Raw genomic sequence first — 46375 nt, 5'->3', positions numbered from 1 at the left:
TGTGTTCGCGGCCGTCGCCGTCGTAGGGGACGGCGGCACCCCAGTTGGCGCGTAGCCCGTCGCCGGACTTCTTGGTGACCCACAGGTTGACGACGGTGTTGTTCTTCTCGTCGGCGATGGCGACGTGGCCGTCGGAGCCCGGCGGGATCGTGAGGTCGGGCGGGACGGGCACCTGCAGGCCGGCGAGCGGGTCGGGTCCCCAGTTCTCGGAGACGGGCACGGCGGAGCGGGGTGCGTCGTCGGGGATGTCGTCGGGGTCGACGAGGGCGACGCCGAAGTCGCCGGTGTTGAGGATGTGGTCGCCGGAGGAGAGTTCCTTGGCCATCGCCGACGACTGGGGGTCGAGCGTCGCGCTGTCGGGGATGGGGTCCCAGAGCCAGTCGGCTTTCTGGAAGTAGGGCCGTTTCGTGACGATCGCGGTGCCGGGGCACGCGACGGCGCCGGGGACGGTGGCGCTGCCGGCGCCTGCCGAGGAGTTGCCGGCGCAGGCGGGGGCGGTAACCGCGGTGGGGGTGGGGCAGGTCGACGGGTCGTCGGGGGTGGTGACCGCGGGGGCGAGGCCGGCTGTCACCAGGGCGGCGGCGGTGGCGGCGGCGAGGACGGTCAGGCCCATCGGGTCACCTCCGCGGGACACGCGGTGGGGACGGGGGCGGTCGGCCGGGCGCGGTGTGGCCCGCGGTCTATGGTGAGCATGGCAAGGCCCCTTTGTGGCAGGAGGGGAGAAGCCCCGGTTCGTCCGGGGCGCTGTCGTCGTCAGGGGTGCGACCCTGGCGGCGGTGCGACGTGACGACGGGGCGGTTCTTGGCGGAACCGTCCCGTCTCGTGTTTTTCGAGCGCCTGTGCGGACCTCCCCGGGGGTGTGACGGGTGGTGCTCTTGTTGTCTGCCGGGGACCGTATCCCCATTCGGGCTCGCGTGGTCACTTCACGGAGTCGCACCACCCACATCGGGCGCGACAGGCCCTCGTCCGGGTGAGGAGATCGTGGGATCGCGTGTGAGGGCGGGCACGCGGAGTGTCTGCTTCGGACGGCAAAACGGCGCTACTCTCCGGCCATGAGTCCGGTGGACGAGATCCTGTCGCAGATCCCTTTGAGCGACCTCGCGGCCCAGTTGGGTACCGACGAGGCGACGGCCGAGCAGGCGACGCGGCAGGCGCTGCCCGCCCTGCTGGGCGGAATCCAGGCCAACACCGATGATCCGGGTGGCGCCGCGTCGTTCGCCAAGGCCGTCGACCAGCACAGCAGCTCGCTGCTCGACGGCGGGGTGAACCTGAACGACGTCGACACGAACGACGGCGAGAAGATCGTCGGCCACGTCTTCGGGTCCAACCAGGACCAGGTGATCAACCAGTTGTCGATCCCGGGGCTCGGCGGTGGGAATGCCGGTGGGTTGATGAGCAAGCTGCTGCCGCTGCTCGCGCCGATCGTGATGTCCTACCTGGCCAAGAAGCTGGGTGGGTCGGCGGCGGGCGGGGCCGGTGGGGCGTCGGGCGGTGGTGGCCTGGGTGACCTGCTGGGCGGCCTCCTGGGTGGTGCGGGTGGCGCCGGCCAGGGCGGCGGTGGTCTCGGCGGCGGCTTGGGTGACCTGCTGGGCGGGCTGCTGGGCGGCGGCCGCAAGGAGTGAGTCGTGAGTGGCGATAGTCGCGATAGCGACTATCGCCACTCACAGGGTTCACACGGCGACGAACATCGGGCGGCCGCGGTCGTCGTGTTCGGGGCCGAGGACCTCGGCGGTCCCGCGGGCCCAGCGCTGCGCCGACCAGGCGGCGGCGAGGGCGTCGGGGATGTCGTCGAGACGCGCGCCGGTGGGCAGGTCGGCGAGTGCGACAGCCGGGTCGACCCAGCGGGCGAGGGCCGCGATCCGTTGGCCCGCACCGCGTGCGGTCTTCTTCGACGTGAACGTGACGTCGGGGGCGAGCATGCGCAGCGACAGCTCCGGGTGCACCTCGACGACGTGCGCGGGCCGGTCGGGCACGGCGTCCCAGTCGAGGATGCGCGGCGCGATGTGGAAGGTCTGGAGGCTGATGGCCCTGCCCGTCGACGTCCGCGCGCGCTCGCACGCCGTCGGGTGGTCGGGCGCGGTGAGGACCTCCCGCGGCGGCGCCGGGAACACCGAGGAGCGGGCGGTCCCGAGCCGGCGCGCGGTCTCGACGTCGCACGCGCGCCGGGCAGCACCCGCGTGCACACCGAGCGGGATGTCGACGCCGACCGCCGCACACCCGGCGGTGACGGAGAGGACCGCCGCCGCGTCGGGCACCACGTCCCAGCGGACGGCCCCCGGGCGCACGCGGGCGACCACCCAGCCACCCGGTGCCCCGTCGACACCCGCGACCTCCACCATGGGGCAGGATTCTCCCCGTGCGCGTGTATCTCGGATCTGACCATGCCGGTTTCGAGCTCAAGGCCGTTCTGGTCGAGCATCTGTCGGGTGCCGGTTACGAGGTGGTCGACGTCGGGGCCCTGGCCTACGACGCACAGGACGACTACCCGGCGTTCTGCCTGGAGACGGGCCGTCGCGTCGTCGCCGACGAGGGTTCGCTGGGCGTCGTGCTCGGGGGCTCGGGCAACGGCGAGCAGATCTCGGCGAACAAGGTGCCGGGCTGCCGCGCCGCTCTGGCCTGGAACGTCGAGACGGCGACGCTGGCGCGGGAGCACAACAACGCGCACGTCGTCGGCATCGGCGCCCGGATGCACTCCGAGGACGAGGCGAAGGCGATCGTCGACGCGTTCGTGAACACGCCGTTCTCGAACGAGCCGCGCCACCAGCGCCGCATCGACATCCTCGCCGAGTTCGAGAAGACCCACGACTACCCGCCGCTGCCGAGCGCCTGACCGGTGCCCGAGGGTCACACGCTGCACCGGCTGGCGCGGCGGCACGGCCGGCTGTTCGGGCGCGCCCCGGTGCGGGTGAGCAGCCCGCAGGGGCGGTTCGAGGCGTCGGCGGCGCTGCTCGACGGTGCCGTCCTCACCAGGGCCGACGCCCACGGCAAGCACCTGTTCCACCGCTACGGCCGCGACCGGGTCGTGCACGTGCACCTGGGCTTGTACGGCACGTTCGACGAGACGGAGCTGCCCGAGCCGGGTGCCGCACCGCCGGAGCCTCGGGGGCAGGTGCGGATGCGGATCGTCGGCGCCACGCACTGGGCCGACCTGCGGGGGCCGACGGCGTGCGAGCTGATCACCGACGCCGAGGTGCGGGCGCTGCGGGCGCGGCTGGGCCCGGACCCGCTGCGTCGTGACGCCGACCCGGACCTGGCGTGGGCGCGGATCGGCAGGTCGGCGTCGCCGTTGGCGACGTTGCTGATGGACCAGAAGGTCGTCGCCGGTGTGGGGAACGTGTACCGGGCCGAGCTGCTGTTCCGGCACGGGATCGACCCGCAGCTGCCCGGGAGGGCGCTGCCCCGGGCGACGTGGGACGCGATGTGGGTCGATCTCGTCGCGCTGATGCGCGACGGGGTGCGCAAGGGCCGCATCGACACGGTCGCGCCGGAGCACGATCCGCGCCGGCGCGGCGAGCCGGGGCGCAAGGACCGGCACGGCGGCGAGGTCTACGTCTACCGGCGGCAGGGGATGCCGTGCCTGGTGTGCGGGACGCCGGTGCTGACGGCGGAGCACGCCGCACGCAACCTGTTCTGGTGCCCGACGTGCCAGCCCGCCGTCGGCCGCCCCTGACCGTGCCCCACGCCGAGCTCGACATGGGACTGGTGTCGACCATGATCGAACCAGTCCCTCGTCGAACTCGGCGGAACCGCTGAGCGCCGGACATGCGTCGACCGGCTCGGGTGAGACCACCGAGCCGGTCGACGGGGAGATCCGGACGAGTCCGGTTGTTCGTGGGACCGGGGAGCTGTCGGCCGACGGAACGGATCTACCCCAAGATCAGAAGTCGAAACCTCCGCCGCCGAAATCACCGCCCCCGAAATCACCGCCGCCCCCGAAGTCGCCCCCGAAGTCCTGGCCGCCGAAGTCGCCGGCGTCGCCCCCGCCGCCGTCGCCGTAGTCGCCGCCGTCGGCGGCCATGCCATCGGCGTACCCGTCGGCGTAGGCGACGCCGGACATCCCGGAGAACATGGCGCTGAACAACATCATCGAGCCGAAACCCCAGGCGCCGGCGACGAGCGCGGGCTTCCACCACGGCTCGGAGTACCAGCCGGCGGGGACCGGCCGCCCGGCGACGTTGCCGCCCGGGTAGTAGTGCGAGTTGCGGTCGGACGGGTTCGGCGAGGCGCTGTAGGAGTGGCCCTCGACCTCGACGTCGCGGTCCTCGGAGACTGCACCCGCGCGCTGCTGGCCGGGCAGCGGCGGCAGGTCGGGGCCGGGGTCGATGCCCATCGCGGTGCGGGCGGCGCGGACGTAGTAGAGGCCCTCGTAGGCGGTCTCGGTGACCTGCCGGCACTGGGCCGCGGTGCGGGCCTGCTCCATCTGCGAGCCGGCCGCGTTGTAGCGCTCCGACGCGTCGGCCATGGCCTGCTTGGAGGCCTCGTCGGTACCGACGAGGTTGAGGACCTGCCCGCCGAGGCGTTCGACCCAGCGGCGGGCCTCGGCCTTGGCGTCCTCGAGCTCGCGGGCCTGCGACGCGGAGTGCTGCCGCACGAGCCAGACCCCGCCGGCGACGATCGCCACCAGGATGATGATGGTCACGACCGTGCCCATGAGCCCCTCCTCGTCGTGGGTCCGCCGTCGGCGGCCCGTGTACATGACGAGAACGGACGAGAGGGGCCGATCGTTCCCGGCGGGCCGCATCGGGACGTGGGCCCTACGCTGCGCGGATGTCCGAGACGAGGCCCGTCGAGGCGTGGATGACCGACATGGACGGCGTTCTTGTGCACGAGGGGCGGCTGATCCCGGGGGCCGACGCGTTCGTGTCCCGGTTGCGCGAGTCCGCGGCGCCCTTCCTGGTGCTGACGAACAACTCGATCCACACGCCGCGCGACCTGCGGTTCCGGTTGCTGCGCACGGGGATCGACGTGCCCGAGGAGGCGATCTGGACCTCCGCGCTGGCGACGGCGTCGTTCCTGGAGGGGCAGCGGCCGGCGGGGACGGCCTTCGTCGTGGGTGAGGCGGGGCTGACGACGGCGCTGCACGAGATCGGCTACGTCCTCACCGACCGCGACCCGGACTACGTGGTGCTGGGGGAGACGCGCACCTACAGCTTCGAGGCGGTGACGACGGCGATCCGCCTCGTCACGAACGGCGCCCGGTTCGTCGCCACGAACCCGGATCCGACGGGCCCGTCGGCGGAGGGTCCGCTGCCGGCGACGGGTGCGGTGGCGGCGCTGGTCAGCCGGGCCACGGGGGTGCAGCCGTACTTCGTCGGGAAGCCCAACCCGCTGATGATGCGCGCCGCCCTCAACCGGCTCGGCGCCCACTCGGAGACCACGGTGATGATCGGCGACCGCATGGACACCGATGTCGTCGCGGGCCTGGAGGCCGGGATGCAGACGGTGCTGGTGCTGACCGGGATCACGCAGGCCGGCGACGTCGAGAGGTTCCCGTACCGGCCGGGGCGCGTCGTCGACTCGATCGCGGACCTCGTGCACGAAGTGTGACGGCGGCGCCCGTCATGGTCTCCCGGTGGTCCACGCCGGCGGGCACGCCGGCGTGGACCGTGGGTCGTGGCGGGAGGGCACCAACCGACCCACGGACGGGCCGGTCGACCGTGCCATCCGCGATACCACCAGCGCACCGCGGAATCAGCGTCCGATCTGGGCTTTCCCGTCCGTCGATGCACTCGGTGCCGGCTCGCGGTTCGTTAGCGGGAGCGGCGCGGCCGCGACGACGCGCCGTTGATGTTCAGCCGTCCGGATGCAGCAGACCGGCATCCGGCGGATGTCGTGCCCGCCAGACGTCGAGGGTCGGGGACGGTCCGTCGGTGTGGAAAAGCTGACGCAGCGTCACTGCAACGGCGGCGCGGGACGCGGGATCGCGCGGCAGCATCGTGAGGTCGGGGCCGACGCCGGCGCGGACGGCGGCGATCGTCATGGCCTTGTGGGCGCCGGCGACGGGGTCGCCGAAGGCGTCGAGGAGGCGTTGGAAGGCGGCGTGGCGGGTGGCGTCGAAGTCGACGGCGTGGCCGTTGGCGTTGGTGACCGGGTGGACGGGGTGCAGGGTCATGCAGGTGACCAGCCCCGGGCCGATCGGAGCGGTGCCGGGGTGGGTGTGCTCGGGGCGCAGCAGCTCGGGGCGGACGTGGGTGTGGGGGCCGTCGGGGGTGTCGGTGCCGGGCTGGGCGATGCGGGCGAACACCTCGACCCGGCCGCAGGCACTGACGAACACGCGGTGGGGGCTGCGCCGGACGAGCGTCGTGACGGTCTCGGAGCCGAGCGGCTCGCCGCAGGCGTCGTCGAGCAGGTCGCGCACGGCCGGGTCGGCGGTGCGCACGCAGGCGTCGACGGTGGGGATGGCGAGGCCCAGGTCGTAGAGGACCGCGGCGCGGTCGCGGGGGCGGATGGCGTCGTCGTCGGGCCCGAGCCGGGTGACGACGGCCCGGTTCCCGCGCTGGGCCACCTCGACGGGCAGGCAGAACGAGATGGCGTGGTCCCAGCGCTGGCCGGGCCCCGACGGCGTCTCGTAGGCGACGACCTCCACCCCGGGCACCCGGTCGAGCCGCACCCCGCCCCGCGCGGTGACGACGCAGCGCGGGCCTCGCGCGGCGGGTTCGGCGGGGCGTCGTTCGAACTCGGCGAGTGCGCCGCCGACGCCGACGGTCCACGTCGCGCCGGCGTCGGCGAGCTGGGACTCGATGAGGTCGGAGACGGGGTCGGCTGCGTCGGTGGCGTCCGTACCTGCCATCGGAAAAGCGTCGCAGCCAGGAGGTCTTCACGGCAAGCGGACACCGGCGACGACACGTTCCTACGCGTGGCGGGCGAGCGAACTACACGATTGTGGTTACCATCGGCGGTCATGGATGCCGGAAAGAGCGCGATCGGCTGGTGGACGTGCGCCGGCTGCGAGGTCGAGGCCGAGCTGCCCGGGATCGACGGCCTGGGGTTCCTGGTGCCGTGCCCGGAGTGCGGCGAGGAGATGACCGAGCAGTGGCTCTGGGACGGGGCGCCGGCCCACTCCGCGGCCTGACGTGCCCGTCACAGCGACGCGGGCAGCCCGTGGTCGGCGAACCGCGCCGGCCCGAAGGTCGTGATCTCGGCGATCTTCCCGTCGATGATCCGCAGCACGTCCAGCTTGAACGGCACGTACTCGTCGGTGCCGGTCACCCGCAGGTAGCTCGCCGCCGCCGGCATCCGGTTGGCCGCGGTGGGCAGCAGCCGCCAGTCGCCGTCGGTGCCGGAGGTGGCCCGCTCGAACAGCGGCCACAGCTCGTCGAGGCCGTTGTACTGCATCGGGTAGGGCGGCATGGTCACGCGGATGTCGTGGCGCACCAGCGCCACCAGCTCGTCCGGGTCACCGGTGGTGTGCGCGCGGACGAACCGCTCCAGCAGTGCCTGCTCGTCCTCGGTCGGCGCGGGTGCCTGCCACGATCCGTGGTCCTCCGGGAGGCGCTCGCGCAGCGTCGCCCGGGCCCGCTGCAACGCGCTGTTGGCCGCCGGGACCGTCGTCTCCAGCAGGTCCGCGGTCTCGGCGGCCGACCACTCCAGCACGTCGCGCAGCACCAGCACCGCCCGCTGCCGCGGCGGCAGTAGCTGGATCGCGGCGAGGAACGCCAGCCCGATCGTCTCCCGCGCGACCGCGACGACATCGGGCCGCTCCGCGCTGGGCGCGACCGCGTCGAGCAGCTCGTCGGGATAGGGCTGCAGCCACGTCACCTCGGCCGGGCTCTCCGACCTCGGCGTCGCCCTCTTCCTGCGCCGCAGCACGTCCAGGCACGCGTTCGTCGCGATCCGGTACAGCCACGCGCGCAGGTTCGTCGCCTCGTCGAACGACTCCCGCGCCCTCCAGGCCCGCAGGAACGTCTCCTGTACCAGGTCCTCGGCCTCGTCGAACGAGCCGAGCATCCGGTAGCAGTGCACGTGCAGCTCCCGGCGGTGCTCCTGCATCCGCGCGGTGAAGGCGTCGTCGCTCATGTCCGTGTCAACGACGCGCGCGCCCGGAACTCATCGCGCTGTCTCAGGACGCGAAGTCGGGGTGGTTCGTCCGTGGGTGGTCGGCGCGGCCCTCCGGCTTCTCCCAGTCCTCCTGCCGGCCCAGCGCCGTCAGGTCCAGGAAGTAGTACGAGCCGCCCGTCGACTCCGCACCCCGCGCGTACTGCGAGTACGTGTGGAAGACGCGGTCGCCGTCGCGCAGGAAACAGCTCAGACCCGGCATCTCGAACGGCTGCGCGTCGCCGGTCCACGTCGGGCCGTACTCGGCGGCGGGCCGGTAGTTGTACTCGGCAGGCTGCACCCGCTCGTCGAGCGTCACGTGGAAGTCGTGGTTGAACTCGCTTCCGTGCGACGAGTACCAGCGGAACGTCCAGCCCTTCTCCGCCTTGTAGCGCTCGATCTTGTCCAGCGGGGCCCGCGACACGTACGCGAGCGTCGTGTCGCGCGTCGCCAGGTGGTCGAGCAGGCCCTGCGAGGTCTCGTCGGCACCGGCGCTGCAGCTGGCGCACCCCTCGTCCCACGACGGGTCGAACATGAAGTGCCCCACCATGAGCTGGCGGCGCCCCTCGAACATGTCGAGCAGTCCGAGCTCGCCCTCGGGGCCGGCGAACCGGTAGTCCTTCTCGATCTCGACCATCGGGAGCTCGCGGCGTTGTGTGTTCAGCGCGTCGCGGGCGCGGGTCAGCTCCTTCTCCTTCACGAGGAGGTCCTTGCGTGCGGCCAGCCACTCGTCGCGGCTCGCGATGCGGGGCAGTGCCATCGGGTTCTCCTTTCGTCGCCAGGAGTAGCGACGACTCGGGTGCCGCGAACTCATCGGTGGGGTGTGGTCTGCTTCGCGGGTGGAGACGGTGGAGGAGCTGTTCGAGACGCTGGTCGACGAGTTCGTGTCGCGCCCCGGCGTGACCCCGCCGGGCGCGACCGGCCGCTTCGGCTCGCACGCCCTGAAGGTCGACGGCTCGATCTTCGCGATGGTCGTCCGTGGTGCGCTGGTCCTGAAGCTCCCGCGCGACCGCGTCGCCGCTCTGGTCGCGGCGGGGGAGGGCGGCCCGTTCGACGCGAACAAGGGCCGCCCGATGAAGGAGTGGGTCACCGTCCACGGCTCCGACCTCGACACCTGGCGCGCCCTGACCCAGGAGGCCTACCGGTTCGTGGGGGACGGCAAGGCCCTGTGAGCGGCAATAGTCGCTATCGCGACTATTGCCGCTCACGACCGGCTCAGCCGCTGGTCAGGCGGTGGGTGCCCGGGGTGTGGCCCATCGTGCGGGCGAAGGTGTCGACGAAGGCGCTGGTCGTCGCGAAGCCGCAGCGGTGCGCGGTCTCGGTGACGGTCGCGCCCTCGGCCAGGTGGATCATCGCGTGGAACACCCGCATCGCGGTGCGCCACTGCGGGTAGGTCATGCCGAACTCGGTGCGGAACAGCCGCGTCAGCGACCGCTCGCTCGTCCCGACCGATCGCGCCAGCTCGCCCAGCGACCGCGGGTGCGCCAGGTCGTGCTCGACGGCCGCGCAGGCGTCGGCGAGCCGGGCGTCGACGGGGGTGGGCAGCACCAGCGGCTGCACCACCGCGCGGCGCAGCCGATCGGCGAGCACCGCCCGCAGCCGGCCCGCCTCGGGCCCGGGCAGGTCGGGTTCGGTGCAGGCGATGAGCAGCTCACGCAACAGCCCGCCGACGGCCAGGACCGTCGGTGAGTCGTCGGGCAGCGGGGCGTCGTCGAGGGGGAAGCCGAGCGAGTGCATGGCCGTGTGCCCGTAGAAGCGGTGCTCGTGCCAGATGCCGGCGGGCACCCAGACGGCGCGGTCGCTGGAGGCCACCCACGCCCCGCGGGCGGTGCTGATCGCCAGGACGCCGGTGCTGACGTAGATGAGCTGGTGGTCGTCGTGGCGGTGCCGGTCGATGACGTCGCCCGCCGCGTGCGCCTCGACCAGGGTGGGCGCGTTCGGGGAGTGGCGGATCTGCGACATCGAACGGCAGATTATCGGAAGCCCGTCGTCCCCGTGCCGGCGATCGTTGTCGGGTGAGCACCTCCGAGACCATCGCGCCGGTCGCGGCAACCCCGTGGCGACGCATGCGCCTGTGGGCCGCCGCCCACGCCGTCGACGACTTCTACCAGGGGCTCGTCCCCGCGGCCGTGCCGTACTTCGTGCTGCAGCGCGACGTCGGCTACCTCGGCGCCTCCGGCCTGGCCCTGGCCGCGACGCTCGGCAGCTCGCTCCCGCAGATCGCCGTCGGCCTGCTCGCCGACCGGCGCCGGATGCCGTGGATGTCGCCGCTCGGGCTTGCGCTCGCCGGGATCGGCGCCGGCGTCGCCGGGCTCGTCCCGTCGTACCCCCTGATGTTCCTGTCGCTGCTGGTCTCCGGGCTGGGCGTGGCGATGTTCCACCCGCCCGCGGGCCGCGACGCCCGGCTCGCCGCCGGGGGCAGCGCCACCGCGATGAGCTATTTCGCGGCGGGCGGCAGCGTCGGCTTCTTCGTCGCTCCCGCGCTCGCGACCCCCGCGCTCGACGCGTTCGGTGTCGGCGCCACCGCGCTGTTCATCCCGCCCGCGGTGCTGATGGCGTTCGTGCTGCTGCGCCACCAGCGCACGACGAACCGGGCGGCGTCGGCGTCGGTCCGCGCGACGGGCGTCGACAGGCCGCGGTTGTTCGCGACGCTGACCGCCGTCGAGGTCGTCCGGTCGACGGTGGCGTTCGGGGTCAACACGTTCATCGCGCTCTACTGGATCCGCAACCTCGGCTCGACGCCCTGGCTGGGCGGCCTGGCGCTGACGTTGCAGCTGGGTGGAGGGGTGCTGGGGACGCTGGCCGGCGGCCGGATCGCCGACCGCATCGGCATGGTCCGCACCGTCCGGCTCGGCAACGCGCTGCTGATCCCCGCTCTCGTCGCGATGCTGTTGTGCGGCAACCAGTACGTGGCGCTGCCGTTCGCGTTGCTGGTCGGCCTCGTCACCAACGTCCCGTTCGCGGTCCTGGTGAAGCTGGGGCAGGACTACCTGCCGACGCGCCCCGGCACCGCCGCCGGCGTCACCCTCGGCCTGGCGGTCAGCGCGGGCGGGCTGTTCCTGCCGCTGCTGGGCCTGGTCGCGGAGGCGCACGGCCCTCGCGGCGCGCTGATCGTGCTTGCGGTCGTCCCGGTCGTGGCGGTGGTGCTGTCGGCGTTCCTGCGAGAGCCGGGTCCGGAGTAGGAGCCCGAGCGCAACCTCACTGCTGCGTTTCGCGGCCGGGACGACCGTGAGGTTGCGCGCGGATGTGGTGCCGCCGCTCAGTAGCGCATCCCCATCGCCTCCCGAACCTCGTCGAGGGTGGCGTCGGCGATCGCGTTCGCGCGTTCGTTGCCGCGCTCCAGGATCTCCTCGACGAGCCCGGGTTCGGCGGCCAGCTCGGCACGCCGGGCCCGGTGCGGCGCGAGGTAGGTGTTGACGGCCTCCGTCGTCACCTTCTTCAGCAGTCCCGCCCCGCCGTCGCCGACCTCCTCCGCGATCTCGGACGGGGTGCGCCCGGTGCAGAGCGCGGCCGTCGACAACAGTCCGAAGACGCCGGGGCGGTTGTCCGGGTCGACGGTGATCCGCCGGTCGCTGTCGGTGCGCGCCTTGCGGATCAGGGCGGCGGTCTCGTCGGGGGACATGCCGAGGACGATCGCGTTGCCCCGCGACTTCGACATCTTCTGGCCGTCGAGGCCGGGGATGTCGGGGGCGTCGGTGAGCATCGGCTCCGGCACCCGGAAGACGGGGGCGTAGCGCTCGGCGAAGCGGCGCGCGATCACCCGGGTCAGCTCGACGTGGGGGAGCTGGTCCTTGCCCACGGGAACCAGGTCGGCGTTGCAGAACAGGATGTCGGCGGCCTGGTGGACGGGGTAGGTGAGCATCAGCCCGGACAGCGCGCGGCCCGACAGCGCGTGTTCGGCGCGGACAGTCGGGTTGCGGTGCAGCTCCGCCTCTGACACCAGGCTCAGGAACGGCAGCATCAGCTGGTTGAGCGCCGGGACTCCCGAGTGCACGAAGAACGTCGTGTCCTGCGGGTCGAGCCCGGCGGCGAGCTGGTCGAGCACCGCGCCGCGCACGTACTCGGGCAGGCGCTGGGCGACCTCGCGGTCGGTGATCACCTGGTAGTCGGCCAGGATCACGACCGTCTCGACGCCCGCGCGCTGCAGCCGGACCCGCTCGACGATCGTGCCCAGCAGGTGCCCCAGGTGCAGGGGACCGGTGGGGCGTTCACCGGTCAGGACCCGGTGCCGCGCCGGGTCGGCGGCGACCGCGTCGCGCAGGGCGGGCATGCGCGCGACGGTGGCGGCGTAGGAATCCATGGTCGTCTCCTCGGGGATCGGGGCCGCACGCGCAGCCGACCGGCCTCCTGCGAGGAGAGGTGCGGGCTGCTCGTGCAGCCCGCGGACATGCGTCTATCCGGCTGCGACGAGCAGTCGCCACCAGGTGAGCCGAGTGGAACGCACGACCCGACGATAACCCGGATCACAACACCGCGAGCACCGCCGCGGTCTCGACGGGGTGGGTGATCATGCAGTCGTGCGGGCCCTCGACCTCGACGTAGCTCCACGCCGGGTCGGCCTTCGTCCGCGCCGCGATCTCGGTGAACAGGTCCACCCGCGGCTTGATCGTCGCGTAGACGTAGGTCGCGGGGATGCCCGCCCCGGTGGCCGGGCGGCGCATCGACGCCGTGTCGGTGAACGTCGCCAGCGGCTGCGGACTCGCCTGCCGCCGCACCCAGTCCCGGTCGCCCGGCTCGACCAGCCCCCACCGGTCGAGCGACTCCTCGTCGAGCGGGATCACGCCGGGGTCCTCGTCGGCGCGGTCGAGGAAGTAGCCGCCCGCGGGGCCGAGCAGGTCGATCACCGACCGACCGTCCTCCGGGACCAGCGCGTCCAGGTAGACGACGCGGCGGAACGCCTCCGGCCGCCGGTCGACGACGCTGCCCACCACCACACCCGCGTAGCTGTGCCCGACCAGCACCACCTCGGACAGCTCCTCGGCGTCGACGAGCGCGAGGACGTCGTCGACGTGGGTCTGCAGCCCGATCCCCGTCGACGTCGTGAGGTGCGCCCGCTCGCCCATCCCGGTCAGCGACGGCGTGAACACCGTGTGGCCCCTGTCGCGCAACAACTTCGCGGTCCGCAGCCAGCACCATCCGCCGTGGAACGAGCCCGCCACCAGGATGAAGGTCGTCACGGCGCCGATCATAGGTCGGCGCCGGTCATCGGCCCGTCGTCAGCGCAGCGTCGGGGGCTGGAGCTCACGCCGGCGGCGTGACGGGCCGGCGACGCGTCCGGTTCTCGTGCCGGCGCACCGCGAAGGCGTGGGCGTCGTCGAGGAGCCCTTGCACCGCGGGCCAGGTGCGGTCCGGGTTCAGCACGCACACCCAGTGGTAGGCGCCGTAGACGGGATGGGGCATGACGACGTCGAGCGCCGTCGCGTCGTACTCGCGGTCCGGGTCGACCACCTCGGCGAAACGGGCCTTCGGCAGCCCGATGTTGAGCCGGAAGACGCCCGGCCGGTCGAGGTCGGAGGCGTCGTCGTTGACGTTCGACGTCACGATCGTCGCCCAGCCCTGCCGGGGACGCGTCTCGTAGTCGTGGTCGGGGTCGAAGATGGCGAAGACGTCGCCGTCGGCCTCGATCATGCGGGTGGCGGAGTAGCCGGCGACGACACGGCGAACCTGGTCGAAATCCACACCTTCAGTCGAGCAGTTTTCCAAGATCGCTCGCCCAACGGAAGTGGCGCTCGTCACACGTTCACAGGATTGTTCTCCAGCGGTGCGATTCGCACCGAGACGGACACCCGACCGGCACCGCAACGGCGGGCGCGGACACGACACATGCGTCGACGGCGCCCGATGATCGCGCCGGATCTGGTCGGGGTGGCGGGATTTGAACCCACGGCCCCTCGCTCCCAAAGCGAGTGCGCTACCAAGCTGCGCCACACCCCGTCGGTGGCAGTCTATGCCCGCTCGTCCGCATCGCGGCATCCGGATGCGAGGCGATGCGCCGGCGTCCGGCTGCGATGCAGGATCGTCGGCATGGAGCTGGCCCAGTGGAACGCCATCGCCGTCCCACCCGGCACCCCGATCGAGCTCTTCGCGCGCTGGCGTGGCGTCGCCCCCGACATGGGCAACCTCGGCCGCGCGACCCTCGACGCCCTGCTGAGGCTCCTCGACGACCCGCAGACGCCGAGCTTCTTCGCGCTGTGGGAGGGCTTCGGCTGGATCCACGGCAGCCCGTTCGTCGTCATCGTGGGCAGCGACCGGAAGGTCCCGCCCGCGCTGCCCCGTGAGGTTGTCGACGGGCCGCGCCTGCGGCTGCCGTACCGCGATCACATCGTGTTCTCGGGGTCGTTGCGCGAGGCGGTCCGGTTCGGGCGCACCTGGTCGTGGGGTGAGTTCGAGACGCAGTCGCCCACGCTGTTCTGGGCGGCCGACCGCTCGTGGTGCGTGGCGTCGGAGATCGACTTCGACTCGACGCTCGTCGGCGGCACCGTGGGGCTGATCGACGCGATCCTGCGGAGCCCTGACCTCGACGCATGGCCCGTGGACCCCGACGACTCCCTCGCGTGCGACGGGGACGCGGTCAACCGCTGAAGCGGGTCCGCTACGCTGAGGGGGCCGGGCAACCGGTCACGCGGGCGTAGCTCAATGGTAGAGCCCTAGTCTTCCAAACTAGCTACGCGGGTTCGATTCCCGTCGCCCGCTCCAGCAGGTCAGAGGCGGTGCCACCGATTCGGGGGCGCCGCCTTTCTCGTGCGCCGTACCGCCGTCGCCGAGACCGACAGGAGTGCTGTCGACGCGCTCAGCAACAGCACTCCTGTTGGTCTCGGCAGCGGTGTGCTGGACACGTGGACGAAATGCGAGTGCACGCTCGCACCGGAGCCTCCTATGGTCGCCTCGTGGGAGCAGCGGATCTCCAGGCCCGGGTCGCGGCGCGCCACCGCCGACTCGCGACGCGGTCGTGGCCCGACCCGCATCCGGAGGGGGCCTTGCCGCGCGACGAGGAGTACTCCCGGCTCACGGACCCCGGCAGATACGGGGTCGTCCACAGCCGGGCCCGGGTGTGGGCCGAGGAACTGGCCGAACTTCCCGACGTCGCCTCGTTCGCGCTGCCGGATGGTGGCGGGTTCCGGCTGGCGTCGTCGCGGCCGGGCACCCTGCCGTTGCTGCTGCTGACGCGCGACGAGCCGTTTCCGCTGCTCGACCTCTGCGCCGCCCGCCCCGACGTCGTCCTCCAGTCGTTGCCCGACTGCGGCTGCGACGCCTGCGACCGAGGGTCGGACGATCTGCTCGACGCGATCGACGAGACGATCGGGACCGTCGTGGACGGCCCGCTGGTGGTCCTCTGCGGCGACGGATGGCAGGCACGGTGGTGGCCCCACGGCGGCAGCTCGAGCGGGACGGGTCGCCACGTCGCGCTGATGGAGCTGTGCCGACGCCTGGCCGACCGCGAGGACGTGCGTGTTCCGGAGGGGACCGAGGTGTTGATCGGCCGCAGCTGGCTGGGCTGACCACTCACAGGGGGACGGCGGGGCGGTGCAGCATCGCCGGGTCGGCGTCGAGCTGGGTGAGCGTCGACCAGAGGTCCCAGAGGACGCGGTAGCTGGTGATGCGGGTGCTGATGTCGCCGAGGTGCGTCGTGTGTTTGAACGCCGCGATGGAGACGGCGCGGACCTCGACGTCGCGGCCGGTCGCCGGGATTCCGGGCAGCAGCCACGGGAGGTCGCGGTCGTGGGTGAACGAGACCAGGTTCTCCTCGACGACACGGCGCTGGTCCGCGGTGCGGGTGACGCGGCGGAAGGTGAGCCCGGCGGGGAGGTGGGGGAGGACGTCGTCGGTGAGGAAGGCGCGCAGGCCGTCGGGCCCGGCGCCGGTGCCCATCGGGGAGTAGGCGAACGTGCAGTCGGACCCGGCGGCGGCCATCGCGGCGTCGACGTCACGGTCGACGAACACTGCCCGGTGGAAGGCGTCGCGGATGTTCTCGACCCGCCAGATCAACTGCTGAATTGCGACCGTCACCCTGTGCTCCTGCTCGTTCCCGACAGTGCGTGACCTCGCGGCCACCGCCCGATGGTCACAGCCGCGCCCGAGCCAGATCAACAGGTTGTCGGACAAATTCACCGACGGCTACAGTCGCCCGCTGTGGAGGGGCGTGCGGAAAGGCCGGAACCGTTGCCCGCGTTGACACGTGTGCCTCGGGGCAGCCTGACCGACCAGGTCATCGACCAGCTCCGGGAGCGGATCGTCGGCGGACAGTTCCCGGTGGACCAGCGGTTGCCGGTCGAGGCGTCGCTGGCCCGCGAGCTCGGGGTCGGGCGCTCGACGGTCCGCGAGGCGCTGCGGGTGCTGGTCCACGCGGGGCTGCTGGAATCGCGCCAGGGCGACGGGACCTACGTGCGGGCGCGGCACGAGACCGACGCGGCGCTGCGCCGACGGGTACTGAAGGCCGACGTCATCAACGCCTACGAGGTGCGCCGCGCCATGGAGGTCGAGGCGGCCCGGCTGGCCGCGACGCATCGCAGCGCCGCGGACCTCGCGCGGCTGCACGAGCTGGCGGCGGCGCGCGACGACGCGGCCGGGCCGGAGTCCTACCGCCGCGCCGACCGCGCGCTGCGCGAGCACGTCGTGGAGTGCACGGGGAACCCGCTGCTCGGTGACCTCTACCGCGGTGTGGTCGATCCGCTGCGGTCGGCGGCAGCAGGGCTGGTCGACGAGGTGGACCTCGTCCGCGACGACCCGGCGCGGCCGGAGACGGCGGATCTGGTGCGCGCCATCGCCGACCAGGACCCGCGAGCCGCGGCCGACGCGGCGGCCCGGCACATGGACGCGGTGCTGCGCGTCCTCACGGTGATGTTGCAGGCGGCCCCGATCCGCCGCCACAGCTGACACGCCGAGCTCGACGGCAGACTGATTCGATCATGCTCGGGACCAGTCCTGTGTCGAACTCGGCGGAGCGGCAGCGCTCGACCTCGGCGGAGGGTCAGCGCCCGACGAACACCGGCGTCTCGCGGGCGAGGTTGGCGGCGATCCCGATGGCACAGTCCTCGGTGGCCCACAACCGTGCCTGCTCGGTGAGCTCGCGCTCGGTGGCGCGGGCGACGTCGTCGGCCAGGGTGCCGCGCAGCGTCTCCTTCATGGACCGGACGGTGAGCGGTGCCGACGACGCGATCTCCCGCGCGAAGTCCACGGCGGCGGGGAGCGGGTCGCTGCCGTCGGCGAGGCGGTCGGCCAGGCCGAGGCGGACGGCGTCGGCGCCGTCGACCTTGCGAGCGGTGTAGAGCAGCTCGGCGGCGAGCTGCGCCCCGACGAGCCGGGGCAGGGTGACGCTGAGTCCGAAGCCCTGGTGGAAACCCAGCGCGGCGAAGTTGGCGTGGAAGCGGGCGCCGGGGACGGTGACGCGGAAGTCGGCGGACAGGGCGAGCCCGAGCCCGCCGCCGACGGCGGCACCCTGCACGGCGGCGACGACGGGCATCGGCACCCGGAACAGCCGGACGGCCTCGGTGTAGAGGCGCCGGGAGCTGTCGACGCGGTCGGCCGCGGGCCCACCGGTACCGAAGTTCGCGCCGGCGCAGAAGTGCCGTCCCTCGGAGGCGAGGACGGCGGCGCGGCAGCCGGTGGCGGCGAGCTCGTCGAGGGCGTTGGCGAGGTCGTGGATGAGGTCGTAGTCGAAGAAGTTGGCGGGCGGGCGGTGGATGGTGACGACGGCGATGTCGCCGGTGCGGTCGGTGCTGACGTCGGTCATGCGGCGGGCGCTCCGTCGATGTCGAGAAGGGCAGGTGCGGGGTCCGTGATCAGGTGGGCGAGCGAGTCGGCGTGCGCGGCGGTCCGACCCAGAACCGCGGCCAGGGCGGCGCCGGAGCCGAGCTCGGCCCGCCAGGCCATGAGCCGGCGCGTGAACTGTTGTAGCCGGTATTCCTGGGTCATGCCGATCGCACCGTGGGCCTGGTGGGCGGCGGCGATCGCGATGGTCGCGTTCTCGGAGGCGACGAGCTTCGCTGCGGCGGCCTCGAAGGCCGCGTCGTGAACGGACAGGGCGAGCGCCGCACGTTCGACGACGTGCATCGACGTCGTCGCGGCCTGGGCGAGCAGGACGACGTGCTGGGCGACGGCCTGGAACCGGCCGATGGGGCGGCCGAACTGTTCGCGCTGCCCGACGTAGCCGTGGGTGAGCTCGAACGCGGCCTCGGTGGCGCCGGCGAGCTGCGCGGCCCGTCCGAGGGCCGCTCGCGCCAGCACAGACTGCCTGGGGACGTCCACCAGCGCGACATCGCCGCCGGAGAACGTGAGGTCGTCGCACGGCATCCCGGCGAGATCGGTGCGTTCCCGCACCTGGGCGCCGTCCACCTCGAGGACGACGACTCCGGAGGGCAGCAGGGCGACGACCTGCGACGCCGACCGCCCCCAGCCCAGGCGGTGCAGCGTCCCGTGTGCCCGCCCGTCGACAATCTCGAGCGAGTCGCGCGCCGTTCCCGCGGTGAAGGACCGCACCGTGCCGTCGAGAGAACGGCCCGCCACGCTGAGGACCCACCCGGCCAGCCACGACTCCAGCATCGGCAGCGGCACCGCGTGCCTGCCGGAGCCGACCAGGACGGCGACGGCGTCCAGCAACGAACCGCCCGCGCCGCCGAGGGACTCCGGGAGCCCGACGCGGGGCAGGCCGATCTCGTCGGCACCCGCCCACGTCGCGGCGGGGAAGCCGGTCCGCTCGGCCGCCTCGACGGCGGCGGCGTCGGACTCCGACCCGAAGAAGTCGTCGACGAGTGCGACGAGGTCGGCGTCGAAACCAGTGGTGCTCACTTTCCGGCCAGCCCCTTCATGATCACGGTGCGCAGGATCTCGTTGGTGCCGCCGCGAATGGTCCACGACGGCGCGGTGAGGACGGCGCGGGCGAGCAGCGCCTCGTAGGGGTCGTCGGAGTCGAGCTCCGGGGTGCGGCCGAGGTGACGCACGACGATCGCGAGGCACTCCTGCTCGAAGCGGGTGGCCATCTCCTTGACCAGGGCGGCCTCGACGCTGGGCGAGAGACCCTGGTCGACCATGCGCGCCACCGACAGTGACAGTCCCCGGAACGCCCACAGCTTCGCGGTGATCGTCCCGAGGTCGTGCTCGGCGGCCGGTCCGGCGTGGTGGGCCCAGTGCACGAGGTAGGCCATGAGTGACATCCAGCGGTCGACGCCGCCGCGCTCCAGCGCGAGCTCGCCGGTGTTCTGCGACCAGCCGGCGCCGACCTCGCCGAGGCGGCGGTCGTCGGGGAGACGGACGTCGTCGAACTGCAGCTCGCAGAAATGGCGTGTGCCGTCGATGAACGGGATGGGGGAGACGGTCAGCCCGGGCGTGTCGCGGTCGACGATGAACTGGGTGAGGCCCCTGTGCCGGTCGTCGGAGGTCCGTACCAGGGTGAGGATGTGGGTGGAGTCGGCGGCGCCGGAGGTCCAGATCTTGCGCCCGTTGATGCGCCAGCCGTCGCCGTCGGGAACCGCTCGAGTGCGGACGGCAGCCAGGTCCGACCCGGCCTCGGGCTCGCTCATGCCGATGGCGAAGGACAGCTCGCCGCGCGCGATGCCGGGCAGGAACTCCTTCTTCTGTTGCTCGGTGCCGTTGGCGGCGATGTTGGGACCGGACTGGCGGTCGGCGATCCAGTGGTGGCCGAGGGGAGCGCCGCGGGCCAGCAGCTCCTCGACGACGACGAGCCGTTCGACTGCGGTCCGTCCGCCGCCGCCGTACTCGGTGGGCAGGGCCATTCCCAGCCAGCCGCGGGCGCCGAGGTCGCGGGAGAACTCCGGGTCGCGCTCGCCGGTCATGCCCAGGCCGAGCGGGTAGCTGCCCGGTGGTAGGCGTTCGTCGAGGTAGCGGCGGACGTCGGCCTGCAGGGCGAGCTCGTCGTCGGTCAGCGTCGTGGGGGCGAGTCTCATGCGGACTCCTCGTCGAGGATGTCGTCGGCGGGCAGCAGATCGGCGGGCAGCAGGTCCGCGAGCAGCTCGGCGGTGTGTTCGCCGATGAGCGGGGCAGCGCGGCGCACCCCTCCGGGCGTCGCGCTGAAGTTGGCCATCTGGGGGATCACGCGGTAGGTCCCGGTGACGGGGTGCTCGGCCACGGGCAGGTCGTCGACCATGTCCTGCAAGGTGACGACGCGCGTCGCCGGGATGCCGGCCTCCCGGCAGAACTCGAGCCACTCGTCGGTGGTGCGGGTGAGGCAGACGGCGCGGACGTCGCGGTAGAGCGAGTCGGCGTTGGCGATCGTGGCGCGCTGGTCGACGTAACGCGGATCGGAGTCGGCGCTGGGGACACCAGCTGATGCGAACAGGTGCGCGTAGTGGGCGGGCCGGTAGGGGAACAGGTGGACCATGCCGTCGGCGGTGCGGTGCGGTCGTCGTTCCGGGGTGAGGATGCGGGGGTAGCCGGCAGTGTTCTGCGGTGGTTCCGCGATGGCGCCGCTGCCGTGTTCGGCGAGCATGAAACCGGTCATGGCCTGGGTCATCGGGACCTCGATGTGCTGGCCGATGCCGGTGCGTTCACGGTGCAGAAGCGCCGCGGCGATGGCCTGGGCCATGACGAGCCCGCACACCTTGTCGGCGAAGATCGTCGGGAACAGCCCAGCGGTGCCCGTGACGCGTTCGAGAACGTCGGAGACGCCGGTGGCGGCCTGGATGATGTCGTCGTAGGCGGGTTCGTGGGCGCGGTCGCTCGCGAGCGGAAAGCCCTGGCCCTGGCAGTAGACGACGTCGGGCCGGATCGCACGGACGGCCTCGTAGTCGAGCCCGAGCCGGGTGAGGACCTGCGGGCGCATCGTCGCGACGACGACGTCGCAGGTGGCGATGAGGGCCCGGACCGCGGCGGCGCCTTGGGCCGACTTGAGATCGATGTCGATGGATCGCTTGTTGCGCAACAGGTTCAGTGCAATCCCGGAGAACTCGGGGTGCGGGCCGGGTCCCATCACGCGGTTGGTGTCCCCGCCGTTGGCCTCGACGAGGATCACGTCGGCGCCCTGGTCGGCGAGCACCTGTGTCGCGAGCGGGCCCATCACCACGCGAGTGAGGTCGAGGACCCGGATTCCGTCCAGCGGACCCGGCGACGGCGGTGGTGGGGAGGACCTCGAGGACAGCATGCGTTAATGCATACAATGTCGGATGCGATGGTGTCTACACGCCTGGACGAGGTTTCCTCGTCAGTGTGTTCGGGCGCCCCCGCCGTTCGCGCGGTGTCGGCTGACCCGGCCGGCGACAAGATCCAGTGTCGATCCCCGGTGCTCGTCGCACGCCGCGATGACGGCGGCGCCGTCCCGCGCGCGGATGGCCTCGATGATGCGGTCGTGCTCGGCGAGCACCCTGGCCTGCGAGCCGACGCCGTTCCACGACAGCGAGCGGTAGAACGTCGAGAGCCGCCACAGCCGGGCGATCTCCTCGCGGACCCGCAGCATCGGCGAGTACTCGAAGAGTCGGAAGTGGAAGCGCTCGTTGGCGTGGTCGAACTCCTCGCGCTGGTCGTCGATCGACGTGGCCGCGAGCGCGGCATTGAGCTGTTCGAACTCGGCGACGTCGACGTCCGCGAGGTCGACCGACCGGACCAGCTCGGTCTCGAGGAGCCTGCGCATCAGGTAGATCTCGTCGAGATCGTCGCTGCTGAAGCGTGCGACCTCGTAGCCCATGTTGGGCCGGTGGACGATCACGCCCTCGGACTCGAGGGTCGACAGCGCTTCGCGCACCGGGATGCGGCTCATGTCGAGACGGGCGGCGAGATCCTCCTGGCGGATCTTCTCGCCGGGCAAGAGCTCGCCCGTCAGGATCATGGTGCGGACCGCGCCGGCGCACCGGAGTGCGCTGCTGAGCCGGGTCGTGGTCATCGGTCTCCTCGAGCGTCCGGAGGGCCGGTCGAGGCTATCGCGACCGGTCTGACACGGAGAGTACGCGATTTTGCATACGCTCTTGCATGTCACTCCGTATTCGTGCTTGCATCCCCCCATGAGGCAGATCACTGCTCGGGGTCGCGCATGATCGTGCAGCTGCTCAACGGGCTCGCGTTCGGCGTCCTGTTGCTGGTGCTGTCGACGGGGCTCGCACTCATCTTCGGGCTCCGGGGCATCGTCAACTTCGCGCACGGCGCCGTCTACATGCTCGCCGCCTACGTCGGCTTCACCATCTCCGAACGCATGACGTACTGGGTCGCGATCGTCGTGACACCGATCGTGTTCGCGCTGATCGGCGTGCTCGCCGACCGGTTCGGCTTCCGTTACCTGACCAAACGCGGCGAGCTCGACATGGTCCTTCTGACCTTCGGGCTCACCTTCGTGCTCACCGACGTCGTGCAGAGCGTGTGGGGGCTGGGCGCCAAGACCGTCGACGCCCCCGCGGGGCTGCAGGGCTCGACCGCCATCGGCGGCGTCGACTACCCGACCTACCGGCTGTTCGTCATCGCCATCGGACTCGTCGTCGGCATCGCGCTGATGATGTGGCTGCGCCGCTCGACGATCGGGCTGCACGTCCGCGCGTCGAGCACCGCCCGCGACGTCGCCGCCGTCGTCGGCATCGACGTCGACCGGGTCAGTGCCGTCGTCGTGGGCCTCGGCGCCGGGATGGCAGGGCTCGCGGGCGTACTCGCCGGCCCGTACCTGAGCCTGTCGCCGACGATGGGAGCGGAGATTCTCGTCCTCACCTTCATCGTCGTGGTCGTCGGCGGGCTCGGCAGCATCGGTGGGGCGATGGCCGCGGCGATCATCCTCGGCCTGCTGTCGACGTTGAGCTCGGCCTACAGCCCCGACATCGGCGCGTACGTCCCCTACCTGCTCATGGTCGTCGTGCTGCTGGTGCGCCCCCGCGGCCTCGCCGGAACGAGGAGCGCATGACCATCACCTCCGACCCCCGGACGGCGCCGGAGAAGCCGGCCGGAGACACCGTCCGCAGCGCCCTGCGCACCGGGCGGACGGCCCTGGGCGTGCGCGTCGGCACCTGGGCGGTCGTCGCCGCGGCCGGGCTCGCGCTGCCGTACATGGTGGCGCTCTACCCGCTGCAGGTCGCGACGCAGGGCGTCACCCAGGGCATCCTCGCGCTCAGCATCGGCTGGCTGCTGCGCCAGACCGGGCTGCTGAGCTTCGGGCACGCCGCTTTCTACGGCGTGACCGGCTACGTCGTCGGCAACCTGGCGATCCACACCGGATTGCCGCCGCTGCCCGCGCTGCTGCTCGGCATCCTCGGCGGCACTGTGCTCTCGCTGCTGTTCGCGCTGGTCATCGCCCGGAGCACCGGGATCGCGTTCGCGATGCTGTCCCTCGCGCTCGGCATGATGCTGTGGGTCGCCGCTTACCGCTCACGGGCGCTGACCGACGGCCTCGACGGCATGGTCGTCGAGTTGCACGGCGACTTCCTGGGCCGCGACGTCGCCGACTACGCCGGGCCCGTCCACGCGTGGCCGATCGTCTGGCTCGTCCTGATGGCGACGATCGGCGGCCTGTGGCTGGTCAGCCGCACCGTTTTCGGACGGCGCCTCACCGCGATCCGCGAGAACGAGGAGCGCGTGCGCTTCTCGGGTGTGTCGACCGTCCTGCCGCGCATCGCCGCCATCACGATCTCCGGCTTCTGCGCCAGCCTCGCGGGCGCGGTCGCGGTGCTGCAGAAGGCGTTCGTCTCACCCGACGACCTCTTCTTCTCCGCGTCCGGGCTCGCGCTGATCGTCGCCGTCATCGGCGGCATCGGCAGCGTCTGGGGGCCGCCGCTGGGCGCGATCGCCTTCGCGATCCTGCAGGCGCTGCTCGCCAAGAGCGGCCACTACCAGGCCGTCCTCGGCCTGAGCCTGATGGCGTTCGTGCTGCTCGCGCCCGGTGGCGGTGCACAGGTCGTCGACCGCATCCGCACCGCCGTGACCCGTCGCCGCGGGAGGAGCACCGATGCTTGAGCTCAGCGCCGTCCGCTTCTCCTACGGAGCCCTGCGCGTCGTCAACGACGTCGATCTCTCCGTGGCGAAGGGCAGCATCCACGGCCTCATCGGCCCCAACGGTGCCGGCAAGACCACCTGCATCGACCTGGTCTCCGGGCGGCGCCGCCCCCAGGGCGGGGTCATCACCTACGACGGCACCGACGTCACGAAGAAGTCCGTCACGTGGCGACGCCGCGCCGGCATCTCCCGGTCGTTCCAGCGGATCAGCGTGTTCCCGCAGCTCACCGTGGCCGACCAGATCGACCTGGCCGCCCGCGCGGTGAACGAGCCCGACGTCGACGAGATCGTCGCGACGATGGGGCTCGGCGGCACGCTGCGCAGCCGCTGCTCCGACATCTCCTACGGCGAGCAGCGTCGCGTCGACATCGCGCTCGCACTGCTCGGCGGGCCGCCGCTGGTGCTGCTCGACGAGCCCGCCGCCGGCCTGTCCCACGACGAGAGCATCCAGCTCGCCGACCACCTCGCCGAGATCGTCGCCGCGCGCCACACCACCGTCCTGCTCGTCGAGCACCACCTCGAGGTCGTCTTCCGCATCTGCGAGCGGCTCACAGTGCTGGAGCAGGGCGCGGTGATCGCCGACGGTGTGCCCGACGAGGTCCGCCGCGACCCGCGTGTCGTCGAGGCCTACCTGGGGAAGGACGCGGCATGACGGCGGTGCTCCGGTTCGACGCGGTCCGCGCCTACTACGACGACGCGCTCATCGTCGACGGCCTGTCCTTCGAGGTCGAGGAGGGCGGCTGCCTCGCGCTCGTCGGCGCCAACGGCGTCGGCAAGACGACGAGTCTCAATGCGATGTTCGGGATCGCCCAGCTCAAGTCCGGGACGATCGAGATCGACGGGAAGGCGTTGCGCCACAAGCAGGCCCACGAGGCTGCCCGGCTCGGCGCCGCACTCGTCCCGCAGGGCCGCTGGATCATCAGCAGCCTCACGATCGAGGAGAACCTGATCCTCGGCCGAGCGTCGGGACGGACGGGGGAGTGGACCCTGGAGAAGGTCTACGAGCTGTTCCCCATGCTCCACGAGCGTCGTACCTCCCCCGGGGACGCGCTCTCGGGCGGTCAGCAGCAGATGCTCGCCATCGGCCGCGCGCTCATGGCCAACCCGCGGATCCTGCTGCTCGACGAGCCGAGCGAGGGGCTCGCGCCCGTGGTCATCGACCAACTCGGCGACATGCTCGCCGCTCTGCGCGCGCAGGGCACCTCGATGCTGCTCATCGAGCAGCGGCTCGACCTGGTCCACCGGCTCGCCGACCACTACGCGGTCATGGCCAAGGGAGCCGTCACCTCGCAGGGACGGCTCGCCGACACCACCCCCACCGATCTCAGGTCGCTCGTCGCGATCTGAGTACACACCACACCCAGGAGCTTCTCGATGAGGAGAACAGCGCTACGGCTGTGCGGCGTCCTCTGCGCCGGCGTCGTCGCCGTCACGGCATCCGCCTGCGCCGGATCGGCCGCGGGCGGCGGTGGGGACGCCGCCGAGGGCGACCCGATCAAGATCGCGCTCGTGTTCGACGCCTCGGGCCCCAACGCCGCGCTGGGCGCGTCCCAGAAGGCCGGCGTCGAGTTCGCGGTCGCGGAGGCCAACGAGAAGGGCGGTATCGCGGGCCGCAAGATCGAGGTCTACTCCGCCGACGCCCAGAGCACCCCCGACGGCGCCGTCGCCGCGGCGCAGCAGCTCGTCCAGCGCGACGGGGCCAAGTTCATCATCGGCATGGTCACCTCGCCGGCGACGCTCGCCATCTCGCAGCGCCTCGAGTCGTGGGACGCCCTCGCGATCGCCGACCAGGCCCAGCTCAACGACCTGACCGGCAAGAACTGCAACGCGCGGCTGTTCCGCACCACGCAGAGTGACACGATGTCGTTCAACAGCATCGGCCGCTGGCTCAAGGACAACCCGCTGGCCACCTGGGACACCATGAGCCAGGACTACTCGTGGGGCCGCAACTCGGCCGCCGCGATGCAGGAGGGCGTCCAGGCCCAGGGCGGCCGCGTCGACAAGGCGCTGTTCGCCCCGATCGGCACCAGCGACTTCGCCGCCAACCTCAGCCAGCTCGCCGGCGGCGACGGACTGTTCGTCTCCTCCAACGGATCCGACGCCGTCAACTTCTTCAAGCAGGGCCTCGACTTCGGCACGTTCGCCAACTACAAGACGGTCGTCGGCAACACCGCGTTCTCGTCGGCGACCCTCGATGCCGTGACCGACCCTCGGCTCGCCGGCATGTGGAACCAGAACACCTGGGCCCCGGGCGTCGACAACCCCGGGGCGAAGGCCTTCGTCGAGGCCTACACGACCAAGACCGGCAAGGCCCCGACCGACGTCGCGGGCTTGGCCTACCTCGGCATGCAGACGCTGTTCGCCGGCATCGAGAAGGCGCAGAGCATCGACCCCAAGACCGTCGCGAAGGGCCTGGAGGGCCTGGAGTTCGACTCGATCAAGGGCAAGGTCACGATGCGCGCGGCCGACCACCAGCTCGAGGCTCCCGTCTACATGGGACAGGTCGAGCAGGTCGACGGCCAGAACCGGCTCGTCGAGAAGTTCACCTACCCGGCGTCGGAGACCCTGCCGCCGCCGGACGGCAGCTGCCAGCTCGCGTCCTGAGCCACACCGGAAGTCCGCCATCGTCGTCGCAGGAAGGTTCCCCCTGATGTCCCCGTCAGACCCCGTCACCCGCCCGGAGCCTGAGGCCGACCAGCACTACGACGCCGTCGTCGTCGGTGCCGGTTTCGGTGGGCTGCGTATGCTCCACGAGCTGCGCGGCCTCGGGCTCCGCACGCTCGTCGTCGACGAGGCGGACGACGTGGGCGGCACGTGGCACTGGAACCGCTATCCGGGCTGCCGGACCGACTCCGAATCCTGGTACTACTGCTACTCCTTCTCCCCCGAGCTGGAGAAGGAGTGGCAGTGGTCGGAGCGTTTCCCGGCCCAGGGCGAGGTCGCGGAGTACCTGCGCTTCGTCGCCGACCGGCTCGACCTACGCCGCGACATCCGGTTCGGGACGCGCGTCGAGGCCGCGGAGTTCGACGACGACGCCAACCTGTGGCGACTGCGCACCGATGTCGGTGACGTCGTCTCCGCGACCTACTACGTTGCCGCGCAGGGCATCCTGTCGGCGCCATACCTGCCGAACTTCCCCGGCATCGACACCTTCGACGGCGAGGTGTTGTTCACCCCGCGCTGGCCGCACGACCGCGGCCTCGACTTCGCGGGCAAGCGTGTCGCGATCGTCGGCACCGGGGCCACCGGCGTGCAGCTCGTGCCGGTGGTCTCCCGAACCGCCGAGGCGGTGACGGTGTTCCAGCGCACCGCCACCTACGTCGTCCCGTCGCGCAACCACGTGCTGGAGGACGTCCAGCGCATCGAGCTCGACCGCGACCGCGACGCCATGTGGAAGCGCACGGAGCTGCACCCGATGGCGCTGCCGTACCCGCCCAGCGCAGGACGGCTCGGCGTCGACCTCGACGACGAGGAGCGCCGCCGCGCCCTCGAGGCCGGCTGGGAGCGCGGCACCTTCCGGTTCATGTTCGAGATGTTCGACGACATGATGACCGACCCGGAGATCAACAAGGTCGTAGCCGACTTCGTACGGGACAAGATCCGCAGCATCGTCACCGACCCGGAGACAGCCGAGCTGCTCTGCCCCGACGACCACGGCGTCGGCAGCAAGCGCCCGCCGCTGGGCCAGCACTACTACGAGGCCTTCAACCGCGACAACGTCGAGCTCGTCTCGGTGAAGAAGACCCCGATCTCGGAGATCACCCCGCGCGGCATCAGGGTCGGCGACGACGAGTACGAGTTCGACGTCATCATCTTCGCGACCGGCTTCGACGCCGTGACCGGCGGATTCACGCGTGTCGACGTGCGTGGCCGGTCGGGTGCGTCGCTGGCCGAGCGCTGGGCCGACGGCCCGGAGACGCTCCTCGCGATGGCTGTCGACGACTTCCCGAACTTCTTCATGATCCTCGGGCCGCAGGGTCCCTACGCGATCCTGACCGTCGTCATCGAGCACACGGCGCAGTGGATCGGCCAGGCCATTGCCGCCGCGCGCGACGCGGGGACCGACCGCATCGAGGCTCGTCCCGACGCCGTGTCCTCGTGGAACCAGGAGGTGCTCGACGCCGTCGCGCCCACGATGGCGGTGCGCGGCAGTGAGTCCTGGCTTTTCGGGGCCAACATCCCGGGCAAGGCGCGCGTCGTGCAGCAGTACTTCGGCGGCTTCCACAAGTGGCTGGCGAAGATCCGCGACGAGAGTGCGGCGGGCTTCCCACACTTCTCCCGTTCCACGTCTGCCGACGACACCGCCGCCGGGGACGAACGGCGCGCGAGCTGATGACCGTCGTCGACGGGTACGGCCTCGCCCACGTCCTCGCGCTGTGGGCCGACCGGACCCTGCCGCCGGACCCCGTGATCGGCGACAAGCGCGCCGCCTACGACCGGTTGCTCGACCGGCTCCCCGTCCCCGCCGACGCGACCTACGACTCCACGGAGGTCGCCGGTGTGCCCGTCATCCGGGTGACGGCGGGGCCGATCGCGCGGACCGTCGTGCACCTGCACGGCGGCGGGTTCGTCATGGGCCGGCCGCAGGGCTACCGGGGGTTCGCCGCCGCGCTGGCCGCAGCCGCGCGCGCGGAGGTGCTGCTCGTCGATTACGGGCTCGCCCCCGAACGGCCGTTCCCGGCGGGGCTGCACGACGCCGCCGCGGTCGTCCGGGAGTCCGGCGCGGACGTCGTGAGCGGGGACTCCGCCGGCGGCGGGCTCGCCCTGGCGACCCTGCAGTATCTGCGCGACGCGGGGGAGCCGCTGCCCGCGGCGATCGTCGCGATCTCGCCGTGGGTCGACCTCACCCTCACCGCGGCGTCGCTCGACGAGTTCACCGACGACCCTGTTGTCACCAAGGACTCGTTGCGCAACAACGTCTCCCACTACCTCGGGGACACGGACCCGCTCGCGACGCCGCACGCCTCGCCGTTGCAGGGCGACCTCGCCGGGCTGCCGCCTGCGATCGTGCTCGCCGGTGCGCGCGAACGGCTGCGCGACGACGCGGTCGCCCTCGCCGCGCGGCTCACCGGTGCGGGCGTTGCGGCCGACCTGCACGTCGTCGCCCACGTGCCGCACGTGTGGCCGGTCTTCTGCCAGGTCCACGACGAGGGCCGTGACGCCGTCGCGTCGATCGCCGCGTTCCTCGACCGGGTGGCCCCGACGTGACGACCCGCCGCGCCCTCCGCGCGCAACACAGCTTCTGGAAAGGATGAGCATGACGGGCAGGATGATCGGCAAGGTCGCACTCGTGACGGGCGCGGCACGCGGACAGGGACGCGCGCACTGCGTCCGCCTCGCGGAGGAGGGGGCCGACGTCATCGCCCTCGACGTCTGCGAGGCCGTCCGGGGCGTGCCCTACCCGGGCGCCACACCCGAGGACCTGGCGGAGACCGTGCGACTGGTCGAGGCCACCGGGCGGCGCATCCACGCCGTGCAGGTGGACGTCCGCGACCGCCCGGCACTCGGCGCCGCCGTCGACGCCGGGGTCGCCGAGTTCGGCCGCCTCGACGCCGTCGTCGTCAACCACGGCATCGTGATCATGAAGCCATGGGACCAGGTGACGCCGGAGGTCTTCGACGACACCATCTCCGTCAACCTCACCGGCGTCTGGAACAGCGTCATGGCGGCCGCGCCGCACGTCGTCTCCAGCGGCGGCGGGGGCTCGATCGTGCTGGTCAGCTCCGCCGCCGGACTGAAGGCGCTGCCGTTCCTCGTGCCCTACGTGGCCAGCAAGTTCGCGGTCACCGGCATGGCGAAGGCCTTCGCCGCCGAGCTGGGCAAGCACGACATCCGAGTCAACAGCATCCACCCGACCAGCGTCGACACCGCGATGAGCATGCACTCCTCGGCGACGACGGAGGCCCGCGAGGCCATGGACGCGGCGCTCGCCGGCAACCCACACCTGGGCGGCATGTACGGCAACGCACTGGGCGTGGAGGTCACGAAGGTCGAGGACATCGCCGACGCGGTGCTGTTCCTGGTCTCCGACGAGTCCAGGATGGTCACCGCCGTCGCGCTGCCCGTGGACGCGGGGACCACCGCATACTGAGGCTCGGCACCGGGCCCGGCGCGTGACGGAGTGATCACTGTTGCGCTCATCGGCCTCGTGATCGCCGCCGTCGGCTGAGGACCGTCGCCCATCACGACCGGTGGCCGACTGGCCGTTCCATCGGGGCGCCGCGGCGGGCATGCTCGGTGATCAGCTGAGCAGGAGGTCAGGCATGGGTGAGGCGACGACGCGGCGGTCGGTCTGGGAGATCGTGTTGGCGGTGCTGCTGATCCTCGGCGGCGCGTTCCTGCTGTCCAACGCGGTGATGGCGACGTTGCTGTCGATCCTGCTGATCGGCTGGACGATCCTGGTCGGCGGTGTGCTGCTGGTCGTCCGGGCGATCATGAGGCGCGAGTCGGCGAGTGTGTTCTGGTCGGCGTTGCTGGGCGGGGCGATCCTGGCGGTGCTCGGCCTCGTGGTGCTGCGCAACCCCGTCGTCGGGGCGGCGACGTTGACACTGCTCGCGGGCGCGATGTTCCTCGTCGTCGGCGGGGTGCGGATCGTGCTGGCGATCCAGGTTCCCGGCCACCGCATTCTGCTGGGGATCTCGGGGCTCGTGTCCCTGGTGATGGGGCTGATCGTGTTGCTGAACTTCACCGCGGCGACGCTCACGCTGCTCGGGATCCTGCTGGGCATCCAGATGCTGAGCGAGGGGATCGTGCTGCTGCTGGCGGGCCCGTTGGCGCCGCGGGGTACCGGCGGCCGGGCGGCCGCCGGTACGCCGGTCGGGCCGGGTGCTACGTCCGGTACCGGAACAGGATCCGGCCCCGGTTCAGGTCGTAGGGGCTGAGCTCGACGAGGACCCGGTCGAGCAGCACGATCTTGATGTAGTTCTTCCGGATCTTCCCGCTGATGTGGGCGAGCACGGTGTGCCCGTTGGACAGCTCGACCCGGAACAGGGCGTTGGGCAGGCAGTCGACGACGGTGCCCTCGACCTCGATCGCTCCGGCGGCCTTGGTCATACGCCCCGCTCCAGGAGTGCGCCGCGCTCCAGGAACAGGGTGCCGCCGACACGTTGCGCGCCGATGCCCTCGAACAGTGCCGCCGCGGCGGTGTTGTGCTCGTCCACCTCGGCGGTGGCAGTGGGGATTCCGTTGCGGTGCAACATGCTCAGGACCTCGGCGAGCAGTGCGCGGGCGATGCCGCGGCGGCGCAGCCCGGTGCGGACCGCGACCAGCCCGATCCGCGCGTGGTGGCGCCGCGACGTCACGCGGACCAGGCCCACGTACCGGTCGGCGACGACGGCGACGGCGTAGCGGGCGGGGTCGGCCAGCGCCCTCGGCGGCACCTCGACGGGCATGGTGTCCCAGCCGGCGTCGGCGTCGACCTCGGCGCGGACGGCGTCGTACAGCGCGCCCAGCGACGATGCGTCGGCCGATCCGAGACCGAGGATGGTCACGTCGACAGGTGCGCGGCCGGCGACGGACCGGTCGGTGCCGACGACGTACTCCCGTTCCCGGCGTCGCGGGGTGAAGCCGGCGCGTCGCCAGCGGTCGGTGAGGTCGTGGTCGCCCTCGTCGACCATCGTGTGCAGCGGTCCCGCCAGGTCGGCCGGGACGGTTGTCGCGAGGAGGTCGAACACGGCGCCGTGCCAGGTGTCGATGCTCAGGAAGGTGCGGCCGTCGGGCCGGCGGGACGCGTCGGCCCGGCCGACGACGTGGCCGTCCTCGACGGCCTGCCACTGCAGGTCGCCGACCCGGCCGACCGTGGCGTGCGTGCCGGCGGTCGGGGGTGCGCCCGCGCTGAAGTGCGGTGAGTCCATGGGGATCGCCTTCTCGGAGTGCCTGTGGGGGTGGCGCTCCTGGCGACCATCGTCAGTCGCCCGATCGGGACGGAGACGGGAGCACCCACGTGTGTGCAGGGAACATGGGTGTCACCTCCGGGGGCCGGGTCGCGATCGCGGGCACCGTACCAACTCGGGTACCGGTGTCCGCCACCGAATTTCGAGGCAGCTCACGGTACGAGCACGGCCCGGCCGACGACGCGACGCTCGTCGACGGCCCGGTGGGCGCGGGCGGCGTCGGTGAGCGGGAAGGTGTCGTGGACGGGCCGGACGCGGCCGTCGGCGACGAGGTCCATGGCGCGGGCGAAGGTCGCGGCGCGGGTGGAGCTGGAGCCGGTGATCACGGCTTCCTTCCCGAACACGAACGCTGGGTGGAGACTGATCCGCGTCCGTTGCAGCTGCCCGGTGAACACGTACCGTCCGCGCGGGGCGAGCGCCCGGAAGCAGCCGCCGAACAGGTCGGGGTGGCCGACGTTGTCGAGCACCACCTGCGGGCCGCGGCCGTCGGTGAGGTCGGTGAGCCGGGCGGCGAGGTCGCCGTCGGTGGTGACGACGACGTCGTCGGCACCGTGGGCGGCGAGCAGCGGCGCCTTCGCGGGTGAGGACGTCACGGCGACGACGCGGGCGCCGAGCGCGGCGGCGACCTGCATCGCGTGCAGCCCCAGCCCGCCCCCGGCCCCGGTGACGACGACGGTCTCGCCTGCCCTGACCCCCGCGACGTCGTCGAGGGCCTGCAGGCAGGTGCCGATCGCGCAGGCGGTGATCGCGGCGTCGGCGGAGGTGACGCCGTCGGGGACCGCGAGCAGCGTGTCCTGGTCGAGGGCGACGTACTCGGCGCCGCCGCCGTAGACGAAGGCCTTGTCGGGGCAGGAGAACTCGTCGCCCGCGGCGCAGGCGGGGCAGCGGGTGCACGTCGCGAACTGTTTGCACGCCACCCGGTCGCCGACGGCGAACCCGGCGACGTCGGCCCCGACCTCGACGACCTCGCCGGCGATCTCGTGCCCCAGGACGGCGGGCAGGGGGACGCGGGTGAGGCCGGCGCGGTCGGCGGAGTCGTGCCCGCACACCCCGCACGCGTGGACTCGCACGACGACCTGCAACGGCGTCGGCACCGGGTCGGGCAGGTCGCCGTGGCGCAGCACCTCCGGGCCGCCCGGCACGGCGAAGGACACGGCCTTCACCGCGGTCAGACGATCGCGTAGGCGTTGGCGGGGCTCCCGACGCCGCGCGGGACGGGCAGCGCGCCGGAGGTCAGCAGGAACTCGTAGCGCCCCGTCTCCGCGCAGTACGCCGACAGCTCCGGCAGGTGGAACAGCTCGCCGACGACCATGCCCAGCAACGGGATGAGCCGTCGGTGCTGGAAACCTTTGGCCCGGTCCACCGGGAGCACCTCGACGGCCAGGTTGTCGGCCGCGACGCCGGTGATGCCGTTGTCCCACAGCCATTCCGCGGTGTCGCGGGCGCCGTCGAGGCCGGGCATCGACATCCCGTCGTTCATCGAGCCGCGCTGCTGGAGGCGGCGTTCGCGCGTCTGCGCGCGGTACCACTCGAGCCAGCCGGTGCGCAGCACGAGGAAGTCGCCGGGGTGGAACTCGACGCCGTCGGCGCGGGCGACCTCGTCGAGCAGGGCGCCGGTGATGGCGAACGACTCGTCCCCGGCCAGCGGTGCGCCCTGCCGTTCCCGGTGGCGGGCGACGTCGACGAGGACGCCGCGGCCGATCGGGCCGCGCCGGGAGAACCGGTCGATGCCCAGGTCGTCGGAGGAGTCGAGCTGCTCCTCGCTGCGCCCGCCCCAGTAGCCGTGGTCGCGGAACTTGATGTGGCGCAAGCCGTCCCACTGCGTGGAGTACTGCAGGTAGAGGTTGTCGAGCTTGTCGTCGCGCCCGACGTTCAGGGTCTCGACGGTCTGCCGGTACGGCTCGCGGGTGGCGAACAGACCGGGGTCGGGCTCGTCGAGACGCAGCGACAGCGGGATGATCCGGCCCTCCCGCACCAGCCGGGTCGCGGCCAGCACCTGCTCGGGGCCGATGCGGTTGAGGGAGCCGAGCTCGTCGTCGCGCCCCCAGACGTCCCAGGCGTGCCGCTCGTCGGTGCCCTCGACGAACGGCAGGTCGGCGAAGCGGGGGATGTCGGTCACGAGCCCTCCCGGGGTTCGACGCGGGATCCGTTGCGCAGCACGAAGCACAGCACCCCGAACCCGTCCTCGGTCGCCAGGTAGGCGGCCTCGACGGGGGTGCCGTGCGGGGGCGGGGCGTCGGGGTCGCAGAGGACGCGCCCGGGCAGCCGGAGGCCGTCGGACATGTCGACCTGGGCGCTGACCAGTGGGACCTCGCCGGCCCACAGCGGGTCGCCGGTGGCGCGGCGGACGGTGACTGCGGCGGAGACGGTGCCGGTCGTCGCGACGTCGGTCCAGTCGTGGCCGAACCCGCCGCAGCGCCAGCAGACGGGCCCGAGCGGGAAGCGGACCGTGCCGCAGGTGGTGCAGCGCTGCAGCTGCAGCCGGCCCTCGCCGAGCCCGCGCCAGAAGGGCTCGGTCTCCGGGTGGACGACGGGAGCAGGCCCCCGGTGCTCGCCGACCCGACGCAACCGCGACATCAGGACCTCGTCCCGTCGGGAAGCGTCATCGGGTGAGGATCAGGGAGTCGCCCCACGGCGTCGTCCACTGCAGCACCTCCGCCCCCTCGATCTGCCGCGGCCCGCACTCGCCACGCAGCTGGCGCATCATCTCGACGAGATGGTTGTAGCCGCCGAAGTGCCCCTCCGACAGCAGCCCGCCGTTGGTGTTGACCGGCAGCGCCGCATCGACGCCCAGCCCGCGGGACGCGATCCACCCCGGCGCCTCGCCCTCACCGCAGAACCCGAAGCGCTCCAACGTCATCCACACGTTGCTGGAGAACGAGTCGTAGACGTAGAGGCCGTCGACGTCGTCGCGGCCCACCCCGGCCATGTCGTAGACACGATGGTGTTCGGGGCGCAGCGGGGTCTCGTCGGCGAACCCGACGCCGAGCCCGGGCCGGGAGAACAGCACGTAGCCGTCTCGGTTGGACCGGATGCTCTGCGCGCCCGCGACCCGGACGGGACGGGTGCGCAGGTCGGCGGCCCGGTCGGCCGCGGCGAGGACCAGGCAGGTCGCGCCGTCGTTGGCCAGCGAGTAGTCGCAGCGCCGGAACGGGCCGGAGATGACGGGTTCGCGCAGGTAGGACTCCTGCGTCAGCGGCTTGTCGCGCAGGATCGCCATCGGGTTGAGCTGCGCGTTCTCCCGGAAACCGATCCCGATCCGGGCGAGGTCTTGCGACGACGCGCCGTAGCGCTCCATGTAGCGCTGGGCGACGAGCGACGTCGCCGCGCCCGGGGTGTCGACGCCGTGCACCGACCACTCGCCGTGCCCACCACCGGTGTCGCGCAACCCCTCGACCGTCCCGTGCCCACCCAGCCCGCCGAGGTGGCGGGCGTAGCCGCGGCCGTTGGTGACCGTGTTGACGATGGCGACGACGTCGGCCAGCCCCGCCATGATCGCCAGCGACGCGTGCGCGACCAGCCCCGTCGACCACCGCCCGTGCGCCCACGCCTGGTCGACGTAGCGGCAGTCCAGCCCCATGACGGCGGTGAACTCCTCGTAGTCGACGCCGGTGGGGGAGCCGTGGGCGGTGGCGACGCCGTCGACGTCGGCGCGGCCGAGCCCGCAGTCGGCCAGCGCCGCCGTGAACGCCTCGGCCTGCAGCCGCATCGGGCTGCGCCCCAGGTCGAACCCGAACTCCTCGCTGGTGCCGACCCCGACGACGCACACGTCGGTCCCGCGCAGCCTCATCCGCACAGCCTCATCCGTGCCCCTCCCGGTCCCGGCGCGGCGCCGAGTCTCGTCCTAACACAGCCGCGGCGCCGGTCCGGAGCGGTTTCGCGATCACGGAGCCGACGGGCGGTGTGCGAAACTGCGGGTACGGTCGTTGTGCCGCAGGGGATCCGCCGCGGGAGGTGCACATGTCCGACGGACCGGTCGCCGACGGCGCCTGGGCGCGTCCCGTCCCGGTCCCCGACGACGTCACCGCCCCGTTCTGGGCCGCGGCGCGTGAGGGCAGGCTCGTCGTGCAGCGCTGCGGGGACTGCGGGACGTTCCAGCATCCGCCGCGGGCACGGTGCACGTCGTGCGGCGGGGATCCGATGTTCACCGCGGTCAGCGGTGACGCGACGCTGGTCAGCTGGACGACGGCGCACGACCCGGTCGTCCCCGGCCGCCCGCGCGGGCTGCCCCCGGTGGTGATCGCCGTCGTCGAACTGGTGGAGCAGCCCGGACTCTGGCTGGTGTCGGATGTGGACGAGCGGGCCGAGCTGAGGATCGGCGACGACATGCGCGTCGCGTTCGACGCCACCGCCGGCGACCAGGTCCTGCCGCGCTTCCACCCGGCTGGAGACTCGGCGGAGGGCCCGTCGTGACCTGGGCGAACCGGTGCGCTGTCGCCGTGGTCGGCGTCGGGTTCTCCGCGGTCGAACGGCGCACGACGACACCGCTGGGCCGGTTCGCCGACGACGCCGCGGCCGCCGCGATCGCCGACGCCGGGCTCACCCCCGACGCCGTCGACGGCCTCGCCACCTACCCGACGCCGCCCTTCGAGGGCGCGGCGGCGCGCAGCGGTGAGGACATGGTCGACGTCGAGCACTTCCTGCAGGCGCCCTGGGCCCGAGGCGTGCGCTGGTACTCCCAGGCCGGTGAGGGCATGGTGACGACGTCGGTGCGCGACGCCGTCCACGCCCTCGCCGCGGGCGCCTGCACCACGGCGCTCGTGTGGCGCGCCATGTACGTCCCGCCCGGCACCTACGGCACCCACGCCGGTACCGCGCCCGGCGACGCCGCCTTCGCCGCCCCCTACTGTTGCGCGGGGGCGATCCCGTGGCACGCCCTGGCCTACCGCCGCTACCTGGAGCGCTCCGGCGGGCGGCGCGAGGCGATGGCGGCGCTCGTCGTTGAACAGCGGCGCAACGCGAACCGCAACCCGCACGCCGTCTTCGCCGACCGCGCCCTGACCGAGCAGGACTACGCCGCGGCGCGGATGGTCGCCGACCCGCTGTGCCTGTTCGACTGCGACGTGCCCGTCACCGCCGCGATCGCGCTCGTCCTGACGACGGCCGACCGCGCCCGCGACCTGCCCCGCCCACCCGTGTACGTCGCGGCCGCCGCGCAGCAGACCACCCGGCGCGAGCACCGCCTGCACTACACGATGGACGACCACGTCGACGCCGGGGAACCGCTGGTCCGCGCGCTGTGCGAGCAGGCCGGTCTGGGCGTGCGCGACGTCGGGTCGGCCCAGCTCTACGACGGGTTCGCGCCCTCGGTCCTGTACTGGCTGGAGGCCGCCGGCTTCTGCGGTCGCGGCGAGGCGCTCGACTTCGTGCAGGACGGGCGGGTGGCCGTCGACGGTGAGCTGCCGGTCAACACCGGCGGCGGCAGCCTCTCGCAGGGCCGGATGCACGGCATGGGCCATCTCGCCGAGGCCGTCGTGCAGCTGCGCGGCGACGCCGGGGAACGACAGGTGGCCGACCGGGGCGCGGCGCTCGTGCTGGTCGGGTCGCCGATGCTGCGCGGCGGCGGGGTGCTCCTCACCGCCGACAGCCTCTGAGTCAGCCCTCCGAACGCTCGGTGGACTCGACGGTGTCCGGGGCGGCATCGGCAGCTCGCGCTGCGCGCCCGGGGAACAGCACCGACAGCCCGATGCACACCACACCGAGGGTGATGTAGGTGTCGGGCAGGTTGAACGTCGCGAACCAGCCGGTGTGGAAGTAGTCGGCGACGGCACCGTCGACGGTGCGGTTGACCAGGTTCGTCGCCGCGCCGGCGACGACCGCGGCCAGCCCGATCAGGCCGAGCATCGTGACGTCGGCGGCCGCGACCCAGGCGTAGATCGCGATGGCCAGCGTGATCGCGCCCGTCACCGTCACGACGACCCACAGCGGCAGCGACGACCCGAAGCTGAACGAGACACCCGTGTTGTAGAACAACCGCAGCTGCAGCAGGCCGAGGTCGACGGTGCCGCCGTCGGACAGCGCCGCCTCCACGGCGATCTTCACGATCCAGGCGATCGCCGCGAGTCCGACGGCGACCGTCACCAGGATCGTGCGTCTGCGCGCGGCCGACCGCGCCTTCTTGGCCACGCCCCCATCATGCCCGCTCGCGCGTCACGTCCGTCCGGCGAGCACCCCGCGTGAACCCACCGCCGGCAGTGTGATCCCGATGACAACGATCCTTGCGGACCCGTCGTCACCCGCCCGTCACGGACATGGCCCGGTTGCGCCGGTCGGGCGGATCCGGCAAGCATGGCCGGAAGGGCATGACCCGGACGGGCGAAGACGGGACGGAAGGGGACGAGGTGGCGCGGAGCCGGATGGCCATGCTGTTCACGATGCTGGCCGTGGCGGTCCTCGCGCTGACGGGCTGCACGGTGGCGACCGCGGGGACCGGTGTCGCCGAACGCGCCGACCGGCCGCTGACCCCGTCGCTGGAGGGCACGGTCTGGTCGGGCACCGACTCCGACGGCCGCTACTACGTCTTCCGCTTCAAGGCGGGCTCACGGCTCGCCTACACCAGCCCGACGGGCACGTTCGACAAGTCCAGCGACACCTGGACCCAGCGCGGCGCGACGATCACGCTCACCTTCAACAGCGGCTACGCCGTCTACAAGGGATCGATCGTGGGCAACGACATGGGCGGGCGCGCGTCGAACGTCGTCGGCAAGAAGTGGGAGTGGTCGGTCCGCAAGCAGTGATCGCCACTTTCTCCGGATCGGCCCTCGCCGACCCCGCCGCGACGGCGTGGACTGGGGTCATGGTCATCGATGCGGCGGCGGCCGCGGGGATCGCGGCGGTGGCGCTCGGGCTGGTCCTCACGCCCGGGCCGAACATGCTGTACCTGGTGTCGTGCAGCATTACCCAGGGCCGGCGCGCCGGGCTCGTGTCGCTGTTCGCGGCGGTCCCGGCGGCGTACACGGTGCTGAGATCGCGGGCGCGGCCCGGCTGCCCCCTGACAGCCTCCCGCCGAGTTCGACAGGAGACTGGTTCGATCACGCTCGGCACCAGTCTCCTGTCGAACTCGGCGAGGTCGGCGGGCGGCTCAGAACTCCGGCAGCCACTCCTCGGCCAGCGGGCGGGCGGCGACGGTGCAGTCGAGCTGGGCCAGGATGTTCGTCCAGCCCGAGAGCACCCGGACGATCAGCATGTGCTGCGGGGGCAGCGCGAGCGAACGGAGCGCCTTCCCGCGCAGGTCGAGGACCCGCGAGCCCTCCTGCGCCAGCCACGCCCGGTGGAAGCGGAACGTGTCGGTGCGCAGCGGGTCGGCGAGCGCCCCGATGTAACGCAGCACGTCCTCGGCCGGCACGTCCCCGCCGACGAACCCCTCCGCCAGCATCAGCCGCATCATCCTCGCGGGCTCGGCGTCGGCGACGTGGCGCAGGATGCGGGCCAGCACCGGCGGGAACCCGTCGGGCAGCTCGGCGACGGCACCGAAGTCGATCATCGCGAGCCGGCCGTCGGACAGCACCATGAAGTTGCCCGGGTGCGGGTCGGCGTGCAGCATCCCCACGCGCTCGGGCGAGGAGAACATCGTCTCGATGATCGTGTGCGCCCACTCGTCGCGCAGGGCCTGCTCGCGGGCGGTCGCGGCGGGCCGGGCCGTCATCGTGCCCAGCGACACCCCGTCGAGCCACTCCGCCACGATCACCTTCGGCGCCGACGCGACGACGGCCGGCACGTGCAGGTCCGGGTCGCCGGCGTAGGCGGCGGCGAAGCGGCGCTGGCGGTCGGCCTCGGCGCGGTAGTCGAGCTCCTCGAGCATCCGGTCGCGCAGCTCCCGCATCAGCGCCTTGGCATCCAGCGCGGGCACGATCAGCGTGAACAGCTTCGAGAACCGCTCGAGGGTGCGCAGGTCGGCGTCGAGGGCGTCGCCCGCACCGGGGTACTGGATCTTGACGGCGACCTCGCGCCCGTCGGCCCACACCGCGTGGTGCACCTGGCCGACGCTCGCGGCCGCGGCGGGTGTGTCGTCGAAGGAGCGGAACCGGCGCTGCCAGTCGCGACCGAACTGCTCGGCGAGGATCCGGTGCACCGTCGCGGCGGGCATCGTCGGACCCGCGGACTGCAGCTTGACCAGCGCCTGCTGGTAGGGCTCGGCGATCTCGGCGGGAATCATGGAGTCGTACACCGACAGGGCCTGGCCGATCTTCATCGCGCCGCCCTTGAGCCGGCCGAGCACGGCGAACAGCTGCTCGGCGTTGCGCTCCATCGCGCTCGCCGAGACCTGCTCCGCGTCGGCACCGGCCAGGCGTTTGCCCCAGCCGGCGACGGCCCGGCCACCGAAGGCCAGGGGCAGCGCGGCGATCCGGGCCGAGCGGGCCATGGTGCCCCGCGGGATCTCGCAGTACGCCGTGTTCGTCATGAGGAGAATCGTGCCGACGTGACGGGCCCGGGTCGCGGGGGATGACCCCGATATCGGAGGTGGTGCCACCCTCCCTGACATCGGGGAGTCCACCCTACGGAGCAAGCATCTCCGCGAGCTTCGTGACGGTGTTCCAGTTCCGTCCGGTGACGGTCACGCCCCACTTCCTGGCGACGAACGACGCCACGTCGGGGGCCTTGAGGACACCGTCGGGGCACCACTGGTAGATCACGCGGTCGCCCAGACGCGCCCGGTCCGGGTCGAGGGCGACGGCGTCGAACTCCTCGACCGTGGCCGCGGAGGGCACGGCGGACAGGAAGAGCGCCATCATCCGCGAGCCGTTGTCGGCGACGTCGGTGAACGGGTGCGCGGCGATGATCGCGTCGACCTCCGCCTTGGTGACCACGACGACCCTGATGGCGACGCCGTACTCGGACTCGAGCGCCTTCTCCACCTTCGCGGTGACCTTCGCCGGTGTCGTGCGGGACGCGCCGACGACGGCGTTGCCGCTCTGCAGGTGGGTCCGCACGTCGTCGAACCCCAGGCCCGTCAACAGCTCGCGCAGCTCGGCCATGGGCACCTTGCGGTTCCCGCCGACGTTGATCCCGCGCAGCAGCACCGCGTACTTCGGCATCGGCGCAGCCTAAGCCTCAGATGGTGCCGCGCTCGTGCAGACCACCGATCTCCGCCGACGACAGGCCCAGCCGCTCGGCCAGCACCTCGTCGGTCTCGCGGCCCAGCAGCGGTGAGGGCCCGGCGGGGCCGTGGGCGCCGTTCCAGCGCAACGGCGTGCGGGCGGCGACGACCGCGCCCGCACCGGGGACGACCTCGTCGGAGAGCACGGGGTAGGTGCCCTTGCGGTGCGCGGCCACGACGTCGGTCATGCCGCGGTAGGCGCTCCACAGGACGCGGGCCTCGTCGAGCTCGCGGCTGGCCTGCTCCAGGCTGCGCGCGGCGAACCAGGGCCGCAGGATCGCCGCGATCGTCTCCCGCAGCCGGTAGCGGTCGGTCTCCTGGGCGAGGTCGGCGCCCAGGGCCGCTTCGAGGGCGGAGAAGACGTCGCCGGTCCCGGTGACCGTGCACAGCGCCTTCCACTGGCCCTCGGTGAGCGCGACGACCATGACGCGCTCACCGTCCTTGCAGGGGAAGTCGACGCCGAAGCTGCCGTAGACGTGGTTGCCGTGGCGGGGCCGGTCCTGCCCGCTCGCGGCGACCTCCGACAGCCAGCCCATGTCGGCGACGCCGGCGAGCGCGACGTCGGCCAGCGCGATCTCGATGTAGGCGCCCCGGTCGTGGCGGTCGCGGTCGCGCAGCGCGGAGAGCACCCCCGTCGCGACGGTCATGCCGGTGACGAGGTCCCACGCGGGCAGCACGTGGTTGACCGGCGCTCCGCCCTCGGCCGACCCGGTGATCTGGGGCAGCCCGACCTCGGCGTTGACGGTGTAGTCGACGGCCGGGCGCCCGTCGGGGTGGCCCTGTACCCGCACGTGGATCAGGTCGGGGCGGCGCTGCGTCAGCACCTCGTTCGACATCCATCGCCTGCCGACGACGTTGTCGACGAGCACGCCCCGGTCCGGGCCGGGCGCGGTGATCAGCGCGACGACCAGCTCGCGACCCTCGTCGGACCGCATGTCGACGGCCACGCTGCGCTTCCCGCGGTTGAGCGCCGCCCAGTAGTAGCTGTCGCCGCTGGGTGCGACCGGCCAGCGTTTGTGGTCGTTGGCGCCGCCGAGCGGGTCGATGCGCACGACGTCGGCGCCGAGGCGCGACAGCGCGAGCCCCGCGGTGGGGCCCGCGACGAAGCTCGCGCACTCCACGACCTGCAGGCCCTCCAGCGGACGGACCGTCATCGCACCTCCCGGTTCGCGACGCGCCGCCGTGGCGCGCCCCGTCGAACGGTAGCCGGGCCGTGGCCGGTCGCGTCCGTGCCGCCGCTCACCGCGCTGCGCCGACCGGCGGATTGCCCGCTGCGCCGTCGGGGGTGAGGCTGGCCCTACCTCTGGTTGGCGGGCGGCCCCCACTGATTCGGGGGCGTCGATCGCGAAGTATCGACGTCGGTCGCCGCCACGAGAGGGGAGTGCGAGCGTGGACGTCGTCTCGATCTGCACGGCCGTTCTGCACAGCCCATGGCTGCCGCTGGCGCTCGTCGTCCTCGTCGCGCTCGACGCGCCGTTCCCGATGCTGCCCAGCGAGACGATCCTGATGACGGGGTACGCCGCGGCGTTCGCCGACGGTGACGTCGGCGCCGTCGCCCTGCTGGTCCTCGCCGCGTTGCTGGGCTGCGTGCTGGGCGACCTGCTGGTGCACGCGCTGGGCCGGTCGTCGACGCGGCTGGTGGCCCGCCACGTCGACCGCGCCGGCCCGGTCGCGCAGTGCGTGACGGCGACGATGCTGACCCGGCCGCTGGTCGCGCTCGTCGCGGCGCGGTTCGTGCCGAGCGGACGGCTCGTCAGCACGGCGGTCGCGGGCCGCGTGGGGCTGCCGGTACGCCGGTTCGTGCCGTGCTCGCTGGCGTCGTCGTCGGCGTGGGGTGTGTACATGCTGGTGGCAGGCCTGCTGCTGGGGCCGGTCGTGGCCGAGAGCCCGCTCGTCGGTCTCGCGGTCGGCGCCGGGATGGCCGCGGTGACCGCGTCCGCGTTCGGCATCTACTACCGGCTGCGGGTTCGACGGCTGCGGCGCGAGGCGGTGGCCGCCGAGCCCGCAACCGCGTATTTCGTCGCTGCGTGACACCGCCCGGCCGGGATCTTCTCCTGGCCCGGCTGACGGCGAATACTTGCGTCATGTCGACGATGACGTGGGTGGCCGAGGTCGGCGAGGACAACGCGCGATGGCTTTCCACCGAGAGCCGTACCGCCCGCCTCGCCCCTGAGTACCGGCCGATGGATATCGGTGGGGGCCGGATCGAGCTGAGCAAGCGTGCCCTCGGGGCGATCCGGGAACTGGGTGAGGAGGAGGACGGCTTCATCACCGACGACGGCGACGGTCTGCGGGTCTGGATCGGCGACGACGCGTTCGAGCTGGAGCTCATCGAGTCCTGACCTGACTACGTCTGTGAGCGGCAATAGTCGCTGGAGCGACTATTGCCGCTCACGACCCCGATCCTGCCGGCCGTTGATCCGAAACGAGAGCACTGCTCTTGACGTGGGCGCGCAGGAGAGGTTCACTGTCCTCGACAGAGAGCACTGCTCTCGAAACCGAGGAGGACACCGTGACCGCCACCGCCGCCCGCTACATCGCCCCCGGCCGCCTCACCGCCCTGTTCAACGGCGCCGTCGCCGGACTCACCCGCCTCGGCGTCAGCGTCTGGGGCAGCAGGGTCCTCGCCGTCCGCGGCCGCACCAGCGGCGAGTGGCGGACCACACCGGTCAACCTGCTCACCGTCGACGGCGAGCGCTACCTCGTCGCCCCGCGCGGGGTCACCCAGTGGGTGCGCAACATCCGCGTCGCGGGCGGCGGCGAGCTCCGCGTGGGCCGGCGCACCGAGACCATCGCCGTCACCGAGCTCGACGACGCCGCCAAGCCCGCGATCCTGCGCGAGTACCTGCGCCGCTGGAAGTTCGAGGTGGGTGTCTTCTTCGACGGGGCGGACGCCTCCGCCGACGACGCGTCCCTGCTCGTCATCGCGCCCGGCTACCCGGTCTTCCGGCTCCTGCCCGCGTGATGCGACGCCCCGGACAGACCAACCGGGACCGGTGGAGGCTCCCCGTTCCACCGGTCCCGGTCACTCGGACAACGCGCGGGCGGGCGAGGAGTTTCGGTCCCTCGCCCAGGGCCGTCGAGCGGGCACCCGGCGTCGGCGACCGGCACGACACGCCGATGATCACAACAGCCTGACGACTCGACGGGGCGCCCACATCCCTTGTGCCGTCGGCAGATCAGGACGAACCGGTCACCGCCGACAGCCCACCCGGGGACAACCGTTGCAGGGGCGGCGCCCCGCCCCGAGGGGTCATACGCTGCGCACGTGGCCGAACCCCGCGCGGCCGTCCGCCAGCTGCGCCGCGAAGCCGCCGCCGACGACCTGTCCTCGCTGGAGTGGTTGCGCCGCACCGACGATCCCACGGTCAAGACGGTGTTCTTCGAGGACTCCGCCGCGCTCATCGGGCTGCTGCTGGCCTTCGGCGGCGTCGGGCTGCACCAGCTCACCGGCTCCGCGATCTACGACGGCATCGCCTCGCTGCTGATCGGCCTGCTGCTCACCGGCGTCGCCTATGTCCTGGGGCGCACCAACAAGGGCCTGCTCGTCGGCCGTCAGGCCGACCCGCGGACCGTCGTCGCGATCCGCGACGCACTCGCCGCCCGGCGCGAGGTCGACTCCGTGGTCTACCTGCTCACGATGATGCTCGGCACCGACCAGATCCTGGTGTGCGCCAGGCTCGACTTCGACGACACGCTCGGCGCGGCCGATCTCGAACGCACCTGTGTGGAGATCGACGCCGACCTGCGGGCGCGCTTCCCCGACCTCGCCGAGGTGTCCCCCTGATCCCTGAACGCCGAGTTCGACATCCGACTGGTCCCGACCATGATCGAAGCAGTCTCAGGTCGAACTCGGCGCGGACGACGCGTCAGGCGATCTGACGGTCCGTCGGGTTGATCGGGCGGGGGAGGACGTCCCGGCCGGTCAGGAACCGGTCGACGCCCGCGGCGGCCGAGCGGCCCTCCGCGATCGCCCACACGATCAGCGACTGGCCGCGGCCCATGTCGCCCGCGGAGAACACGCCGTCGACGCTGGTCATGTACGCGTCGTCGCGCGCGACGTTGCCGCGCTCGTCGAGCTCCACGCCCAGGTCGGTGACGAGCTTGCCCTTCTCCGGGCCGACGAAGCCCATCGCCAGCAGCACGAGGTCGGCCCGAAGCTCGCGCTCGGTGCCGTCGACGGGCACGAAGCGGCCCGACTCGTCGCGGCTGACCTCGACGAGGCGCAGCGCGCGGACGTGGCCGTCGGAGTCGCCGACGAACTCGGTCGTGTTGACCGCGAACAGGCGCTCGCCGCCCTCCTCGTGGGCCGAGGAGACGCGGTAGACCATCGGGTAGGTCGGCCACGGCATGCCCGCGGTGCGGTGCTCCGGCGGCGTCGGCATGATCTCCAGCTGCGTCACCGAGGCGGCGCCCTGGCGGTGCGAGGTGCCGAGGCAGTCGGCACCCGTGTCACCGCCGCCGATGATCACGACGTGCTTGCCCTCCGCCGAGACCGGCGGTGCGTCGATGTCGCCCTGCTGCACGTGGTTGGCCCACGGCAGGAACTCCATCGCCTGGTAGATGCCCGCGAGCTCACGCCCCTCGACGGGGATGTCGCGCCACGCCGTCGCCCCGCCCGCGAGGACGACCGCGTCGAACTCGGCCCGCAGCTGCGACGCGGTGATGTCGGTGCCGACGTCGACCGACGCCCTGAACAGGGTGCCCTCGTCCTTCATCTGCTGGAGGCGGCGGTCGAGCCGCGCCTTCTCCATCTTGAACTCGGGGATGCCGTAGCGCAGCAGGCCGCCGATGCGGTCCGCCCGCTCGAACACGACGACCTCGTGCCCGACCCGGGTGAGCTGCTGCGCGGCGGCCAGGCCCGCGGGCCCGGAGCCGACGACCGCGACCTTCTTACCGGTCCGCACCTGCGGCGGCTGCGGGGTGACCCACCCTTCGTCCCAGGCGCGGTCGATGATCTCGATCTCGACCTGCTTGATGGTGACGGGGTTCTGGTTGATCCCCAGCACGCACGCCGCCTCGCACGGGGCGGGGCACAGCGTCCCGGTGAACTCCGGGAAGTTGTTGGTGGCGTGCAGCCGCTCGATGGCCTCGCGCCAGTCGTGGCGCCAGACCTGGTCGTTCCACTCGGGGATGAGGTTGCCCAGCGGGCAGCCCTGGTGGCAGAACGGGATACCGCAGTTCATGCAGCGCCCGGCCTGCTTCTCCAGGTTCTCGCGCGGGAAGTCCTCGTAGACCTCGCGCCAGTCCATCAGGCGCAGGTCGACGGGACGGCGCTTCGGGGTCTCCCGCTCGGTGGTGAGGAATCCCTTCGGGTCAGCCATGCGAGGCCTCCATGATCGCCTCGTCGACATTGCGGCCGTCGCGTTCCGCGGCGGCACGCGCCTTGAGGACGCGCTTGTAGTCCTTGGGCATGACCTTGCCGAAACGTTCGACGGCC

The 46375-nt window shown here is 72.3% G+C and carries 52 protein-coding genes, 2 tRNA genes and 2 pseudogenes (1 of these 56 running past the window's edge); 27 read left to right on the top strand and 29 right to left on the bottom strand.

The window, feature by feature from the left end; genetic code table 11:
* A pseudogene (locus tag PSU4_RS08435) lies at nucleotides 1-613 on the bottom strand (hypothetical protein); the annotation flags it as partial.
* Between the two features lie 439 nt (nucleotides 614-1052).
* On the opposite strand from PSU4_RS08435, the gene PSU4_RS08430 reads away from it, so the two are divergent.
* Nucleotides 1053-1622 carry a DUF937 domain-containing protein gene (locus PSU4_RS08430; protein WP_147104521.1) on the top strand — a complete coding sequence of 190 codons (570 nt, stop codon included), beginning with the start codon at nucleotides 1053-1055 and terminating at the stop codon, nucleotides 1620-1622.
* A 48-nt stretch (nucleotides 1623-1670) separates the two neighbouring features.
* On the opposite strand, the gene PSU4_RS08425 is transcribed toward PSU4_RS08430, so the two are convergent.
* Nucleotides 1671-2339 carry a DUF429 domain-containing protein gene (locus PSU4_RS08425; RefSeq protein WP_147104518.1) on the bottom strand — a complete coding sequence of 223 codons (669 nt, stop codon included), beginning with the start codon at nucleotides 2337-2339 and terminating at the stop codon, nucleotides 1671-1673.
* A gap of 17 nt (nucleotides 2340-2356) precedes the next feature.
* Between PSU4_RS08425 and PSU4_RS08420 the strand changes: the two genes are divergently transcribed.
* Complete coding sequence (locus PSU4_RS08420; protein ID WP_147104515.1) at nucleotides 2357-2830, top strand: ribose-5-phosphate isomerase; 474 nt, start codon at nucleotides 2357-2359, stop codon at nucleotides 2828-2830.
* A 3-nt stretch (nucleotides 2831-2833) separates the two neighbouring features.
* Nucleotides 2834-3670, top strand: a complete 837-nt coding sequence (locus PSU4_RS08415; RefSeq protein WP_147104512.1) for an Fpg/Nei family DNA glycosylase — start codon at nucleotides 2834-2836, stop codon at nucleotides 3668-3670.
* Between the two features lie 207 nt (nucleotides 3671-3877).
* Here PSU4_RS08415 and PSU4_RS08410 read toward each other — a convergent pair whose 3' ends face one another.
* Nucleotides 3878-4651: a hypothetical protein gene (locus PSU4_RS08410; protein ID WP_147104509.1), complete on the bottom strand. Its 774-nt coding sequence runs from the start codon at nucleotides 4649-4651 to the stop codon at nucleotides 3878-3880.
* Between the two features lie 116 nt (nucleotides 4652-4767).
* Here PSU4_RS08410 and PSU4_RS08405 point away from each other — a divergent pair, with 116 nt between their 5' ends.
* Complete coding sequence (locus PSU4_RS08405) at nucleotides 4768-5547, top strand: HAD-IIA family hydrolase (RefSeq protein WP_147104506.1); 780 nt, start codon at nucleotides 4768-4770, stop codon at nucleotides 5545-5547.
* A gap of 244 nt (nucleotides 5548-5791) precedes the next feature.
* On the opposite strand, the gene PSU4_RS08400 is transcribed toward PSU4_RS08405, so the two are convergent.
* Nucleotides 5792-6790, bottom strand: coding sequence for a DUF6925 family protein (locus PSU4_RS08400; protein ID WP_147104503.1), 999 nt, complete (start codon nucleotides 6788-6790; stop codon nucleotides 5792-5794).
* A 111-nt stretch (nucleotides 6791-6901) separates the two neighbouring features.
* Between PSU4_RS08400 and PSU4_RS31175 the strand changes: the two genes are divergently transcribed.
* On the top strand, nucleotides 6902-7072 hold the full coding sequence (locus PSU4_RS31175; protein ID WP_186816813.1) for a hypothetical protein: 171 nt from the start codon (nucleotides 6902-6904) through the stop codon (nucleotides 7070-7072).
* A gap of 8 nt (nucleotides 7073-7080) precedes the next feature.
* Here PSU4_RS31175 and PSU4_RS08395 read toward each other — a convergent pair whose 3' ends face one another.
* Complete coding sequence (locus PSU4_RS08395) at nucleotides 7081-8016, bottom strand: RNA polymerase subunit sigma-70 (protein ID WP_147104501.1); 936 nt, start codon at nucleotides 8014-8016, stop codon at nucleotides 7081-7083.
* A 43-nt stretch (nucleotides 8017-8059) separates the two neighbouring features.
* On the bottom strand, nucleotides 8060-8794 hold the full coding sequence (locus PSU4_RS08390) for a DUF899 domain-containing protein (protein WP_147104498.1): 735 nt from the start codon (nucleotides 8792-8794) through the stop codon (nucleotides 8060-8062).
* A gap of 79 nt (nucleotides 8795-8873) precedes the next feature.
* On the opposite strand from PSU4_RS08390, the gene PSU4_RS08385 reads away from it, so the two are divergent.
* The gene (locus PSU4_RS08385; protein ID WP_147104495.1) at nucleotides 8874-9206 is read left to right on the top strand and encodes a TfoX/Sxy family protein; all 333 of its coding nucleotides are present in this window, start codon (nucleotides 8874-8876) and stop codon (nucleotides 9204-9206) included.
* Nucleotides 9207-9249: 43 nt separating this feature from the next.
* On the opposite strand, the gene PSU4_RS08380 is transcribed toward PSU4_RS08385, so the two are convergent.
* A complete protein-coding gene (locus tag PSU4_RS08380) occupies nucleotides 9250-9996 on the bottom strand; it encodes an AraC family transcriptional regulator (RefSeq protein WP_147104493.1) in 747 nt (248 codons plus the stop codon).
* Between the two features lie 53 nt (nucleotides 9997-10049).
* Here PSU4_RS08380 and PSU4_RS08375 point away from each other — a divergent pair, with 53 nt between their 5' ends.
* Nucleotides 10050-11216 carry an MFS transporter gene (locus PSU4_RS08375; RefSeq protein ID WP_222596202.1) on the top strand — a complete coding sequence of 389 codons (1167 nt, stop codon included), beginning with the start codon at nucleotides 10050-10052 and terminating at the stop codon, nucleotides 11214-11216.
* 77 nt (nucleotides 11217-11293) lie between these two features.
* On the opposite strand, the gene trpS is transcribed toward PSU4_RS08375, so the two are convergent.
* The 4 genes from trpS to PSU4_RS08355 all read right to left on the bottom strand — a co-directional run bounded on the left by trpS (nucleotide 11294) and on the right by PSU4_RS08355 (nucleotide 13968).
* Nucleotides 11294-12334: a tryptophan--tRNA ligase gene (gene trpS, locus PSU4_RS08370; RefSeq protein ID WP_147104491.1), complete on the bottom strand. Its 1041-nt coding sequence runs from the start codon at nucleotides 12332-12334 to the stop codon at nucleotides 11294-11296.
* Between the two features lie 163 nt (nucleotides 12335-12497).
* Entirely contained in the window at nucleotides 12498-13211 is a 714-nt protein-coding gene (locus PSU4_RS08365) for an alpha/beta hydrolase (RefSeq protein WP_186816812.1), read from the bottom strand.
* 64 nt (nucleotides 13212-13275) lie between these two features.
* Nucleotides 13276-13713, bottom strand: coding sequence for a DUF6194 family protein (locus PSU4_RS08360; RefSeq protein WP_147104487.1), 438 nt, complete (start codon nucleotides 13711-13713; stop codon nucleotides 13276-13278).
* Nucleotides 13714-13891: 178 nt separating this feature from the next.
* Nucleotides 13892-13968 (bottom strand) — tRNA-Pro (locus tag PSU4_RS08355).
* 90 nt (nucleotides 13969-14058) lie between these two features.
* On the opposite strand from PSU4_RS08355, the gene PSU4_RS08350 reads away from it, so the two are divergent.
* The 3 genes from PSU4_RS08350 to PSU4_RS08340 all read left to right on the top strand — a co-directional run bounded on the left by PSU4_RS08350 (nucleotide 14059) and on the right by PSU4_RS08340 (nucleotide 15533).
* Nucleotides 14059-14616, top strand: a complete 558-nt coding sequence (locus tag PSU4_RS08350; protein ID WP_147104484.1) for a hypothetical protein — start codon at nucleotides 14059-14061, stop codon at nucleotides 14614-14616.
* A gap of 40 nt (nucleotides 14617-14656) precedes the next feature.
* Nucleotides 14657-14730 (top strand) — tRNA-Gly (locus tag PSU4_RS08345).
* Between the two features lie 191 nt (nucleotides 14731-14921).
* A complete protein-coding gene (locus PSU4_RS08340; RefSeq protein ID WP_246115001.1) occupies nucleotides 14922-15533 on the top strand; it encodes a DUF6226 family protein in 612 nt (203 codons plus the stop codon).
* A gap of 4 nt (nucleotides 15534-15537) precedes the next feature.
* Here the strand turns inward: PSU4_RS08340 and PSU4_RS08335 are convergent, their stop codons facing one another.
* Nucleotides 15538-16041: a nuclear transport factor 2 family protein gene (locus PSU4_RS08335; protein WP_147104478.1), complete on the bottom strand. Its 504-nt coding sequence runs from the start codon at nucleotides 16039-16041 to the stop codon at nucleotides 15538-15540.
* A gap of 171 nt (nucleotides 16042-16212) precedes the next feature.
* On the opposite strand from PSU4_RS08335, the gene PSU4_RS08330 reads away from it, so the two are divergent.
* Nucleotides 16213-16908, top strand: a complete 696-nt coding sequence (locus PSU4_RS08330) for a FadR/GntR family transcriptional regulator (protein WP_246115003.1) — start codon at nucleotides 16213-16215, stop codon at nucleotides 16906-16908.
* A gap of 94 nt (nucleotides 16909-17002) precedes the next feature.
* Here the strand turns inward: PSU4_RS08330 and PSU4_RS08325 are convergent, their stop codons facing one another.
* From PSU4_RS08325 to PSU4_RS08305, 5 genes are read right to left on the bottom strand one after another with little or no spacing between them, the layout of a single operon-like run.
* Entirely contained in the window at nucleotides 17003-17764 is a 762-nt protein-coding gene (locus tag PSU4_RS08325) for an enoyl-CoA hydratase/isomerase family protein (RefSeq protein WP_147104472.1), read from the bottom strand.
* Nucleotides 17761-18819 carry an acyl-CoA dehydrogenase family protein gene (locus PSU4_RS08320; RefSeq protein WP_186816810.1) on the bottom strand — a complete coding sequence of 353 codons (1059 nt, stop codon included), beginning with the start codon at nucleotides 18817-18819 and terminating at the stop codon, nucleotides 17761-17763. The genes PSU4_RS08325 and PSU4_RS08320 overlap by 4 nt, the downstream gene beginning before the upstream one ends.
* Complete coding sequence (locus tag PSU4_RS08315; RefSeq protein ID WP_147104466.1) at nucleotides 18816-19934, bottom strand: acyl-CoA dehydrogenase family protein; 1119 nt, start codon at nucleotides 19932-19934, stop codon at nucleotides 18816-18818. Before PSU4_RS08315 ends, PSU4_RS08320 begins: the two co-directional genes overlap by 4 nt.
* Nucleotides 19931-21127, bottom strand: coding sequence for a CaiB/BaiF CoA transferase family protein (locus PSU4_RS08310; RefSeq protein ID WP_147104463.1), 1197 nt, complete (start codon nucleotides 21125-21127; stop codon nucleotides 19931-19933). Before PSU4_RS08310 ends, PSU4_RS08315 begins: the two co-directional genes overlap by 4 nt.
* Nucleotides 21128-21187: 60 nt before the next feature.
* Complete coding sequence (locus PSU4_RS08305; protein WP_147104460.1) at nucleotides 21188-21862, bottom strand: GntR family transcriptional regulator; 675 nt, start codon at nucleotides 21860-21862, stop codon at nucleotides 21188-21190.
* A gap of 147 nt (nucleotides 21863-22009) precedes the next feature.
* On the opposite strand from PSU4_RS08305, the gene PSU4_RS08300 reads away from it, so the two are divergent.
* The 9 genes from PSU4_RS08300 (at nucleotide 22010) to PSU4_RS08260 (ending at nucleotide 30827) form a co-directional block, all read left to right on the top strand.
* Nucleotides 22010-22861, top strand: coding sequence for a branched-chain amino acid ABC transporter permease (locus PSU4_RS08300; RefSeq protein WP_147104457.1), 852 nt, complete (start codon nucleotides 22010-22012; stop codon nucleotides 22859-22861).
* Entirely contained in the window at nucleotides 22858-23907 is a 1050-nt protein-coding gene (locus PSU4_RS08295) for a branched-chain amino acid ABC transporter permease (RefSeq protein WP_147104454.1), read from the top strand. The genes PSU4_RS08300 and PSU4_RS08295 overlap by 4 nt, the downstream gene beginning before the upstream one ends.
* A complete protein-coding gene (locus PSU4_RS08290) occupies nucleotides 23900-24598 on the top strand; it encodes an ABC transporter ATP-binding protein (RefSeq protein ID WP_147104546.1) in 699 nt (232 codons plus the stop codon). The genes PSU4_RS08295 and PSU4_RS08290 overlap by 8 nt, the downstream gene beginning before the upstream one ends.
* Nucleotides 24595-25293 (top strand): ABC transporter ATP-binding protein, encoded by a 699-nt coding sequence (locus PSU4_RS08285; RefSeq protein WP_147104451.1) that lies wholly within the window; start codon nucleotides 24595-24597, stop codon nucleotides 25291-25293. Before PSU4_RS08290 ends, PSU4_RS08285 begins: the two co-directional genes overlap by 4 nt.
* 27 nt (nucleotides 25294-25320) lie before the next feature.
* The gene (locus tag PSU4_RS08280; protein WP_147104448.1) at nucleotides 25321-26550 is read left to right on the top strand and encodes an ABC transporter substrate-binding protein; all 1230 of its coding nucleotides are present in this window, start codon (nucleotides 25321-25323) and stop codon (nucleotides 26548-26550) included.
* Nucleotides 26551-26596: 46 nt separating this feature from the next.
* Nucleotides 26597-28279 (top strand): flavin-containing monooxygenase, encoded by a 1683-nt coding sequence (locus PSU4_RS08275; protein ID WP_147104445.1) that lies wholly within the window; start codon nucleotides 26597-26599, stop codon nucleotides 28277-28279.
* Nucleotides 28279-29154: an alpha/beta hydrolase gene (locus tag PSU4_RS08270; RefSeq protein ID WP_147104443.1), complete on the top strand. Its 876-nt coding sequence runs from the start codon at nucleotides 28279-28281 to the stop codon at nucleotides 29152-29154. The genes PSU4_RS08275 and PSU4_RS08270 overlap by 1 nt, the downstream gene beginning before the upstream one ends.
* Nucleotides 29155-29203: 49 nt before the next feature.
* Nucleotides 29204-30037 carry a mycofactocin-coupled SDR family oxidoreductase gene (locus tag PSU4_RS08265; RefSeq protein ID WP_147104441.1) on the top strand — a complete coding sequence of 278 codons (834 nt, stop codon included), beginning with the start codon at nucleotides 29204-29206 and terminating at the stop codon, nucleotides 30035-30037.
* Nucleotides 30038-30209: 172 nt separating this feature from the next.
* Complete coding sequence (locus PSU4_RS08260; RefSeq protein WP_222596201.1) at nucleotides 30210-30827, top strand: HdeD family acid-resistance protein; 618 nt, start codon at nucleotides 30210-30212, stop codon at nucleotides 30825-30827.
* Here the strand turns inward: PSU4_RS08260 and infA are convergent.
* The 6 genes from infA to PSU4_RS08230 all read right to left on the bottom strand — a co-directional run bounded on the left by infA (nucleotide 30775) and on the right by PSU4_RS08230 (nucleotide 35628).
* Nucleotides 30775-30999, bottom strand: coding sequence for a translation initiation factor IF-1 (gene infA / locus PSU4_RS08255; protein ID WP_147104438.1), 225 nt, complete (start codon nucleotides 30997-30999; stop codon nucleotides 30775-30777). The genes PSU4_RS08260 and infA overlap by 53 nt on opposite strands.
* Nucleotides 30996-31799, bottom strand: a complete 804-nt coding sequence (locus tag PSU4_RS08250) for a GNAT family N-acetyltransferase (protein ID WP_147104435.1) — start codon at nucleotides 31797-31799, stop codon at nucleotides 30996-30998. The genes infA and PSU4_RS08250 overlap by 4 nt, the downstream gene beginning before the upstream one ends.
* A 191-nt stretch (nucleotides 31800-31990) precedes the next feature.
* A complete protein-coding gene (locus tag PSU4_RS08245; RefSeq protein ID WP_186816809.1) occupies nucleotides 31991-33001 on the bottom strand; it encodes an alcohol dehydrogenase catalytic domain-containing protein in 1011 nt (336 codons plus the stop codon).
* Between the two features lie 5 nt (nucleotides 33002-33006).
* The gene (locus PSU4_RS08240; RefSeq protein WP_186816808.1) at nucleotides 33007-33957 is read right to left on the bottom strand and encodes a cyclase family protein; all 951 of its coding nucleotides are present in this window, start codon (nucleotides 33955-33957) and stop codon (nucleotides 33007-33009) included.
* Nucleotides 33954-34415 carry a Zn-ribbon domain-containing OB-fold protein gene (locus tag PSU4_RS08235; protein WP_147104426.1) on the bottom strand — a complete coding sequence of 154 codons (462 nt, stop codon included), beginning with the start codon at nucleotides 34413-34415 and terminating at the stop codon, nucleotides 33954-33956. The genes PSU4_RS08240 and PSU4_RS08235 overlap by 4 nt, the downstream gene beginning before the upstream one ends.
* A 25-nt stretch (nucleotides 34416-34440) precedes the next feature.
* Entirely contained in the window at nucleotides 34441-35628 is a 1188-nt protein-coding gene (locus PSU4_RS08230) for a thiolase family protein (RefSeq protein WP_147104423.1), read from the bottom strand.
* Nucleotides 35629-35798: 170 nt separating this feature from the next.
* On the opposite strand from PSU4_RS08230, the gene PSU4_RS08225 reads away from it, so the two are divergent.
* Entirely contained in the window at nucleotides 35799-36251 is a 453-nt protein-coding gene (locus PSU4_RS08225; RefSeq protein ID WP_147104420.1) for a Zn-ribbon domain-containing OB-fold protein, read from the top strand.
* Complete coding sequence (locus tag PSU4_RS08220) at nucleotides 36248-37432, top strand: thiolase C-terminal domain-containing protein (protein WP_147104417.1); 1185 nt, start codon at nucleotides 36248-36250, stop codon at nucleotides 37430-37432. The genes PSU4_RS08225 and PSU4_RS08220 overlap by 4 nt, the downstream gene beginning before the upstream one ends.
* A 1-nt stretch (nucleotide 37433) precedes the next feature.
* On the opposite strand, the gene PSU4_RS08215 is transcribed toward PSU4_RS08220, so the two are convergent.
* Nucleotides 37434-37964, bottom strand: coding sequence for a signal peptidase II (locus PSU4_RS08215; RefSeq protein ID WP_147104415.1), 531 nt, complete (start codon nucleotides 37962-37964; stop codon nucleotides 37434-37436).
* Between the two features lie 230 nt (nucleotides 37965-38194).
* On the opposite strand from PSU4_RS08215, the gene PSU4_RS08210 reads away from it, so the two are divergent.
* On the top strand, nucleotides 38195-38575 hold the full coding sequence (locus PSU4_RS08210) for a hypothetical protein (protein ID WP_147104412.1): 381 nt from the start codon (nucleotides 38195-38197) through the stop codon (nucleotides 38573-38575).
* A gap of 344 nt (nucleotides 38576-38919) precedes the next feature.
* On the opposite strand, the gene PSU4_RS08200 is transcribed toward PSU4_RS08210, so the two are convergent.
* The 3 genes from PSU4_RS08200 to PSU4_RS08190 all read right to left on the bottom strand — a co-directional run bounded on the left by PSU4_RS08200 (nucleotide 38920) and on the right by PSU4_RS08190 (nucleotide 42089).
* Complete coding sequence (locus PSU4_RS08200; RefSeq protein WP_147104409.1) at nucleotides 38920-40239, bottom strand: ABC1 kinase family protein; 1320 nt, start codon at nucleotides 40237-40239, stop codon at nucleotides 38920-38922.
* Between the two features lie 94 nt (nucleotides 40240-40333).
* Nucleotides 40334-40873, bottom strand: coding sequence for a DUF1697 domain-containing protein (locus tag PSU4_RS08195; RefSeq protein WP_147104407.1), 540 nt, complete (start codon nucleotides 40871-40873; stop codon nucleotides 40334-40336).
* 16 nt (nucleotides 40874-40889) lie between these two features.
* On the bottom strand, nucleotides 40890-42089 hold the full coding sequence (locus PSU4_RS08190; RefSeq protein WP_147104405.1) for a CoA transferase: 1200 nt from the start codon (nucleotides 42087-42089) through the stop codon (nucleotides 40890-40892).
* 235 nt (nucleotides 42090-42324) lie between these two features.
* On the opposite strand from PSU4_RS08190, the gene PSU4_RS08185 reads away from it, so the two are divergent.
* The 4 genes and pseudogenes from PSU4_RS08185 to PSU4_RS08170 all read left to right on the top strand — a co-directional run.
* Entirely contained in the window at nucleotides 42325-42966 is a 642-nt protein-coding gene (locus tag PSU4_RS08185; RefSeq protein ID WP_147104404.1) for a DedA family protein, read from the top strand.
* Nucleotides 42967-43019: 53 nt separating this feature from the next.
* The gene (locus PSU4_RS08180) at nucleotides 43020-43277 is read left to right on the top strand and encodes a hypothetical protein (protein ID WP_147104403.1); all 258 of its coding nucleotides are present in this window, start codon (nucleotides 43020-43022) and stop codon (nucleotides 43275-43277) included.
* A gap of 170 nt (nucleotides 43278-43447) precedes the next feature.
* Nucleotides 43448-43900, top strand: coding sequence for a nitroreductase/quinone reductase family protein (locus PSU4_RS08175; protein WP_147104402.1), 453 nt, complete (start codon nucleotides 43448-43450; stop codon nucleotides 43898-43900).
* A gap of 321 nt (nucleotides 43901-44221) precedes the next feature.
* Nucleotides 44222-44713 (top strand): annotated as a pseudogene (locus PSU4_RS08170) (cation diffusion facilitator family transporter); the annotation flags it as partial.
* 91 nt (nucleotides 44714-44804) lie between these two features.
* On the opposite strand, the gene PSU4_RS08165 reads toward PSU4_RS08170, so the two are convergent.
* The gene (locus PSU4_RS08165) at nucleotides 44805-46259 is read right to left on the bottom strand and encodes a glutamate synthase subunit beta (protein WP_147104399.1); all 1455 of its coding nucleotides are present in this window, start codon (nucleotides 46257-46259) and stop codon (nucleotides 44805-44807) included.
* Nucleotides 46252-46375, bottom strand: partial view of a glutamate synthase large subunit gene (gene gltB, locus PSU4_RS08160; protein ID WP_147104396.1) — the final stretch only. It continues 4445 nt past the right edge of the window; the window shows 124 of its 4569 coding nt (coding positions 4446-4569); the start codon falls outside the window, past its right edge — the gene reads right to left on this strand; its stop codon occupies nucleotides 46252-46254. The genes PSU4_RS08165 and gltB overlap by 8 nt, the downstream gene beginning before the upstream one ends.

Origin of the sequence: Pseudonocardia sulfidoxydans NBRC 16205, from assembly GCF_007989085.1 — a bacterium.
In the GTDB taxonomy this organism is placed as follows: domain Bacteria; phylum Actinomycetota; class Actinomycetes; order Mycobacteriales; family Pseudonocardiaceae; genus Pseudonocardia; species Pseudonocardia sulfidoxydans.
Note: the sequence above shows the minus strand (reverse complement) of the source record. Positions and strands in the feature narration are given on the sequence as shown.

Bases quoted from the DNA above. Each gene is read 5' to 3' on its own strand.
- PSU4_RS08235 (WP_147104426.1), bottom strand. From the start codon at position 34,415: ATGTCGCGGTTGCGTCGGGTCGGCGAGCACCGGGGGCCTGCTCCCGTC.
- PSU4_RS08305 (WP_147104460.1), bottom strand. From the start codon at position 21,862: ATGACCACGACCCGGCTCAGCAGCGCACTCCGGTGCGCCGGCGCGGTC.
- PSU4_RS08350 (WP_147104484.1), top strand. From the start codon at position 14,059: ATGGAGCTGGCCCAGTGGAACGCCATCGCCGTCCCACCCGGCACCCCG.
- PSU4_RS08390 (WP_147104498.1), bottom strand. From the start codon at position 8,794: ATGGCACTGCCCCGCATCGCGAGCCGCGACGAGTGGCTGGCCGCACGC.
- PSU4_RS08405 (WP_147104506.1), top strand. From the start codon at position 4,768: ATGTCCGAGACGAGGCCCGTCGAGGCGTGGATGACCGACATGGACGGC.
- PSU4_RS08165 (WP_147104399.1), bottom strand. From the start codon at position 46,259: ATGGCTGACCCGAAGGGATTCCTCACCACCGAGCGGGAGACCCCGAAG.
- PSU4_RS08380 (WP_147104493.1), bottom strand. From the start codon at position 9,996: ATGTCGCAGATCCGCCACTCCCCGAACGCGCCCACCCTGGTCGAGGCG.
- PSU4_RS08210 (WP_147104412.1), top strand. From the start codon at position 38,195: ATGGCCATGCTGTTCACGATGCTGGCCGTGGCGGTCCTCGCGCTGACG.
- PSU4_RS08260 (WP_222596201.1), top strand. From the start codon at position 30,210: ATGGGTGAGGCGACGACGCGGCGGTCGGTCTGGGAGATCGTGTTGGCG.
- PSU4_RS08295 (WP_147104454.1), top strand. From the start codon at position 22,858: ATGACCATCACCTCCGACCCCCGGACGGCGCCGGAGAAGCCGGCCGGA.
- PSU4_RS08275 (WP_147104445.1), top strand. From the start codon at position 26,597: ATGTCCCCGTCAGACCCCGTCACCCGCCCGGAGCCTGAGGCCGACCAG.
- PSU4_RS08310 (WP_147104463.1), bottom strand. From the start codon at position 21,127: ATGCTGTCCTCGAGGTCCTCCCCACCACCGCCGTCGCCGGGTCCGCTG.
- PSU4_RS08250 (WP_147104435.1), bottom strand. From the start codon at position 31,799: ATGGACTCACCGCACTTCAGCGCGGGCGCACCCCCGACCGCCGGCACG.
- PSU4_RS08230 (WP_147104423.1), bottom strand. From the start codon at position 35,628: ATGAGGCTGCGCGGGACCGACGTGTGCGTCGTCGGGGTCGGCACCAGC.
- PSU4_RS08290 (WP_147104546.1), top strand. From the start codon at position 23,900: ATGCTTGAGCTCAGCGCCGTCCGCTTCTCCTACGGAGCCCTGCGCGTC.
- PSU4_RS08195 (WP_147104407.1), bottom strand. From the start codon at position 40,873: ATGCCGAAGTACGCGGTGCTGCTGCGCGGGATCAACGTCGGCGGGAAC.
- PSU4_RS08300 (WP_147104457.1), top strand. From the start codon at position 22,010: ATGATCGTGCAGCTGCTCAACGGGCTCGCGTTCGGCGTCCTGTTGCTG.
- PSU4_RS31175 (WP_186816813.1), top strand. From the start codon at position 6,902: ATGGATGCCGGAAAGAGCGCGATCGGCTGGTGGACGTGCGCCGGCTGC.
- PSU4_RS08430 (WP_147104521.1), top strand. From the start codon at position 1,053: ATGAGTCCGGTGGACGAGATCCTGTCGCAGATCCCTTTGAGCGACCTC.
- infA (WP_147104438.1), bottom strand. From the start codon at position 30,999: ATGACCAAGGCCGCCGGAGCGATCGAGGTCGAGGGCACCGTCGTCGAC.
- PSU4_RS08410 (WP_147104509.1), bottom strand. From the start codon at position 4,651: ATGGGCACGGTCGTGACCATCATCATCCTGGTGGCGATCGTCGCCGGC.
- PSU4_RS08265 (WP_147104441.1), top strand. From the start codon at position 29,204: ATGACGGGCAGGATGATCGGCAAGGTCGCACTCGTGACGGGCGCGGCA.
- PSU4_RS08315 (WP_147104466.1), bottom strand. From the start codon at position 19,934: ATGAGACTCGCCCCCACGACGCTGACCGACGACGAGCTCGCCCTGCAG.
- PSU4_RS08270 (WP_147104443.1), top strand. From the start codon at position 28,279: ATGACCGTCGTCGACGGGTACGGCCTCGCCCACGTCCTCGCGCTGTGG.
- PSU4_RS08425 (WP_147104518.1), bottom strand. From the start codon at position 2,339: ATGGTGGAGGTCGCGGGTGTCGACGGGGCACCGGGTGGCTGGGTGGTC.
- PSU4_RS08400 (WP_147104503.1), bottom strand. From the start codon at position 6,790: ATGGCAGGTACGGACGCCACCGACGCAGCCGACCCCGTCTCCGACCTC.
- PSU4_RS08200 (WP_147104409.1), bottom strand. From the start codon at position 40,239: ATGACGAACACGGCGTACTGCGAGATCCCGCGGGGCACCATGGCCCGC.
- trpS (WP_147104491.1), bottom strand. From the start codon at position 12,334: ATGGATTCCTACGCCGCCACCGTCGCGCGCATGCCCGCCCTGCGCGAC.
- PSU4_RS08190 (WP_147104405.1), bottom strand. From the start codon at position 42,089: ATGACGGTCCGTCCGCTGGAGGGCCTGCAGGTCGTGGAGTGCGCGAGC.
- PSU4_RS08280 (WP_147104448.1), top strand. From the start codon at position 25,321: ATGAGGAGAACAGCGCTACGGCTGTGCGGCGTCCTCTGCGCCGGCGTC.
- PSU4_RS08285 (WP_147104451.1), top strand. From the start codon at position 24,595: ATGACGGCGGTGCTCCGGTTCGACGCGGTCCGCGCCTACTACGACGAC.
- PSU4_RS08225 (WP_147104420.1), top strand. From the start codon at position 35,799: ATGTCCGACGGACCGGTCGCCGACGGCGCCTGGGCGCGTCCCGTCCCG.
- PSU4_RS08395 (WP_147104501.1), bottom strand. From the start codon at position 8,016: ATGAGCGACGACGCCTTCACCGCGCGGATGCAGGAGCACCGCCGGGAG.
- PSU4_RS08180 (WP_147104403.1), top strand. From the start codon at position 43,020: ATGTCGACGATGACGTGGGTGGCCGAGGTCGGCGAGGACAACGCGCGA.
- PSU4_RS08325 (WP_147104472.1), bottom strand. From the start codon at position 17,764: ATGACCGACGTCAGCACCGACCGCACCGGCGACATCGCCGTCGTCACC.